The sequence below is a fragment of the Nocardia sp. JCM 38205 genome, assembly GCF_058222935.1.
Map to the genome: position 1 here is coordinate 114,450 of NZ_JBYHFL010000009.1, position 50,593 is coordinate 165,042.

Consider the following 50,593-nt stretch of genomic DNA (forward strand, 5'->3'; position numbering starts at 1 on the left):
CGGCGCGGTGCCCGCAGGAGTGCGCGCGTCGCGGCCGCGGCCGCGGTATCCGCCGGGGCCATCGGGCTGACCTTGGCCGTCCCGGGTGACGCGGTGTTCGCGGCGTTGTCGCAGCTCGGCGTGGGCTAGGGCGGTAAGCGGGACCTCTGGGGGCCGGCCGGGTCCGAAGAATGCGTCACCGGACCCGACCCGCCGCCCGGACCAGCCCATGTTGACGTGACTCTCGGTTGATGTAACTATTGGGAACAGTAATAGGTATTCCCGACCGAGAGGCAGTGACGACGATGTCCGCAGCCACCACGACACCCGACACCGACCCGGTGGTCGCGCAGGCCCAGGAGTACGCCCAGAAGCTGCTGCTGCTGTCGGAGGGCTCGGTGAACCGGCACTTCGATCCCTTCGAAGACATCGACTGGGAGAACCCGGACTTCGATGCGGATACCAAGCCCGAGCGCTGGATCCTGCCCCAGTCCGCCGATCCGCTCGGCCGCCATCGGTGGTACCTGGCGCTCTCGGATGAGCAGAAGATCGCGGTCGGCAAGTACCGCCAGTCGAACGTGGCCAAGGTCGGCCTCCAGTTCGAGGCCATCCTCATCAGCGGCATGATGCAGCACGTCTTCGGCCTGCCCAACGGTTCGCCGGAGTTCCGCTACTGCTCCCACGAGATGATCGAGGAGCACAACCACACCCTGATGTTCCAGGAGATGGTCAACCGCATCGGCATCGACGTGCCCGGCATGGGCCCGCTGGTTCGCCAGCTGCGCCACCTGGCCGTCCCGGTCGCCGTGCTGGCCCCGAACCTGTTCTTCATGGCCGTGCTCGCCGGCGAGGAGCCGATCGACCACATCCAGAAGGACATCCTGCGCTCCGGCGAGGACGTGCACCCCATCATGCGTGGTGTCATGGCCATCCACGTCGCCGAGGAAGCGCGCCACATCTCCTTCGCGCACGAATTCCTCAAGCAGCACGTGCCCGAGGGCAACGCGGCCAACCGCTTCGTTCTCTCGATCGCGATGCCGATCATCATGTGGATCCTCGGCCGCGCCATCGCGACCCCGCCGCGCAGCTTCTTCGACGAGTTCGACATCCCGGAATCGGTGCGCAAGGAGCTGTTCTACGGTTCCAAGGAGGCCAAGCAGGTCTTCAGCGACTACTTCGCCGACGTCCGTTCGCTGGCCAAGGAGATCGGCCTGATGAACCCGATCTCCAAGCGTGTGTGGAAGCTGCTCGGTATCGACGGTCACTCGACCCGTTACCGTTCCGAGCCGCTGCGCGTGGTCGGCAAGGCGGCCTGAGGTACCCATGCCCTACGTTGTCACGCAGTCCTGCTGTAGCGACGCGTCCTGCGTCTACGCCTGCCCGGTCAACTGCATCCACCCCACGCCCGACGAGCCCGATTTCCTGAGCGCGGAAATGCTCTACGTCGACCCGCAGGCGTGCGTGGACTGCGGTGCCTGCGCCTCGGCCTGCCCGGTGGACGCGATCACCTCGTCGAAGAAACTGACCGAAGAGCAGAAGCCCTTCATCGAGATCAACGCGCAGTTCTATCGGCAGTCGCGGCCGCGGCCCATCCTGGCCAAGCCGGTGCCGGCTCCCGAGATCCGCACCGAACGCGAACCGCTGCGGGTCGCCATCGTCGGCTCCGGCCCCTCGGCCATGTACGCCGCCGACGAGCTGCTCACCCAGCCCGACGTCACGGTGACGATGTTCGACCGGCTGCCGGTGCCCTACGGTCTGGCCCGCCACGGCGTCGCCCCCGACCACGGCAAGACCCGCCAGGTCAGCAAGCTCTTCGACGTCATGTCCGCCCAGCCCGGCTTCGGTTCGTACCTGAATGTCGAGGTGGGCAAGCACATCTCGCACGAGGAGCTGCTGGCCTACCACCATGCGGTGATCTACGCCGTCGGTGCCTCCTCGGACCGTAAGCTCGGCATTCCGGGCGAGGGCCTGGCCGGCAATGTGTCGGCCACCGATTTCGTCGCCTGGTACAACGGCCATCCCGATCACGTCAACCGCGGCTTCGATCTGTCCAGCACGCGTGCGGTGATCGTCGGCAACGGCAATGTGGCGCTGGACGTGGCGCGCATCCTCACCATCGACCCGGAATCGCTGGTCGGCACCGACATCTCGGATATCGCGCTGGACGCCTTGCGCGACAGCCGGATCGAAGAGGTCGTCATCCTCGGCCGGCGTGGTCCGGCGGAGTCGGCGTTCACGGTGCCGGAGTTCGTCGGCCTGCTCGGATCCGATGTCGACATCGTCATCGAGGGCGAGCTGCCGGAGATCACCGGCGATCTGCCGTACCAGGTCGAGCAGAAGCTGCGCCTGCTGCATTCGGTGCGCAACCGACCGGTCGGGCAGCGACGCCGGATCGTCTTCCGCTACCTGTCCTCGCCGACCGAGATCCTCGGCCCGGACCAGGTCAGCGGTATCGAGGTGGTCCGCAATGAGCTGGTCACCGACGCCGAGGGCAACGTCCGCGCGGTGGCCACCGAGCAGACCGAGCGGCTCGATGCCGGGCTGGTGCTCACCTCGGTGGGTTACCGGGGCGTGCCGCTGCCTGGTCTGCCGTTCGACGAGCGGGCGGGTGTGATCCCGAACCTGGACGGCCGGGTGCTCGATCAGCCGGGTGGTTCGGTGCTGCCGGGCACCTACGTCACCGGCTGGATCAAGCGTGGACCCACCGGATTCATCGGCACCAACAAGTCCTGCGCCCAGCAGACGGTGCAGCAGCTGGCCGACGACTTCAACGCCGGGCGGCTGCGCGCGCCGTCGGGCGGTGCGGACGGATTCGACCGCCTGGTTCGCAGCAGGCAGCCCGATCTCCGGCCCGGGGGCGCGGTTTTGCGCCCGGCCGGACCGGTGCGGCGCCTGCTCAACCGGATCTGACGCGATCCGAACCGATACCGACGAGCGTGCCGGAGCCGTGTGCTCCGGCGCGCTCGTTGTCGATCTCGGGAGTGCCGGAACACGCGGCCCGTGGTGCGGTGCCGTACCTTTCACGTTCCTGAGGTCCGAGGCCCGCATCGCACGCATCGGCCGATGAGGGGCCGGTGCGTGCGATGCGGTCGCTGATCACCGCGCCGTGAATCCGCCGTCGATGGTGAGGGCGGCGCCGGTGACGAAGCTCGATTCCGGGCTCAGCAGGTACGCGCACAGCGACGCGATCTCCTCCGGCCGGCTGATCCGGCCCAGCGGATGCAGCGCCGCGATCGCCGCCTCCCCTTCCGGGGTGGCGCCCATCGAGTTGCGGAAAGCCGGGGTATCCACGGCCCCGGAAACCAGCGCGTTCACCCGTACACCCTGATCGGCCGCCTCCAGCGCGACCGCGCGGGACAATCCGACGACGCCGTGCTTGGCGGCGACGTACGGCGCCACCGACGCCATCCCCACCACGCCCAGGTTGGACGCGTTGTTCAGGATCGCGCCGCCGCCCGAGGCCGCCATGGCCGGAACTTGATGGCGCAGACCGTAGAAGACGCTGGTCAGGTTGAGTTCGAGCTCATCGCGCCAGGCCGCGCCATCGATGTCGGCGACCGGCCCGTACGCGGTGACGGCTCCGACATTGTTGAATGCGGCGTCGAGCCGGCCGAACTCGTCGGCGGCCGCCCGCGTCAGCGCGGCGACTTCCTCCTCATTCCGGACATCGGTGGGTACGAAGACCGCGCGCCCACCGTCGGTGCGGATCTGCTCGGCCACCCGCATGCCCGCTTCTTTTCCGCGCGCTCCGAGGACCACCGCGGCACCCTCCGCGGCCACCCGCCGGGCCACTGCCTCGCCCACGCCCGAGGTCGCTCCGGTGATCAGGACGACCCGGTCGGCGAATCGTTGTGCCATGGAATTCGGTTTCCCTTCTGGTACTTGCCTTTTGATGTGCGCTACGACGTCGTGATGACCAGTCAACCCGCTGCCCGCGGCCTCTGCTGGCGGGAATCGGCCGTTGCGTTGACGCGTCACCCAACACGGCGGAAGCGACCGCTCGGTCGAATTTCGATGCCCGGGCAACGCGGTGGTTACCGACTGGTAGGTGTGTACCGAACGACCGACCCGTGCACCCGGTCCCCTTGTGCGCGTTCAGGTGTCGAGATCGCCGAATGATTGCGGAATGCGACACGAGATCTCCGAATCGCATCGATCCAGGGGTCTGAACTCCTCGAGCGCGATGCTGTGACCAGCAATGTTGTCGAAAGGTCGCGATCGGTTGAATCTTTCATATCAAACAGGCATCCGAATGGAGTCGAAACAGCTAACCTGTGGGAGCTGTTTGGAAGACGACCGCGGCCCATGGTTCTTCACATGAGGGACGTGGTCTCGGTGCGTTGACGGGATAGCGAATGACTACAGGGCTGGGCTTCAGCATCGGCACAGTGAACTCCGTATCGGCGGTGGCGACCGCCGAGCAACCACGACCATCGGCGCGTACCAGGCGCACCACCGCCGCCTTCGACGGCACCGGTGTCCGGCTCGGCGCGATCCCCGAATTCGCCGGAGCGGTCACCGATTTCGCCGACCTGGCCCGCGACCCAGACTCGGTGACCATCGGCGGCCGGATCTGGTCGCCGGCGAACATGATCGCGGCCGTGGTGCACAGCCTGCTCGCCGCCGCGGAGCCCTCGGCCGGTGTGGTCGCCACCTATCCGGCGGCGTATTCGAACAAGCAGGTCGCCCTGCTGCGGCAGGCGCTGGAGCTGTCCGGCATCGGCCACGTCGAGCTGGTGCCCGAACCGGTGGCTGCCGCCGAATGGCTCGAACGCGAACACGGCCCGCTGCCATCGGAATTCGTACTGGTCTACGACCTCGGCGGCAACAGCCTCGATATCACCGTCGTGCGCGTGGGCCCCGACTGGCCGGATCATCCGATGGTCGGGAAACCGGTGCGCTGCTATGACTTCGGCGGCCGCCCGCTCGGCGCGATGATCGCCCGCTACGCCGGAAGTAGAACCAAGGCGGCGGGCACGGTCGCGATGACCTCCATCGTCGACACCGACGGCCTGCGGGTCGAGCAGATCCGTGATTCGCTGGAAGTGGTACGGGCCGCGGTGAGCGCCGCGGGAATCGGCATGTCCGACATCGGTCGCATCCTGGTCGTCGGCGGTGCGGCGCGGCCACCGGAAGTGGCGCGCACGCTCGCCGAACTCGGCAAGCCGGTGATCATGTCGGCCGACCCTGGGCAGACCGTGGCGGCGGGCGCCGCCTATCTCGCCGCACGCACCGCGACGCCGGCAGCGCCGGGCGCGAGCTTCCATCCGCCGGTGTTCTCCGGCGCCGCAATCGTTTCGGCGATCGCCATGTCGGCGGCCACCATGTTCGGCAGCGGCACCGTCGACACTCAGCTCTCCCCGGTGCTCGACCGGTTCCCCCGCCTGGACATCCCGCGCGACGCACTGCTCGTGGAACTCGACGGCAGCGCCCTCACCGACCACGGCCTCGCCCGGCATCTGCATGCCGTCGGCTACGCGGCGTCCGGCCTCGCCAGGGCCGTCTCGGGTTCGCCCGCCCGGTCGACCGGCTACGCCGCGATGGTCTCGCCCTCGGCGTACTCCCGTCCGCACGGCCCGACCAGGGCCGAGAGCCACGGTGGCAGCCGCGGCGATACCCACTCCGACACCCGAGAATGGCGTCATCGGACCGACGAGTCGCCCGGCACCTACGCCGACCCCGCACGGTTCCGCAATCCACTGCCGTTCGCCCAGCCCGACCGCACGGTGCGGCCGCCGAGCGATCCGGCCGACGGCACCCCAACGATTCCGGGAGTTCCCGGCGTCGGCGACGGGTCGAGTCCTGTTCCCGGAACGCCTGGTACGACACCCGGCGGGGTCACCGATCCCGGCGCTACAGCGCCGGGAACGCCCGCGGGCACCACACCAGGTGCGCCGGACGATTCGACGGTGCCCGGCGGAACCGCGCCCGGCGGTTCGACCGGTACTCCGGCGAGTGATCCCGTGCCCGGCGGGGCGGGTGTTCCGGGTGGCTCGGCCGGCACCGGGAGCGGAGTGGGCGATGCTTCCGGCGGCATCGGATCGGGCGGCGGTGCGTCCACCGATGGCGGTTCGGGCACGTCAAATGGTGCGGCCGACGGTGATTCGGCCGCGGGCGGCGCGGCGTCGGGTGGTTCGACCGGCGCAGCGTCGGGTGCGGGCGCCGGTGGCTCGACGTCCGGGGGATCGGGTTCGGACGATTCGAGCTCCGGCGGTTCCGGCTCCGGCGGTTCGACCTCGGGTGGTTCTGCTTCCGGCGGGTCCGCGTCGGGTGGTTCGGCCACCGGCGGATCTGCCTCCGGGGGTGCGGCTTCCGGTGGCGCAGCGGGTGGATCGGGCTCGGGCGGCGGTGCCTCGGGAGGCGGCTCGACCGGCGGAAGTTCGACTGGCGGTAGCTCTTCCGGCAGCGGTTCTGGCCGGTCGAGCAGCGGCGGCGCGCGCGGTGGCTCGAGTGATTCGGACGGCGGCAGCTCGTCGGGTGGATCGCGCAGCGGAGGGTCGCGGAGCTCGGGCGGCGATTCGGACGGCAGCAGCTCATCGGGCGGTTCGCGCGGCGGTGGGTCCAAGGGCGGCTCCGGCGGTTCACGCGGCGGCTCGGGTGGTTCGGGTGGCTCCGGTGGTTCCGGTGGGTCGGGTGGTTCCGGCGGCTCGGGCGGTGGTTCGGGCGGCCGCTGAGTCCTGAACACCCGCAGCAGGCGCCGACGGTGCCGCACCGGTTCCCGGTAGCGCACCGTCGGCCGCTGGCTCCGGCTCCAGCGTCGAGGGGTTCTGGTTGTGGCAGCCGGGTTGTCGCCACAACGGGGAAGCAGGACCCTTCTCAGGTCCCGGTAGGTACCCGCCGCGCGGCATCGACCCCGTCGACGGTGATGTAGCCCTGTTCGGCGCGCCTGCGCTGCCGGTGAGGTCTCAGCGCAGCGGAGCGCCCCACCGAACCTGTTCGCGCAGTTGCGCCTTGAGTAATTTGCCGCCCGCGTTGCGGGGGAGGGGCTGGTCGACCACGGTGACGTATTGCGGGACTTTGAAGTCGGCCAGCTGCTTCCGGCAATGCGCGATCACGGTGTCGATATCGATCGCCGCGCCGTCGGCGAAGAGCACCGCACCCACCTTCTCACCCATGACGTCATCGGGTACGGCGAGTACGGCCGCGTCCGCGACCCGCGGTGCCGCCAGCAGGGCGGCCTCGACCTCGACGCTGGAGACGTTTTCTCCGCCGCGATTGATGATGTCCTTGATCCGGTCGACGATGTGCACGCGCCCGGCATCGTCGACCCGCACGACGTCACCGGTGCGTAGCCAGCCCCGCAGCAGAGCCGCGTCGGTGGCTTCCGGTCGATTCCAGTACCCGCCGGTGACATTCGCGCCGCGCGCCAGCAGCTCACCGACCGCGGGATCACCATCGATCGGTGCCACCGCGAGCCGCACCGACGGCACCGCGTAGCCGACCGAATCGGCGTGGGCGACGGCGTCGTCATCGGGCAGTAGCGTCATCAGTGAGGCGGTCTCGGTCATGCCGTAACCGTTGAAGACGGTCGCGGCCGGGAACGCCGCCTGCACGTCCCGGACCAGTGCCGGTGCGATCGGCGCACCGCCGTAACCGACCCATCGCACCGCGGACATATCGGTGGTGGCGAAATCCGCGTGCCGCAGCATGAGTGCGTACATGGCGGGCACCGTCACGATGAACGAGATACGTTCGGCGGGTACGGCGGCGATCATCCCTGGCACGTCCCGTCCGGGCATGATCACCGAGGTGCCGCCGAGATACGCGGCGACCAGCAGTTGGGAATTGCAGCCGGTGACGTGGAACAGCGGCACCGAGATCAGTGTCCGCAACTGTGCGCCGATATCGCGGGGCAGGCCCAGGCAGCGAACCATGTTCTCGGCATTGGTCAGGAACGCCTCATGGGTGGTCGGCACACCCTTCGGCTTTCCGGTGGTGCCGGAGGTGTAGAACAGCGCGGCGAGATCGTCGTGGCGAAGTCCTTCGGCGACATAGGGCTCGCCATCGGGTAGCGGGGTGCCGGGTGACAGGTCCTCCCGCACGCCCGCGTCGGCGAGGACGAATTCGATATCGGGCTCGGCCGAGCGGGTGTTCACCGCGACGGCGATCCCGCCGGCCAGCACCACGCCCCAGAAGGCGAGCACCCAGTCCGCGCCGGCCGGGTAGCGGATGGCCACCCGGTCGCCGCGGGTGAGCCCGCCCGCGTGTAAGCCGCCGGCGATGCGGGTGGCCCGGTCCCACAACTGGCGGTAGGTCAAACGTTGCGCGCCCGTTTCCACGACCGCCTCGGTGCCAGGGCTGGTCTCGGCTCGATGGCGCAACAGGTCGAGCAGGGTCGCGGGTAGGTCGGTGTAGTGCGGCACGCCGTCGGCGTCGAGGGTGACGCCTGTGGTGTCGAACGGGTTGTGGGCGCGCGGGATCTCGATCACGGTGGTCTCAGTGGTCATGGTGTCTGCCGGAATTCGTCGGTGACTGGTCGGCGGCCTCACGCGGTGAAGTAGCGGCGCGGGTTGTCGACCAGCATGGTGGTGATCTGGTCCTCGGTGACGCCGCGTGCCCGCAGGGCAGGCAGCACGTCATCGCTGATGTGGGTGAAATTCCAGTTCGGCACCGCGGCGGCCTTGCCTTCCTCGCTGAACCAGTCGATGAAGCAGGCCGCGTCGTGGGCGAGCACCATCTTCTCGGCGTAACCCCGTTCGGCCAGCGCGGCCACCGTGGCGACCCGTTCCTCGAACGGCAGCAGCACATCGAGTCCGAAACGGTCCATTCCGAGATAGGAGCCCGCGTCGGCGATTTCGCACAGGTAGTCCAGGTCGGTGCTGTCACCGGAATGCCCGATGACGACCTTGGTCAGATCGGCACCTTCGTCGGCGAGGACCTTCTGCGCCACCAGCCCGGAGCGGGTGTGCGGATTGGTGTGCACGGTGATCGGCGCACCGGTTTCGACATGGGCGCGGGCCACCGCGCGCATGATGCGCTCCACGCCCGGCGTCAAACCCTGCTCCTCGATCGCGCATTTGAGGAAAGCCGCCTTCACGCCGGTGTCCGCGATGCCTTCGCGGATGTCCTTGACGAACAGCTCCACCATCGGTTCGGGCACATCGAAGAGCAGCCCCGGACCGGTGTAGTGGAACTGGAACGGCACCTCGTTGTAGGTGTAGATGCCGGTCGCCGCGACGATATTGATGTCGACCTGCTCATTGATGCGCTGGATCCGGGGCAGGTAGCGGCCGAGGCCGATCACGGTCGGGTCGACGATCGTATCGATGCCGCGCGCCTTGCACTGCCGCAACTTCTCCACGGCATCCGCGACCCGCGCGTCCTCATCCCAGTGGTTCGGGTAGTCCGGATAGTTCTGCTGGATTTCGCTGCCGAGAACGAAGACGTGCTCGTGCATCAACACCTGACCGAGGGCTTCGGTGTCGACGGGGCCGCGGACGGTTTCAACTGTGGGCATCGGGATTCCTCTGCGCTATCGCCGGTCGAAGGGATGCTGGTGTGATGCGCACCACGCTTCGTGAGACACTGAAGGAGTGTGTCTCACCTGGCGGGGATCCGTCAACCCCCACTCGGGGCGTTGGTTCGCGGTCTGTCCCCGGATATGAGGAGATGGACGGGTGATCGCTACTTCCGAAGGGCGTCGTGCGATCGATGCCGCCACGAAGCTGTATCTGGCGGGCGAACCGCTGGACATGTCGGTGCTGGCCCGCACCCTCGGGATCGGCCGGGCGACGCTGTACCGGCATGTCGGCAATCGCGACGAGCTGATCGCGACGGTGCTGGCCGAGGCCACCGAGCGCACCTACCGCAAGGCGATTGCGGCCGGCTCCGGCACCGGGGCCGAACTCATCCTCGATGTGCTGGAACGGCTGATGCGGGCGGTGTCCGGTTCGGAACCACTGCTCGCGCTGACCCGCCGGGAACCGCAGGTGTTCATCCGGCTGGCGCTGCTGCCCGGCGTCATCGAATCCACCTCGGCCCGGTTGATCGCGGAGATGCTCGACGAACAGCAGCAGCTGGGGCATCTGCGGTTGCGCATGTCGAGCCGGGTGCTGGCCGATGCCATCGTCCGCATCTGCGATGTGCACCTCTACGCGCCGTTGCTGGGTGGGGACGTGCCGCAGATCGACACCGCTCTCGACATCGTCGCCCTGCTCCTCGGGTACGAACGTCTGCCCCGCGAAGGGTCTGCCGACTGAAGGGCCGATTGTGCTGCTGGGTCACGAGTTTCGGTACTGCCGTGCGATTTCGGATGTCAAATGCGTACTCGGACGGCACAATAGGTAAGTGGAAGCCAATGGGGGAGCGCCGGAACTGATCGCGCTGGATGTGGACGGCACGCTCATGCCCACCGGCGAGCCGATCAGCGAGCGGGTCGTCGCCGCGGTTCGGGCGGCCGTCGACGCGGGCGCGCACGTCGTCATCAGCACCGGCCGCACCGTGCTCAAGACCCGGCCGGTACTGGCCGAACTCGGCCTGACCGAGGGCCACGCCCTGTGCTCCAACGGCGCCGTGCATGTCGACGTCGCTGCCGGCGATCCGGTGGCCGTGCACGCCTTCGATCCCCGGCCCGCGGTCCGGGCGCTGCGCGATCTGTTCCCCGAGATGATCCTGGCCGTGGAACGGGTCGGGATCGGCACCTGGGCCACCGGATTCAGCCCCGGCGAATACGACGTCGGCGGCGAATACCTGGTCGTCGACGAGCACACCCTGTGCAGCGAACCGACCCCGCGGCTCAACGGCTGGTGGCCGGAAGGCTCCACCGAGGAGCTGCGCCGGCTGTTGACCTTCCTGCGCGTGCCCGACGCCGGCTGGGTGTACGGCGAATACGGCCCCTGGCTCACGGTCTCGCGGCTCGGGGTGTCCAAAGGCTGGGCGCTGGAACGGCTGCGCACCGCACTCGGCGTGCCCGCCTGCGCCACGCTGGCCATCGGCGACGGCTACAACGACCGGGAAATGCTCAGCTGGGCAGCGCATTCGGTGGCCATGGCCAACGGACCCGCCGAAATCCGGGACATGGCAGATGAAGTCACCGCCGACGTCACCGCCGACGGTGTCGCCAAGATTCTCGAACGCTGGTTCCGTCCCTAGACCGCTGCGCCCCGGCCCGCACCCATCAGTAGCGCGAGCCGGCGCCGCGTAGGGAGACCCCCGGCGTCAGGCCGGCGCCGTCGCCGGCCCGGTCTCGGCCAGCACCTCGAGGTAGTGCGGGTTGGACATGATGCCGAGCACATTGCCGAAGGGGTCGACCACCGACGCGGTGATGAATCCGCTGCCGTCGCCGTGCTCGGTGATCGGGTCGTAGACGGTGGCGCCGAGGTCGAGCAGCCGGTCGAAAGCGGCCTGTAGGTCGTCGACGTGCCAGTGCAAGATCGCGCCGCCGGGGGCCTGCTTGCCGCCGGGCGCGTAGGCCCCGGCGATGAGGCCGAACTCCTGCTGGTAATCGCCGATCCGGAACTCGTAGTAGCCGCCGGGAACGTGGAAATACGGTGGGATGCCGAACACCTCGGTGTACCAGTCCTTCGCGGCCTCCAGATCGTCGGCGTAGAAATTCACCGTCGCCATGCCTCGCAACATCGTCTTCTCCTTCGGTTCGGTGTCGATGAATCCATCCTCGCGGTCAAAGTGCGCACCAAATGAGCACTTTTAGCGGCAGAATGAAATTCATGCGAGCCGATCGACTGGTGGCGACCCTGCTGCTGATGCAGAGCCGGGGGCGGGTCACCGCCGCCGAGATCGCCACCGAACTCGAGGTATCGGTGGCCACCGCCCGCCGGGATCTCGAAGCTCTGTCCGCGGCCGGTATCCCGGTGTATCCGCAACCGGGGCGTGGTGGCGGATGGCAATTGATCGGAGGTGCGCGTACCGACCTGAGCGGGCTGACCGCAGGGGAGGCCCGAGCCTTGTTCCTGCTCGCGGGACCGTCGGCGGGGGCGCAGCCCGAGGCGAAGGCCGCGCTGCGCAAGCTCGTGCGTGCCCTGCCGCAGACCTTCCGTAGCGAGGCCGAAGCCGCCGCCGACGCCGTCGTCATCGACCCCTCGCGCTGGGGCGCCACCGAACGGACGTTGCCCGCCGAGGTCCGCACGTTGCAGCGGGCGGTGGTGCAGCGCACCAAGGTCCGCCTGGATTACCGCACCCGCACCGGTGAACAGTTCGAGCGCTCGGTCGATCCGCTGGGTCTCGTCGACAAGGACGGCATCTGGTACCTCGTCGCGGGCACCGAACGCGGCAGGCGCACCTTCCGGGTCGACCGGATCGGCGCGATGGTGGTGACCGCGGAGCCGGCCGAGCGGCCGGCGGACTTCGACCTTGCCGAGGCCTGGGAACAGGTGGTCGAGGAGGTGGAGCGGCAGCGTTCGACCGTCGCCGCGACCGTGCTCATCAGCGAGCGGCTGCTCCCGATCCTGCAGGACCAGCAGGGGCGGCACTGCGTGGTCGACGGCCCGATCGAGGACGGGCGCGTTCGGGCCAGGGTCACCGCGCCGACGGCGTGGATGGTCGCTCAGCAGCTGGCCGGATGGGGCGATTCGATCGAGGTGATCGGGCCTGCGGACGTCCGCGCCGAGCTGGCTCGGATCGGCGCGGAACTGGTCGGCCGCTACGCCGGGGGCGGTGCGGGCACCTTGCCGTGAGAGCTACTCGAGGCGGCTATCCGTGCCACCACCGAAGAGCCGTTCTGTCGCACGAACTGCCGGGCGGTTCAGGCTGTGCGCAGAACAGACGCATCGGCCGCCGCGTGGTAGCGGTCGAGCACGATGTCGATCAGCGTCGAATGTGGTCCGAGGACCTGCGCGTGCACAAGGTCGGGCGCCTGCTTCATCAGTCGATCGGTGAGCAGGCCCGGTGCGAGGAACCACGGAGCCACCAGTAGGCGTTCCGCGCCGTGTGCACGCAACCGGGCCGCCGCCTCGGTGACCGAGGGCCCGGTGGTGGCGAAGCAGATCTCGGTCGACCAGCCGGTCATCGCCGCCAGCGATCGAGCGACCTCGGCGGTTCGGACATTCGCCGCGGCCGAGGACGAACCCACGGCGGCGACGGCGATGCCGAGCCGGGAATCGGGCAGGGCGCCGGCGTGACTGGTGCCCTCGCCACTGCCGCGCGGGCCGCGCATGGCCACAGTGCTGGTCCGAGCTGCGCCGACAACCGCGTGATCCGCGGCGATGACCCGGTCCCGCAAGGCCGAGACGAGCCGTGCGTCGGCGCCGAGGACGTCGGCCTGGATCAGCTCGAGCCGCGGATGCCGTGCGGCCGCGACCGCGAGCAACCCGGGCAGATCCACCCGGGCGTGAAAGGCGTTGCCGAGCAACAACGGCACGATGATCGCGCGCGTATGTCCCTGCGCCGCCACGGCATCGATCACCTGATCCACCGACGGTGCGTTCAGATCCAGAAAGGCAAGTCGCACATCCAGATCCGGGCGGGCTGCCGCGATCTGCTCGGTGACCGCCGTCATGGTGGCGGCCGAGCGCGGGTCGCGGCTACCGTGCGCGACCGCGATCAGTGCGGGCGCTCGGAAGCCCGCACCGTGCCCGATCCTCGCGTGGGTAGCCGCAGGCATCGTCAGGCCCCGGTTCCGACCTCGACCGCGGTGAGCGCGTCGCCCACCAGCCCCGCGGCCAGGGTGTTGCCGCCGGCCGGATCGATCAGCAGGAAGCTGCCGGTGTGCCGGTTGACCCGGTAGTCGTCGGCCGCGATCGGCTCGGCGACTCGCACGGAAATGCGCCCGATGTCGTTGAGCTCCAGCGATTCCGGGCTCGGCGCAGCCGACAGCCGCTGCTCGTCGAAGCGTTCGATCAGCTCACCGACGATCGCCTGGGTGGTTTTGGTGCCGTGCTTGAGCAGCAGCCGGGCGCCGGGGCGCAGCGGCTTGTCACCCAGCCAGCAGACGGTGGCGTCGAAGGTATCGATCGGCTCCGGCGCGTCGGCGGGGGAGGCGATGAGATCGCCGCGCGAGATATCCACCTCGTCGGCCAGGATCAGCGTGACGCTGCGACCGGGCTGCGCGACGGCCAGTTCACCGTCGGGGGTGTCGATGCGTTCGACGCTGGTGCGGATGCCGGAGGGCAGCACCACAACCTCGTCGCCGGGCGCGACCGAACCGGCCGCGATCTGGCCCGCGTAGCCGCGGTAATCGGGGTACTCGGCGGTGCGCGGCCGGATGACGTACTGCACCGGGAACCGCAGGCCCAGCGAATGCGTGCCCGAGCTGTCGGCGTCGACCGGCACCGATTCCAGGTGCTCGATCAGCGAGGGCCCGTCGTAGTACGGGGTGTTGTCCGACCGAGTGGCGATATTGTCGCCGTGCAACGCCGAGACCGGGATCTCCAGCACGTCCTCGCTCGACCAGCCGAGCGTGCTGGTGAGCTTGTTGAACTCGGCGGAGATCTCGGCGAACACCGTTGCCGCGTCGTCGACCAGGTCGATCTTGTTCACCGCGAGCACCAGCTTCGGCACACCGAGCAGCGCGAGCACCGCGGCGTGGCGGCGAGTCTGCTCGATGACGCCCTTACGCGCGTCCACCAGCAGGATCACCAGCTGCGCGGTCGACGCACCGGACACGGTGTTGCGGGTGTACTGCACGTGGCCGGGGGTGTCGGCCAGCACGAACGAACGCTTCGGCGTCGCGAAGTACCGGTAGGCGACGTCGATGGTGATGCCCTGTTCGCGCTCGGCGCGCAGACCGTCCACCAGCAGCGAGAGGTCCGGCGTTGACAGACCCTTGTCCACCGACGCGCGAGTGACGGCGTCGATCTGGTCGGCCAGCACGGATTTGGTGTCGTAGAGCAGACGTCCGACCAGGGTGGACTTACCGTCGTCGACAGAACCGGCGGTGGCCAGCCTCAATAGGTCGGACATGTCAGAAATATCCCTCTCGCTTGCGGTCTTCCATGGCGGCCTCGGAGACGCGGTCGTCACCGCGAGTAGCCCCACGTTCGGTGAGTCGTGATGCGGCGACCTCGGCGAGGATCGCCTCGTTGTCGGCGGCGTCGGACAGGATGGCGCCGGTGGTGGAGCCGTCGCCGACGGTGCGGTAGCGCACCGAGCGGGTCTCGAGCACCTCACCCTCGGCCGGGCCGCCCCACACGCCCGGCGTCATCCACATGCCGTCGCGCTGGTAGACCGGGCGCTCGTGGGCGTAGTAGATGCTGGCCAGGTCGACGTTCTCGCGGGCGATGTAGCGCCAGATGTCGAGCTCGGTCCAGTTGCTCAGCGGGAAAACCCGCACGTGCTCACCCGGTGCGTGGCGGCCGTTGTAGAGGTTCCACAGTTCCGGGCGCTGCCGCTTCGGGTCCCACTGGCCGAAGGCATTGCGCAGCGAGAAGATCCGCTCCTTGGCGCGCGAGCGTTCCTCGTCGCGGCGGCCGCCGCCGAAGACGGCGTCGAAACGGTTCTCGCTGATCGCGTCCAGCAGCGGAACGGTCTGCAGCGGGTTGCGGATGCCGTCGGGACGCTCGGTGAGCCTGCCGTCGGCCAGGTAGTCCTCCACCTTCGCCACATGCAGGCGCAGGCCGTAGCGCTCGACCACCTTGTCGCGGAACTCCAGCACCTCGGGCAGATTGTGCCCGGTGTCCACGTGCAGCAGCGCGAACGGCAGCGGCGCGGGCCAGAAGGCCTTGAGCGCCAGATGCAGCAGGACCGTGGAGTCCTTACCGCCGGAGAACAGGATGACCGGACGCTCGAATTCGCCCGCCACCTCGCGGAAGATATGGATGGATTCCGATTCCAGCGCCGCGAGGGTGTCGAAATCGGTGAGGCCGAGGGAACGTTCGCTGATTGTTTCGGTCATGAGCTGTGCAACCCGCATTCGGTCTTGGCGAGGCCGGCCCAACGGCCGCTTCGCGGATCGGATCCCGGCTCCGGCTTCCGCGTGCACGGAGCGCAGCCGATGGACGGATATCCCTCTTCCACCAGAGGATTGACGAGGATCGAGTGCTTTTCGATGTAGTCCTGCATCTCGTCGTCGGACCACGGCGCGATCGGGTTGATCTTCACCAGGCCGAACGCCTCGTCGAAGGAGATGAGCGGGGCGTTGGCCCTGGTCGGCGCCTCCACCCGGCGGATGCCGGTCACCCAGGCGTTGTAGCCGGCCAGCGACTTCTTCAGCGGCACCACCTTGCGCAACCGGCAGCATTCGCCCGGATCGCGCGCGAACAGGTCCTTGCCGAGCAGCTGATCCTGTTCGGTGACCGAATGCTCGGGGCGCACGTTGATCACGTTCACCCCGTACACCGCCTCCACCGCGTCACGGGTGCCGATGGTCTCGGCGAAGTGGTACCCGGTGTCGAGGAACAGCACGTCCACGCCGGAACGCACCTGCGCGGCCAGATGGACCAGCACACCGTCCTGCATGTTCGAGGCCACGATGTAGCCGGTGCCGAAGGTCTCCTCGGTCCAGCGCAGCAGGTCGAGCGCCGACGCGTCCTGGCCGAGCTCGGCGGCACCGCGTTCGGCGATGGCGCGCAGCTCGTCCTCGGACAGCTTGTTCGCGAGTTGTGTTGTCACTGTTGATCTCCCGTCACCTGATCAGGCGTGCTCATCGCAGGTCGGCCTCGTCGGCGCGCACTGCCCACTGTGCGAAACGCTCGCCCGCGTCGCGGTTCTTGACGAAATTGCGCACCACACGCTCGATGTAGTCGCCGAGTTCGGCGCTGGTCACCTTGTGCTGGCGCAGTTTCCGGCCGAAACCGCTGTCGAGCCCGAGGCTGCCACCCAGATGAACCTGGTAGCCCTCGACCTGATTCCCCTCGCCGTCGTCGACCAGCTGGCCCTTGAAGCCGATATCGGCGATCTGGGACCGGCCGCAGGAGTTGGGGCAGCCGTTGATGTTGATGGTGATCGGCACGTCGAGTTCGGCGTTGATGTCGGCCATCCGCTGCTCCAGCTCGGGAGCGAGCACCTGGGAGCGCTTACGGGTCTCGACGAACGACAGCTTGCAGAACTCGATGCCGCTGCACGCCAGCAGGTTCTTGCGCCAGATCGACGGACGCGCCTGCAGCCCGAGCGGTTCCAGCTCGGCGATCAGTTCCTCGACCTTGTCGTCGGCGACGTCGAGGATGATCAGCTTCTGGTACGGGGTGAAGCGGATGCGGTCGGAGCCGATGCGCTCGGCGGCCTCGGCGACCTTGGTGAGGATCGTGCCGGACACGCGACCGGCGATGGGGGAGAAGCCGACGGCATTGAGTCCGTTACGCAGCCGCTGTACGCCCACATGATCGATGGGCTTGTCCGGCTGGGCGGGCGCAGGTCCGTCGATCAGCTTGCGCTTCAGGTATTCGTCCTCGAGCACCTGACGGAATTTCTCGATGCCCCAGTCCTTGATCAGGAACTTCAGCCGGGCCTTGGTGCGCAGGCGGCGGTAGCCGTAATCGCGGAACACCGCGACGACCGCCTCCCACACCTCGGGCACCTCGTCCAGCGGGACCCACGCGCCGACGCGCTGGGCCAGCATCGGGTTGGTCGACAGACCGCCGCCGACCCACAGATCCAGGCCGGGCCCGTGCTCGGGATGTTCGACGCCGACGAAGGCGACGTCGTTGATCTCGTGCACCACGTCCTGCTGGCCGGAGATCGCGGTCTTGAACTTGCGCGGAAGGTTGGAGTACTCCTTCTTCCCGATGTAGCGGCGCACGATCTCCTCGATCGCCGGTGTCGGGTCGATGATCTCGTCCAGCGATTCACCCGCCAGCGGCGAGCCGAGGATCACGCGCGGGCAGTCGCCGCAGGCCTCGGTGGTGTGCAGGCCCACCTGCTCGAGCCGCCGCCAGATCTCCGGGACGTTCTCCACCTCGATCCAGTGGTACTGGACGTTCTCCCGGTCGGAGAGATCGGCGGTGTCGCGGGCGAACTCGGTGGAGATCTCACCGATGGTGCGCACCTGCGCGGCATTGAGCGCGCCGCCGTCGCAGCGCACCCGCATCATGAAGTACTTGGCCTCGAGCAGGTCGATGTTCTCGTCACCGGTGTAGGTGCCGTCGTAGCCCTGCTCGCGCTGGGTGTAGAGGCCCCACCAGCGGAACCGGCCGCGCAGATCACCCTTGTCGATGCCGTCGAAGCCGGTCTTGGAGTAGATGTTCTCGATACGTGCCCGCACATTGAGCGGGTTGTCGTCCTTCTTGGACTGTTCGTTGGGGTTCAGCGGCTCGCGGTACCCGAGCGCCCACTGACCCTCGGCGCGCCGCTTCACCGGCTTACCGGTGCGGGCGCGCGGGGCGGCCGCCGCGTCGGCGCGCGGGCGGTCCGGGCGGACCCGGCGCTCACGAGCGGGCGTGGCGGTTTCGGGCTGATCGGCGGGGCCGGCGTCGGTGCTCGACGTCATGGGGGCTGCTCCTGCTGGGTGTGTCGTACGTCCGTGCTGAAGGCGTGAGATGGGCTGTGCTCACGCCCGCGGTGTCAGCGGGCCGAAGTCCTCGATATCGGAATGGCCGGGAGAATGGGGATGGCCGGGGGTCCGGGAACGGGCGCAGCTGAGCTACCGGGAAGAACCGGGCAGACAACAGGCGCTGCAGACGCGCTTGAAGTCGACGTGGCGACGTGCCACCAGTCGTACTCCGATTTCGCGCATGGGCTTCATTGTGCCATGTCAGAACCTACGTTCCGACCGTCCTGCCAGTATTTTCCGCTCACAAGGGGGAAATTCCCTGGATCCGGGGGTCAATTGTGACCGCTCTCATAGTTCCGATCCGGGCCGGATGGGGGAAGTGTCCGATGTCGGCTGTGACTCGGCCCACAACGGTATTGACCTCGACCTTGCTCGAGGTCGCAGGCTCATCGGCATGAGCATCGAGACAACGCAGACCCACTACCGTCCTGCCGATACCGACACCGAACTCGCCGCGATCCGCGCCGTGGTCGACACCGTCGCCCACGCACAGGCGAACGAACTCGTCGACGAATTCGTCGGCCTGTTCCGCGAGGACGCCATCTGGACCACCGGCCACGGCAAGCGCCTGTTCGGGCGCGCGGCGATCGCCGAGTTCACCGCGCAAGTGCTGCCCGGCTCCACCGCGCACGGCTCCGCGAGCTACGAGGTGGAGCACATCATGTTCATCCGACCGGATGTGGCGGCGGTCAAGATCCGGCAGCGCTACTTCACCCTCGATGGCGAACTCGATAGCGAGGGCAGCCCGATGTACGTGATGAGCAAGGAGGACGGGCGCTGGATGCTCACCGCGAACCAGAACACGTCGGTCGTCGCCGAGTGATCGGGACGTAGCCGCGTGGGCGGCCGGTCATGACCGACTCCACCGCGCCGTCAAGGCCCCCAGTGCTCCGAGGGCGACAGCGGCTGCGGTGGAGGTCCGCAATACGGTCGGCCCCAGCAGCACCACCTCGGCGCCGGCCTCGGCCAATGCCGACAACTCCGCATCGTCGAGTCCACCTTCCGGCCCGACGATCAACATGATCGCGGGCGCGTCGCTCAGCGGTAGCGCGGTGAACCGGGACTCGCCGGACTCGTGCAGAGCCGCCACCACGGCGCCGTCCGCCTTGGCCGCGCGCACCGCCGTCAGCAGATCGGCGGTCCGGTGCAGGCCGGTGACCTCGGGAATATAGGGCCGCCGGGACTGCCGGGCCGCCGATTTGGCGGCGGCCCGCCATTTGCCGATGCCCTTGTCCGCCTTGGCCTCCCAGTTGGCGACGCAGCGGGCGGCTTGCCACGGCACGATGACGTCCGCACCGGCCTCGGTCATCAGCTCGACGGCCAATTCGGACCGGTCGGATTTCGGCAGCGCCTGCACCACGGTGACCGGCGGCTGCGCCGGTGCCGCGACCGTGGTGGACCGGACCGCGAGCTCGAGTCGATCGCGCTGTGCGGCAACGACTTCGGATTCGGCGAGCAAGCCACGTCCGTCGGACAGGGTGATCTGCTCGCCCACCCGGATGCGGCGCACCGTGGCGGCATGCCTGCCCTCGGGTCCGTCGAGCACGGCGATACCCCCTGGTGCGGGGATCTCGTCGAGATAGAAGACGGTCGCGGCCACTCAGCGTCCGCTGAAGGAGGCGCGCAGCCGGGCGAACAGGCCGCTGTTGTGCTCGGACTGCGCCGACATCACCTCGGCCCGCTCCCGGTCGCGCATGCCCTTGTACTTGCGCAGCAGATCGGTCTGCTTGCTGTCCAGCTTGGTCGGGATGACGATGTCGAGATGGGCGAGCAGGTCACCGCGCGCGCCCGACCGCAGCCGCGGCATACCGTGCCCGCGCAGTACCGACACCTCGCCGGGCTGGGTGCCCGGGGCGATGGTGAGCTCGGTGGGCCCGTCGAGGATGGTGTCGATGACGACCGTCGTGCCGAGGGCCGCGTCGACCATCGGGACCCGCACCGTGCAGTGCAGATCGTCACCGTCGCGGACGAACACATCGTGCGGTTGCTCGACGACCTCGACGTACAGATCGCCCGCATGACCACCACCGGGACCGACCTCACCCTGGGCCGCCAACCGCACCCGCATGCCGTTCGCGACGCCGGCCGGGATCGGCGCGGCGATCTCCCGGCGGGCGCGCACCCGGCCGTCACCGCCGCATTTGTGGCACGGATCGGGGATGGTCTCACCCGCGCCGCGGCAGGTGGGGCAGGGCCGGGAGGTCATCACCTGGCCGAGGAACGAACGCTGCACCGACTGGACTTCACCGGCGCCGCCACAGGTCTCACAGCGCACCGGCTTGGAATTGCCGTTGGTGCCCGCACCGTGGCAGCTGTCGCAGAGGATGGCGGTGTCGACGGTCAGGTGCTTGGTGACGCCGACAGCGCATTCGGCGAGGCTGAGCCGGGTGCGCACCAGCGAATCGGCGCCGGGCTGCACCCGCCCGCGCGGCTTACGAGCACCGCCCGTACCGCTCATGCCGCCGAAGAAGGCCTCGAACACATCGCCGAGGCCGCCGAACCCGGCGCCGGTGAAGCCGGCACCGCCGCCGCCCGACTCGAGCGGATCGCCGCCCATGTCGACGATGCGCCGCTTCTCCGGATCGGTCAGCACCTCGTAGGCCGCCGAGACCTCTTTGAAGCGTGCCTGGGCCGCCTCGTCGGGGTTGACGTCGGGATGCAGTTCGCGAGCCAGCTTGCGGTATGCGCGTTTGAGCTCCTGGTCGGTCGCGTTCTTCGCGACGCCGAGCAGTCCGTAGTAGTCCCGTGCCACTTGAGTTCTCTAGTCCTTGATCGCTGTCCACAGTTCCGACTGCGTACCGCCGGAGGCTGTTGGGCTCGTCCCTGGCCCGTACTGCTCCAACCGCACAGCATTAGTCGGGTTCACTCAACTTTATCCGGCCGGAGATTCGAGCGTATCAGCGGAGGCGAGGACCGGGCTCGGTCGTCAGCGTTCGGCCAGGACCTCACCGATGTACTTGGCCACCGCGGCCACCGAAGCGATCGTGCCCGGGTAGTCCATCCGGGTGGGGCCGAGCACACCCATACCGCCCAGGACCGCGCCGGACGCACCGTAACCGGTGGATACCACCGAGGTTCCGCGCATCTGCTCGACCTGGGTCTCCTCGCCGATGCGCACTGTCACCGTGCCGGGCTGCTGCGCGGCCGCGAGCAGTTTGAGCACCACCACCTGCTCCTCGAGTGCCTCCAGCACCGCGCGCAGCGAGCCGGGGAATCCGAAGTCGGCGGCATTGCGGGTGAGGTTGGCGGTACCGCCGAGCACCAGCCGTTCCTCCGGGTGTTCCACCAAGGTCTCGACCAGCACCGTCGCGACCCGCACCAGCACGTCACGCAGCCGCGGCGGCGCCTGCTCGGGCAGCTGCGCGACCGCGGCGGAGGCGTTGGCGAGCCGTTTGCCGTCCATGGCGCCACCGAGCATGCCGCGCAAGGCGGCCAGATCTTCGTCGTCGACGAGTGCGCCGAGTTCCACGATGCGCTGATCGACGCGACCGGTGTCGGTGATCACCACCAGCAGCAGCCGCGCCGGGTTGAGCGCGACCACCTCGATATGGCGCACCGTCGAAGCCGACACCGTCGGGTACTGGACGACGGCGACCTGACGCGTCAGCTGGGCCAGCAGACGCACGCCGCGGCGCAGCACATCGTCCAGGTCGACGCCGGACTCCAGGAACTCCAGGATGGCGCGGCGCTCGGCGGCCGAGAGCGGCTTCACATCGGCGATCCGGTCCACGAACTGCCGGTAGCCCTTGTCGGTGGGCACCCGCCCGGAACTGGTGTGCGGCTGGGTGATGTAGCCCTCGGCCTCCAGCACGGCCATATCGTTGCGCACGGTGGCGCTGGACACGCCCAGGTTGTGCCGTTCGACAAGGGTTTTCGAGCCGATCGGCTCCTTGGTCGCGACGTAATCGGCAACGATCGCCCGCAGGACCTCGAACCGTCTGTCCTCGGTGCTCGACATCGGCCCCACCTCCTCGCTCGCGTGGGCACGCAGTCGCGGCCTTTCAGCGCGCCACCATACTGGGCCCGGCCGGCTTCCGCCGGACCTCACCCATCCATTTTAGTGGCCGCCCGCGCGTTGTCCCTGGGTGCGCATCGGCGCGGCGCTCGTCCGGTGCGGGCAGTGCGTCCCGCGCGCCCGTCGACGCCCCCGTCCGGGTGGTAACTTCCTGGGCGGCTTCGAATCCATGACGACACGGAACGAGGGGGATCCGGATGTTCGACGACGCTGCCCGGGCTGCCGGCGATCTCGACCGGTGGGCGCAGAATCTCGAGCGCAAGGCGCAGCAGTATCAGGCGCTGCACGGCCGGATGGCGGCGATGTCGGTCACCGAGACCTCGCCGGGCGGGCGCGTCACCGTGACCGTCGACGGTAACGGCCTGCCGACCGATATCCGTTTCTCCGACGGCATCCGCGGCCTCGGCCCCGCCGCATTGTCGGCCGAGCTGATGTCCTGCCTGCACCAGGCCCAGGTCAAGCTGCGCCGCGACGTCACCGCGACCGTGCAGGAAGTGGTCGGCGAGGATGAAGCCGGGGCACACATCATCGAGCAGTACACGCAGCGGTTCGCCGACGAGGAGAGCGAACCCGAGCCGCCCGCGCCGTCGGGACCGCCGGGGGAACTCCGTGGCCCGGACTCCGATGATCCGGACGATCAGTTCTACCGCGGCCGGTCCTGGTTGGTGTGAGGATGACGGGTCCGCTCTCACCGTCGAGCCCGATGATTGTGCGACGGCACGCGCGGACCGCGGCCGGCCTGTCCGAAACGCACCGAGCCGGCGTTGCATGCCGCGAGCTACATCGCGACCGCCGATGACGGGTTCCGGCGCGTTTCCGCGCCCGCTCGAATGCCATGGGAACCTCGATCGGTGGATCGGGTGCACCGATCACCGAGGCCGCAGACGCCGCGCACCGACGAGCGCCCGTGGCGATCAGTCCACGGTGAGGACAAGTTTGCCGACCGTGCGGCCCGTCTCACCGAGGGTGTGAGCTTTTGCAGCATCGGTCAGCGGGAAGGTACCGGCGATCGTAGGGCGAAGCGCTCCGGATTCGGCCAGGTCTCGGATGGTGTTCATGCCTTCGTGATCGGCCTCGACGAGCATGGAGACAGCTCGGACACCCAGTTTTTCGGCCTCCGCGTACAGCTTCTCGTTGCTGCCGGCGCGAATCGAGACCACGATGCCGCCCGGGCGAAGCGTGCGCAGCGAGCGGATGGCGTGGTCGGCGCCGATCGGGTCGAGAACCATATCGATATCGCGGACAGTTTCGGCGAAATCGGTTGTGCGGTAGTCGAGCACGTCGTCGGCGCCGATCCCGCGCAGGAAATCGTGATTGGCGGCGCTGGCGGTGCCGATCACGTGCGCGCCGCGGGCCTTGGCGATCTGGACGGCGAAGTGACCGACGCCGCCGGAGGCGGCATGAATCAGAACACGGTGCCCCGCTTGTACATCAGCTGTGTCGACCAGGGCTTGGTAGGCGGTCAGAGCGGCCAGCGGGACGGCGGCAGATCGGATGTGGTCGAGGGTTGTCGGTTTGCGGGCGAAGGCCCGGGCCGGCCCGGTGACGTACTCGGCGGCGGCGCCGTGGCCGTGAGGGTAGGGAAGCATGCCGAAGACCTCGTCACCCGGCTTGAACACGGTGACACCGAATCCGATGGCAACCACCTCGCCGGAGACGTCCCAGCCGAGTGTGAAGGGCGGGTCCGGGAGGAACAGCCCCTTGATCGCGCGGTGTTTCCAATCCGTCGGATTGAGTGCCGTGGCACGTACCCGCACCAGGATCTCGCTCGGACCCGGCTGCGGCACGGGCATCTCCACCTCATGCAGTACTTCGGGTCCTCCGAGCACATCCTGCCGAATGGCCCGCATAGTGGTGGGGATGCTGATGTCATCGCTCATGGCTGTCAGCTTGCCGCCGATCGCCCGGCCGCAAAATGGCAGAATTGCCATCATTCGATACGATCATGCCATGCGGTCCGAGTCGAAGCAGCGACACCGAGTTGTCGTTCTGGTGCTCGATGGCGCCTATCCCTTCGAGCTGGGCATCCCGAACCGGGTCTTCGGGACCGCGGATGGGCGATACGACGTGATCACCTGCTCACTCGACGGGCAGCCGGTTCGCAGCAACTCCGATTTCGACATCGCGGTCGCACACGGCGCAGATATGTTGAAAACCGCTGATACCGTGGTGATTCCACCGTGTGACGTTGCTCCGATCCTCGACAGTGGGCTGCCGGACGCTACCTCGGACGCGCTGGCACTGATCCGCCCGAGAGCTCGCCTGGTCTCCATCTGTACGGGCGCATTCGTGGTCGCAGCGGCTGGACTCCTCGACAACCGTCCCGCGACCACTCACTGGAACTATGCCGACCGCTTTCGCAGGGCGTTTCCGAAGGTGCAGCTCGATCCGAATGTTCTCTACGTCGACGACGGGGACATCCTCACGTCGGCGGGCGCGACTGCCGGCGTCGACCTGTGCCTGCACCTGATCCGCAATGACCATGGCAGTGAGGTCGCCAATATGGTCGCGCGCCGTTGCGTGGTCCCGCCATGGCGTGAGGGCGGGCAGGCGCAGTTCATCGAAAGGCCGGTGCCTCCGGTCGCGATGGCGGGCACCGTTGCCGCCCGCCAATGGGCGCTGGAAAATCTGCACCACCCGATCACTATGTCGGACTTGGCCGAACGTGCTCACATGAGTGGCCGGACCTTCGCCCGCCGATTCCAGGAGGAGGTGGGGATGAGTCCTGGCCGCTGGCTCACGCAACAACGGATTTTCCGCGCCCGTGAACTCCTCGAAACCACGCAGCTTTCCGTGGATCGCATCGCCGGCGAGGTGGGCTTCGCGACAGGAGCATCCCTGCGCCGACACCTGCACGACGCCATCGGCGTCTCCCCGCTGGCTTACCGCCGAACCTTCCGTACTGCCACCTCGACCACCCCGGCATGAGGTGTCGGTCCCCGTTGGTACTCGGTTCCGACCAGCCGAGTTGGGCAGGCGCACGGCTGTCGACCATGGGTCGGAGATCAGACGAGGATTTGTGATCAGCGTTGATTCCGGCCGTACGCGGCTCCGGCGGTAGCGAGGTTACGCGGCGGGCTGGAACCTGGTGCGCACCGGCGAGCACCGGGGTTCTGGTTCGCCCGTCCGATTCGACTCGCGACCAGCGGAGCAACCGGATTCACCCGAGGAGATCTCGCACCACACCATCGGCCAGGAGCCGGCCCTGATCGGTGAGCACCAGACGATCGCCGTGCCGTTCGGCCCGCCCGTCGGCGAGAATCCGTTCGGCCGCGGCGATTCCGGTCTCGTTCAGATCCTCCATCGGCAGTCCGGTGCGCAACCGTGTCACGAGCATGATCCGCTCGAGGTAGCGCTCATCGTCGGTGAGCGATTCCCAGCCCGCCGCGGGCAGTCCGCCGTCGGCCACCCGATCGGCGTACCGCGCCGGATGTTTGACGTTCCACCAGCGCACTCCGCCGAGATGACTGTGCGCACCGGGGCCCGCGCCAAGCCAGTCACCGCCGTCCCAATAGCCGAGGTTGTGGCGGCAGCGGGCGGCGTCCGAGGACGCCCAGTTGGAGACCTCGTACCAGGTGAGCCCGGCGCCGCGCAGGCGGGCGTCGATGCGTTCGTAGCGGGCGGCGAGGACGTCGTCGTCGGGTGCGGGTAGTTCGCCGCGGCGGACGCGCCGGGCCAGGGCAGTGCCGTCCTCGACGATGAGTGAGTACGCCGAGACGTGGTCGACGCCGGCCTCGAGCACCGCGTCCAGGCTGGCGTCCAGGTCGCTGTCGCGTTCGCCGGGGGTGCCGTAGATCAGGTCGAGGTTGACGTGCTCGAATCCGGCCGCGCGGGCCTCCTTCGCGGCGGCGACTGCCCGGCCGGGCGTGTGGGTGCGGTCCAGGACGGCCAGCACGTGCTCGGCGGCCGACTGCATGCCGAGCGATACCCGGGTGTACCCGGCGGAGCGGATCTGTTCGAAGAACGCCGGCGAGGTCGACTCCGGGTTCGATTCGGTGGTGACCTCCGCGTCGGCGGCCAGCGCGAACTCGGCTCGGATCGCGTCGAGCACCTCGGCGAGGCCGCTGCCGCCGAGCAGCGAGGGCGTGCCGCCGCCGACGAACACCGTCGATACTTCCGGCGTCGCGCTCGGCAGTGCCGCGAACTGCCGGGCCGCCGTGGACAGCTCGCCGCGCAGCGCCGTCATCCAGGACTGCGGCGAGGACGAACTGCCCAGCTCACCGGCGGTATAGGTATTGAAGTCGCAATACCCGCAGCGGGTCGCACAGAACGGTACGTGCACGTAGATGCCGAACGGTCCGCCGCCGAAATCGCGCAGCACCGGGGTGGCGGCATCGGTGTGCTTGGCGGTGGCGGCGGGCGAACTCACTGCTCCAGTGTGCCCGTCCCGGTCCGTGCCATCGCACGGGACCTGGGTGTTTACCGCCACTTCCCCACCTGTCGGGCCCGGTGGGGAATCAGTGCGGGCGGTCAGGGTGCGGCCGCGCCGCCCGATCGTGCGCTGCGCTCGTGCAGGCCGTCCTGCGCTGCCGACGCTGGGCTGCTCTTATGCGGCTGAGCCGGGCCGCGCCGGCGATCTCGGCTTCCGGCGATTCCGCGATGTGGACGGGTCCCGCGGTGCGCCGCCGGTCCTGGCGATGCCCGTGCGACCCCTGCCCGACCGCGGGGAGCATCCCCATAGCTGCTGGTAGGCCGCCTGAGGGTAGCCGGGGCCCGCTTAATCGGTGGGCGGGTGTCGGTGCCGCGCGTTAAACTTTGGTCATCCACAGCGCATCATCTCCACCGCGCCGGAGCAGCGCCGATGCCGCCGAACGGGCGGTGGTCGGCACGGGTGTGGGGCGGGTGATGCGGCGGCTCCGAGACCGGAAAGCAGGCTAAGGCCACTACGTGAGAACCCAAGGTGAGATCGGCGACCCGGCGACCCCCGCGGCCGGCAATGGTGCAGACGTCAGCAGCACGGGTCCCGCGGCACGCACCGTACGTTCCAGCATCGAACTCGCACCGGAGTCCGTTTTCCCATTCCTCGGATCGGCCGACCAGAACCTGCGCGAACTCGAAGACCTGCTCGACGCCGACATCCACGTGCGCGGCAATTCCGTCACCCTCACCGGTAAGGCCGCCGATGTGGCGCTGGCCGAGCGCGTCGTCGAACAGCTCGTCGCGCTGACCGGCCGCAACCGCGTGGTCACCCCCGAGGCCGTGCGTCACACCGTGTCCATGCTCACCGAGGGCACCGCCGAATCGCCCGCCGAGGTGCTCAGCCTCGACATCCTGTCCCGGCGCGGCAAGACCATCCGCCCCAAAACGCTCAACCAGAAGCGCTACGTCGACGCCATCGACGCCAACACCATCGTGTTCGGGATCGGCCCGGCAGGCACCGGCAAGACCTACCTCGCCATGGCCAAGGCCGTGCAGGCGTTGCAGTCCAAGCAGGTCAACCGCATCATCCTCACCCGCCCGGCGGTCGAGGCGGGTGAACGCCTCGGCTTCCTGCCCGGCACCCTCAACGAGAAGATCGACCCGTACCTGCGCCCGCTCTACGACGCCCTGCACGACATGATGGACCCCGAAGCCATCCCGAAGCTGATGGCGGCCGGAGTCATCGAGGTCGCGCCGCTGGCATACATGCGTGGTCGCACGCTGAACGATTCGTTCATCATCTTGGACGAGGCGCAGAACACCACGGCCGAGCAGATGAAGATGTTCCTGACCAGGCTCGGATTCGGGTCGAAGATCGTGGTCACCGGTGACGTCACCCAGGTCGATCTGCCCAACGGCTCACGTTCCGGGCTGCGGGCGGCCAGTGAGATCCTCACCGAGATCGAGGACATCCACTTCGCCGAGCTCACCAGCAGCGACGTCGTCCGGCATCGCCTGGTCTCCGACATCGTCGACGCCTACGACCGGTTCGAGGCCGAAACCCGCCCGGTCGGTCCGCACATGCCGGGCAACCGGGCCCAGCGCCGGGCCGCCAACCGCACCGGACGCCGCTGAACCTCTCGCGCACCTCGCGGGGTTGCGGTCGGACGGTGACCGGCCGCACCCATTAGGCTGACCTGGTGAGTATCGAGATCGCCAACGAGTCGGGCATGGACGTGCCCGAGGAAGATCTGGTCGGTGTCGCACGGTTCGTGATCGCGCGAATGGATGTGCACCCGGCCGCGGAGCTGTCCATGGTGCTCGTCGATCTCGACACCATGGCCGACCTGCACATGCGCTGGATGGATCTGCCCGGTCCGACCGACGTGATGTCGTTCCCGATGGACGAGCTCGAGCCGGGTGGGCGGCCCGACAGTCCCGAACCCGGCCCCTCCATGCTCGGCGATATCGTGCTGTGCCCCGAGTTCGCGCTCGGTCAGGCACGCAAGGCCGGCCATTCCCTCGATCATGAACTCGCGCTGCTCACCGTGCACGGTGTGCTGCATCTGCTCGGCTACGACCACGCCGAGCCGGAGGAGGAGAAGGAGATGTTCGCGTTGCAGGCCCGGCTGCTCGAGGAGTGGTACGAAAGCCTGCGCGAGGCCGCGCGCCGCGCCGAACTCGCCGAACGCGATGCCCGCCTGCTGGGGAAAGCGGGCTTCACGACGCCGGGTGATGCTCAGGCGTGAACGCGCTGACTCTGATCGTCCTGGCGGTCCTGCTGGTTCCCGTCGGTGGTGTGTTCGCTGCCGTCGATTCCGCGCTGAACACGATTTCCCCTGCACGCCTCGACGATATGGTGCGCGCCGAACGGGCGGGTGCCGCGCGGTTGAGCCGCATCGTCGACGACCGGCCGCGCTATGTGAATCTCATGGTGCTGCTGCGCATTCTGTGCGAGATCACCGCGACGGTGCTGCTCGCGGCCGCGCTGGCCACGATGCTGTCCGACGCGATGGCACTGCTGCTGACGGCGGTCATCATGGTGCTGGTCGATTACGTGGTGATCGGGGTCGGGCCGCGCACCCTCGGCCGCCAGCACGCCTATTCGATCGCGCTGGCCGCCGCCTTGCCGTTGCAGTTCATCGGCGCGTTGCTCGGGCCGGTCAGCAGGCTGCTGATCCTCATCGGTAATGCGATCACCCCGGGTAAAGGTTTCCGCAACGGCCCGTTCGCCTCGGAAATCGAACTGCGCGAGGTGGTCGATATGGCGCGTGAGCGCGGTGTCGTCGCCGATGACGAGCGCCGGATGATCCAGTCGGTGTTCGAGCTCGGCGACACCGCCGCCAGGGCGGTGATGGTGCCGCGCACCGAGATGGTGTGGATCGAGCAGGACAAGACCGCGGCGCAGGCCACCTCTCTCGCGGTGCGCAGTGGGCACTCCCGGATCCCGGTGATCGGCGCCAACGTCGACGACATTCTCGGCGTCGTCTACCTGAAAGATCTTGTGCAGTACGGCGATCGCGGCCGCAGCGTGCAGGTGCGCGAGGTGATGCGGCCCGCGGTCTTCATGCCCGATTCCAAACCGCTGGACGCCCTGCTGGACGAGATGCAGCGCCGCCGCAACCATATGGCGCTGCTGGTCGACGAGTACGGCGGTATCGCCGGGCTGGTCACCATCGAGGACGTACTCGAGGAGATCGTCGGCGAAATCGCCGACGAGTACGACACCGACGAGACCCCGCCCATCGAGAAGCTCGACGACGACCGCTACCGGGTATCGGCACGGTTGTCGATCGAGGACCTCGGCGAACTGTACGGCCTCGAGATCGACGAAGAGGATGTCGACACCGTCGGCGGGCTGCTCGCTCATGAGCTCGGCCGGGTCCCGCTGCCCGGTTCCGAGATCACCGCCCACGGTCTGCAATTGCGTGGCGAAGGCGGACCCGATACCCGCGGCCGGGTGCGCGTGCACACGGTGGTGGTCAGCCGGGCGGTCGACGGCGAGACGGCATCGAACGGTAACGGCGCGGCCGGGGTGATCCCGGGCGGCCGAGACGAACAGGAGACACCGAATGACTGAACTGGATGCCGAGGACAACAAGCTGCTGGTGCTGGCGCGTGGCGCCATGGCACGCACCGAGGGCTCCAGCGGCGCCGCCGTCCGCGACAGCGAGGGGCGCACCTACGCCGCGGGCGAGGTGGGTCTGGACGCGTTGCGGCTCACCGCATTGCAGGCCGCGGTCGCCGCCGCGCTCTCCAGCGGCGCGGAGGGTTTCGAAGCGGCCGTGGTGGTCGGCGGCAAGTTCTCCGATCCGGGGGTGACCGCGGTGCGCGAGGTGTCGGCGCAGGCGCGGATCGTGTTCACCGATCGGGCGGGCGCGGTGTTCGATATCGCCGAGGGTTTCGAGGTGCAGGGTGGCTGACCGATCCGGTTCCGGCAAGGACGAATTCCGTTCCGGGTTCGTCTGTTTCGTCGGCAGGCCGAACACCGGTAAATCGACGCTGACCAATGCGCTGGTCGGCGCCAAGATCGCGATCACCTCCTCGCGCCCGCAGACCACCCGCCACACTATTCGCGGGATCGTGCACCGTGAGCACACCCAGCTGATCCTGGTCGATACGCCAGGGCTGCATCGTCCGCGTACCCTGCTCGGCCAGCGGCTCAACGATCTGGTGCGCGACACCTACTCCGAGGTCGACGTGATCGCGCTGTGCATCCCGGCCGACGAGAAGATCGGCCCCGGTGACCGCTGGATCGTGCAGCAGGTCAAGCAGATGGCGCCGAAGACGACGGTGCTCGGCGTGGTCACCAAGATCGACAAGGTGAGCCGCGATCAGGTCGCCGCGCAGCTCCTCGCGGTGTCGCAGCTGCTGGGACCCGATGCCGATGTGGTGCCGGTGTCGGCGGTCAAGGGCGAGCAGGTCGAGGTGCTGGTGGACGTCATCGCCTCGAAGATGCCGGAGGGTCCGGCGTTCTATCCGGACGGCGAGCTGACCGACGAGCCCGAGGAAACCCTGATGGCCGAGCTCATCCGCGAGGCGGCCCTCGAGGGTGTGCGCGATGAGCTGCCGCATTCGCTGGCCGTCGTGATCGAGGAGGTCCTACCGTACGAGGGCCGTGAGGACATGCTGGACGTGCACGCGCTGCTGTACGTGGAGCGGCCGAGCCAGAAGGCGATCGTCATCGGCAAGGGTGGTGCCCGGCTCAAGGAGGTCGGCACCAATGCCCGCAAACAGATCGAGCACATCCTCGGTACCCGCATCTACCTGAACCTGCACGTGAAGGTGGCCAAGGACTGGCAGCGCGATCCGAAGCAGCTGGGCAAGCTCGGTTTCTGAGCCGTCGCCGTCGGTGCGGGCTGCTATATTCCCGGGCGTGTTCGTTGTCGTCGACGGGGCTGGTCGCGGGCCTGCACCCAGATGACGCACGCGGCGCCGGAAGGGTCCCGGCGTCGACGCGGGTGTGGGAGGACGGTGCCGGGTGGAGATCGCCGAAGGCATGGATGTCGCCGGTTACCGGATCGAGCGCCGCCTCGGTGCCGGCGGTATGGGGGCCGTCTATCTCGTCCAGCATCCGAGGCTGCCACGCAAGGACGCGCTGAAGGTACTCTCCGACAGCCACCACGACGACGCCGAATTCCGCGCGCGTTTCCTGCGCGAGGCCGACATCGCCGCCCGGCTACAGCATCCCAATCTGGTCGCGGTCCGCGATCGCGGTGAGTTCGACGGTCGGCTGTGGCTGACGATGCAGTACGTCGACGGCGTCGACGGCGCGCAGTTGATCCGGCGTGGTCCGGCGGCGTTGCCGCCGCAGCGCGCGGTGTACATCATCGGGGAGGCCGCGCGCGGTCTCGACGAGATCCACCGTGCGGGCTTGTTGCACCGGGATGTGAAGCCGGCCAACATACTCATCGCCGAGCAGCCGGGGGAGCCGGATCGCGTACTGGTCACCGATTTCGGTATCGCTCGCCCCGCCGACGATTCGACCACTCTCGGCGATCCGGGTGGGCTCACCGCGAGCCTGGCGTACGCTGCGCCCGAGCAGATCCGTGGCGAGGTGCTCGATCAGCGCGCGGACGTATACGCGTTGGGCTGCACGCTTTTTCACCTGTTGACGGGGTCGGTGCCGTTTCAACGTGACACTCCCGGCGCGGTCATGTTCGCCCATCTCAACGATCCGCCGCCGCGGCCGTCTCGAGTCGATACCCGGTTGCCCGCGGCATTCGACGAGGTGATCGCGACCGCGCTGGCCAAGGATCCGGCGCACCGGTATCCCAGCTGCGGTGCGCTGGCCGAGGCGGCGCACCGCGCACTGACCGACGCGGAGGCCGAAACCGTCCGGCTCACCGCGCCCACTGCCGCCGCGACCGGACCCGGTGGGGCAGGCTCGGCCCGCACGGCGGGCACGCGGGCGCTGTTGTGGGCGGGGGCAGCGGGGGTCGTCGTGCTCGCGGTCGTGCTCGCGATCGTCGCCTGGCCCGATCGGGTCGAATCCGCCGCGGCCGTGCGGCTGCCGACTCCCTCCGGTGCGGCGCCGCGGGTTTCGCCGGACTGGGCCGCGTATTCGTTCATGGTCGAACCGTTCGCCGAGCTGTTGCCCTATTCGCCGGATGGCTACGGCTACCGCGAACTCTCCGTCTGCCAGGCCATCGACGATAAGCGCGATCTGGTGCCGATGGATACCGCCTTGCCGCTGAGCGTGATTCGCTGCACCGGCGATCAGGACCCGGTCGCGATGATGTTCCTGCACTGCACCGCCGACCGCGGCCGGCTCGGGCCGCTGCCCTGGCCCGGGATGGAAGGCGAAGAGCACTGGAAACGGGAGTCCGGGTCGGGCTATCTGCGCTGGGGCAGCTACACCACGGTGCACGGCGAGAAGTTCGGCCGTCTCGAGGTGTTCTTCGACGCTCCCGACCGCAATTTCTGCGCCATCCAGGTCAACGGCGAGGTCGCGGCCGCCGAATTGCGGGCTCGCTGGTGGTTCGATGCGCCGCTGTGACAGGGGATTACGAATGATGCTGCGCACCGCGATCTTCCGCATGCTTGGTGCTCTCGCCGTCATCGTGGCGACCGCGACGACCGGTTGTGCGGTAGCCGGACATCCACAGCCGGAACAGCCCGATCTCAGCGGGCTCGACGTCGGCACCCACGGCGTCGATATCCTGGCCGAGCCGGCCGAGGGCAGCGAGCGTTACGGCCGGGTGATCGAATCGGTGCGGATGGGCGAGGCCGTGATCGACCCGGCCGAGGTGGATCCCGACCTGAGTTACGCGCTCGGCACGGTGCGTGCCTCACCCCTGCCGACGCCGGTGAAGACCAACGGTCTGCTGGCCGCGCCTGCCCGCGCGGTGCTCCAGCGCTACGGCATGGTGGCCGGCTTCGTCGTCGGCGGGGCCGATCGCGACGTCAGCTCGATTCCGGTCGTCGGCTCCGGCCGCATGATGACGCTGCTGCTGCTGCGTCTACCGGACGCCGACGCGGCGCGGCAGGCCGCGCAGGAGATCGATGCGATCGACGCCGCGGTGAGCCCGGACAACGTCGGCGTGGACATCGACCGGCACCCGTCGGCCCACGCGCACTGGCGCCCCGCGGTGCCAACCCTTGCCGCCACCATGGCAGACGGGCCCTTCGTCATCAGCCTGCTCATCGGGCACACCTCGCCCGACCGAGACGCCATGGTCGCGCTGGTCGCCGACACCTTCGACGCACAGCTGGCGCGGCTGCGTGATTTTCAGCCGACACCGCGCGACGAGATCGCGCGTCTGCCACTGGACCGGGACGGCATGCTGGCGCGTATGGTGCCCGAAAAGCCCGGGCAGTGGCAGTATCCGGCGGCGATCTCGGTCAGCACGGTCGAGACCGCGGGCTGGAACAGTGCGGTCATCCCGAAGGGCGTGGTCTTCGGGCCGCGCGCCGCGTACCTTCGGATCGGGCGCGCCAGCGAGCACGGACCGGCCGGGGAGCCGCTGGAGTTGCTCGGCTTCAACGGCGGCAACGACTCGCTCGGCCGGTTCGCCGACGCGGCCACGGCCCGACGGGATTTCGACGCCTTCGCCGGCGAGGCCGAGATGCCGGGCTACGGCCCGATCGCCACGCCGGAGGGCATTCCCGATGTCCGCTGCGTGCAATACCTTTCGGCCGGACCGCAGTGGCCCCGCTACTCCTGCCGACTCCTCCACGGCCGCTACCAGGCCTTCCTCCGGGGGCGCACGGTCGAAAGCACCCACCAGCGGGTGGCCGCACAGTACGCCCTGCTGGTGCGCGCCGAATGAGCGGACGACTCACTCCCGGCGTCGTTTTCGCGGGATACCTCATCGAAGGTGTGCTCGGCAGCGGCGGGATGGGGACGGTCTACCTGGCCCGGCATCCACGGCTGCCGCGCCGGGAGGCGGTGAAAGTGCTCTCACCGCACCACAGCTCCGACGACGAGTTCCGCGCCAGGTTCGTCCGGGAGGCCGAGCTCGCTGCCCGCCTCGACCATCCCAACGTCATCGCCGTGCACGATCGCGGGGTGGCCGAGGATCTGCTGTGGATCGCGATGCAGTACGTCGACGGGACCGATGCGGCCGAACTCATCCGGCGGCACCCGGCCGGACTCGCCCCATCGCGCGTCGCGCGGATCGTGACGCAGGCGGCACGCGGACTGGATGCCGCCCATCGGGCCGGGATGCTGCACCGCGACGTCAAACCGGCGAACCTGCTCATCGAGGCCCGCCCCGGTGGCGACGAGCGGGTGTACGTCACCGATTTCGGCATCGCGAGGGCGGCCGGATCGGCGACGGCGCTCACCGAGTCCGGGGTGGTGGTGGCGACCTTGGCGTATGCCGCGCCGGAGCAACTCGCCGCGCGGCCGGTGGATCAGCGCGCCGACGTCTACGCGCTGGGCTGCACCCTGTTCGAACTGCTGACCGGCGCCAAACCGTTCCCCCGGCCGACCGCCGCCGCGGTGCTGCACGCCCACCTCCAGGATCCACCGCCGCGAGCAACGGTGGTGAATCCGGCCCTGCCCGCCGCGATCGACGCGGTGGTCGCGCGGGCGTTGGCGAAAGACCCCGGGCAGCGGTTCCCGACCTGCGGTGCGCTGGCGGCGGCGGTCTCGGCTGCTTTGCTCGAGCCGGGATCGAGGTCCACGGCAGGGGCTGTGGACGTATCGGGCGCTCCGCCTGCCCGGCCCGGCGCAACCGTGCCCGCCCAGCGACGACGGCGAATCGGCCGAGCCGGCATGGTCGCCGCGGCGCTGGGTTCGGTGCTGGCCCTGGCCGTCATCGCGGGCACGATCTGGGCGGTCGGTTCGCAGGGCGATGAAACGTCCTCGGCCGCCGCGGTTTCCCCGCCCACGAACACGGTGCGCGCGTCCGCCACGGCGGCTGCCGGCGCGGCAACGTGGGGTAGCCATGATTTCGTGGTGCGCAGCTTCCCGCAGTTGCTGCCGGCCACCCCTGACGCGCAGGGATATCAAGGACTGCGATGTAGCGCTGTCGACCAGGACATGCGGCCGGTGGATGTGGCCGCGCCGGTCGGCCGGGTGGCGCGGTTGAGCTGTAGCGGAAACGGCGCGCCCGTGCGCAGACTCACGGTGGATTGCCTGGGCAACCGCTCGCCGAACCCGGTGGCGCCGTTCTCGGATATGACCGTCACCGGCGATCAGCCGTGGAGTCGCGTTTCCGGTAGCGGCCGGGTGATCTGGGGTGATGTCGTCAGCGACGGCCGTACCGCGGGAACCTTGCTGATCGGGTTCGACCTGGCGGGCCCTGGCCGCGAGCACTGTCAGATATTGGTCCTCGGTGGGTCGAACGGACAAGAGCTGTACGACACCTGGTGGCCGTCGGTCCCCGTCTGAGCGCAGTCCCTGGCTGGGGCGCGGCGGCCCCGTCTGCCTGTCCCGAGAATTCGGGGCGGGTCGGATGTCGGTGCCGCGCGGTACAGTTCAGGTCCGCGCGCAGAGCGTGCGTGGCGCTGCCGGACCAGGGGAGGGTCGATGGCGAACCAGGACGAGGTCGTCGCGTTTCTCCGGTTGCTGCGTGGGCTGATGGTGCCCGACGAGCGGCCACGGATCCTGCGCACACTGCTGCGCCGGCGTCGTCCGCTGCCGCCGCCGATGGTCTGTCTCGTCTCCGCCGAATCCGGTGCGCTGCTCGAACAGACCTATGAATGGCTGGGCCGCTCCCCACGCCGGGCCGCGCCGCGCGCCTATGTCGACGTGACGGCTCTGCCCGCCCCCGCGCTCACCCCGGACACCGCGTCGGCGACCCGCTTCGACGGTGAGGAATCGGCCGCGAACTGCCTGCCCGTGCTCGAAGCGCTGAGCCGCCGGTTCATCTCCGACAACACGGCCATGGGCCCCATCGAATTTCCGCGCTACCACGCCGCGGACTGGCTCACCCGCCAGCGTGCCGCGGGCGCTCCGATCGACGCGGCCGAATTGCGTGGCAGGCTGCCCCGGCTGCTGCGGATCAGCCGTCGCGATCCGGAAAGCGATCCGCCGCCCTTCGGCGCGCTCGGCGCCACCATCGAACGGATCGCGCTGGCGATCTGGGCGATCGTGCCGATCGTTCGGCTGTGGTTGTGGGTCAGCGGCATCGTCCCCGGCGTCTCGCGGGAGCCGCGGTGGTTCATGCGTCAGCGTTATCTGGCGCCGGAACTGTCCGACAGCTTCTTGGGTTTCGCGCTCCGCCTCACCGAACAAGGCCGCGAACGGGAAAATCACGAGCAGATCGCCAAACTCCTGGTGCACGCCTTCTTGTCGGATCTCGGTGACGCCTATCGCCGCCGGTTGCTGCGGCCGTCGAGCTGGCGGCGCACCGCGTATCCGGTGGCGCTGCTCGATGGTGTCGCCCATGGTCAAGGCGCGGATCTGCTGCGTTGGATCAACGACATCCGCAACGAGACCGGCAGATTCGACCCACTCGTGGTGGTCGCCTCGGTCGACCGGGCGCCGTCGGACGAGGAACCCGCGAGCCTCGCCGATCTCGGCCGCACCGCCGGTCCGGCTCGTGACCCGATGCGACGCTGGCGCGACACGATCGAAGTCAGGCGCCGCAACCGTGAGGCCACCGCCTGGTATCTCCCGCTGCGGATGCCGGACCGGAGCGTCGATGACGACGCCGCTGGACTGGGCGAGAATCATCTCGCTCGGCCGCCCGCCCCACCCTGGGCGGCCCGCCGCTCGGTGGTGGCGGCATTCGCCCTGGTCCCCGTGGTCGCGTTGGTGGCCGCGGCCGCGGTGTACGTGCACCCGCGCGCGGCGGTCGGCTGTACTGCCTGGCCGTTCTGGTCCGGGGTCGGTGTGGCGGTGCGCGACGGCGAATGCGTCGGCTACAGCGACAACGCCCGCCAGGTCTTCGCCGACGACCCCGAACTATCGGAGATGCAGCGAGAGGTGTTCCGGCAGAACGCGATCGCCGACCGCATCCGGCGCGGCAACCCGAAGCGCCCGGTGGTGGCGCTCGTCTACTTCGCCGGCCTCACCTACGCGGACCGCAACATGCGTTATCCGCATGCCCAGGTGGAAGAACTGGCCGGGCTGGTGCTGCGCCAACGCAATGCGAACGCGCAGAGCAGCGAGGCCGAGCCACTGCTGCGCATCATCATCGCCAACGGCGGATCCGGGATGCGGCAGGCACCCTGGGTGGTGGACAACCTGCTCAGCGCGCTGATCCGCGAGGATTCCGACGTGCTGGGCGTCATCGGGCTCGACCGCAGCAACGCCGAGACGCGGCGCGCCATCGCGCGGCTGGGTGATCTCGGCGTGCCCACATTCGCCACCACGCTGTCGGCGGACGGGCTGGACGAGGTATCGCCCACATATTTCCAAGCGGCGCCGAGCAACCGGGTGCAAGCCAGGCTCGTCGCCGACTACGTGGCCGGAGCCAGGTTTCCGGAAGGCACGCCGCGCGCGGGTCGGCCCCGCTACGACAAGGTCACCGTGTTCCACCCGGACAATCCCGACGACATCTACGTCCACACCCTGGTGGCCGATGCGCTCGAGGAGTTGCGCGCCCGCGGCATTCCCGCCGCCACCTTCAGCTGGTCGCGGCAGCAGGAGCTCTACGGCTTCCCGCCGCCGTGCGCGCGCAGCGAACCCGACGAGGGCGAACTACTGTTCTTCGCCGGGCGCAACAACGACTTCGGTGCGTTCGTCAACGCCGTCACTCGGGAGTGTCACGCCACCGAATCGCCCCCGATTCTCGGCAACGACGCGGTCACCCGGTTCATCGCCGATCCGGTGGGCAGGCAGGCGATCCCGGCCGGGCTCTCCATTCGCTATGTGGCCAAGGGCGTTCCGGTGATGCTCGCCGGCCCAGGCTGCGTCCGAGGGCGCGGAGTGCTCGGAGAGGAGCGCGTCGGGCTCGAATTCCAAGACCTCTGCGCCTCCCTCGCGGAGCTGATCGAGGATCTGGACCTGTATCGCACGCCCTGGCCGGGCGACCGGACCGGACTGTCCTACGACGTGGCCGGCGCGTTCCTGCAAGCGGTGCGGGCCAACCGGGCCCGGCCGGAGCAATCCTCGGGCAAGATCGTCCTGAGTCGCACCGCCATCGCGCTCGAGCTACGCGGCGCCGACTACACCGGCATCACTGGTGTACTGCGCCTGACCGATTCCCGGGTCGCCGAGGACGCCACCATCGGCGTGCTGCTGGCCGAGGATCTCAGCAGTGACGAGGTGGCGCCGCAGTGCCTGCTCATTTTCGGCACCCCGATCGGCGATATCTCCGGCCGCGGACCGGATGGGTGCCCGGCCGGAACGCACAGTCCGGTCGAGGCCTGGCAACCGCGATGAACCGTTCACCACCAGGGCTCGGGACGATGCCGCTCCCAGTGCAGTTCCGACTCCAGTTGCGCGGCAAGCGACACCAGCATCGGTTCGGTGTCGGCGGTACCCATCAACTGTGCTCCGACCGGCAGCCCGGAGCCGGTGAACCCGGCGGGCACGTTGACACTCGGCCAGCCGAGCACATTCCACGGCCAGGTGTACGGGCAGGCCGCGGTGATGAGGTTGTTGGTGGCGATCACGCCGATGCCGTCGATCTCTTCGGCCCGGGGCGGGGGAGTGGCCGTGGTCGGGGCCAGCACCACATCGAATTCGTCGAAGAATCCGCCGATCCGCCGGTGCAGCAAGGCCTCCGCTTGCCTGGCCGCGAACAACGCGGGCCCGCTCAGCAGCATCCCAGTGCGCACATTGGCCATGGTCCGTGGATCGACCCGGGCGCCGGGCATCCGATCGTGTACCGCGCGGATACCGGCCATCGAGCGCGGAAGGAACGACGCACCCATCAGTAGTCCGTAGTGCAGGTTGCGCACGGTGACCGAATGGCCCAGTCCGCGCAGGGTTTTCGCGATCCGGTGCACGCCCGCCTCGACCTCGGGATGCAGTGCGGTTCTGGTCGCGGTGAACGGGATGTTCAGCGACAGTGTGATGCGCAGCCGCCCCGGATCGCGGCCCACCGCGTCAGTGAGGGTGAGCGGCCGCGGTGTGTGCAGATCGCCCGGGTGCGGGCCTGCCGCCGCGTCGAGCAGCAGTGCCGCGTCTCCGACCGTGCGCGCCAGCGGGCCGTTCACGGTGAGTCCGTTGAACGCCTCCGGGAGCGGCCAGGTGGAGATCCGGCCGCGCTGCGGTTTGATGCCGACCAGGTTCGTCCACGCGGCCGGGATACGCACCGAGCCCGCACCATCGGAGCCCAGCGCGGCCGGAACCAGCCCGGCCGCCACCGCGGCCGCCGACCCGCCCGAGGATCCGCCCGGCGTATACGGCCGGCCCCACGGATTGCGGGTGTGTCCGAACGCGGCGCCGCTGGTGAAGGGCAGTTGGCCGTACTCGCAGGTATTGGTCTTGCCGACGATCACCGCGCCCGCGGCCCGCAGCCGGCGCACCGACTCGGCGTCCACTTCCTTTGGCTCGAAATCACCCATGACGCCGAATGCCGTCGGTTCGCCCGCGATATCGGTGTCGTCCTTGATCGCGATCGGCACGCCGAGCAGCGGCAACCGCTCACCGGCCGCGATCCGCCGGTCCGCCGCCGCGGCCTCGGCCAAGGCCCGCTGACGGCGCACGATCCGGAACGCGTTGAGCGAGGGCTGGGCGGCTTCGATGCGGTCGAGCGCCTCGGTGGTGGCAGCCACCGAGCTGATCGTCGTATTCGCGATGGCCTCGGCCAGCTCGGCCAAGCCGAGGTCGCGCACAGGCGAGCCCGCGCGGTTGATCGTGTCGTCCGGCACCGCCATGTGAGCTCCGTCTCCTCGTTCCTCTGTTGTGCACGGTAGCGCGGATCTGGTCAGTCGTCCAGATTGCTTGCGGGAGCTAATTGCTTCGAGCCGTGGACATACATACGGCATGTATGTAACAGTGGCGGTATCCGTACACCAGGGGAGAAATCATGGGAATCAGCCCTTCGCTCGGCCCGGTCCACGACATCGATCTGCCCGCCGGGCGCATTCGCTACCACGAGACGGGCGACGGGCCGCCCGTCGTCTTCGTGCACGGTCTGCTGGTCAACGCCGATCTGTGGCGCAAGGTCGTGCCCGCGGTCGCGGCGGCCGGTCACCGCTGCCTGACCCCGGATTGGCCGCTCGGTTCGCACACCATCGCGTTGCCCGGCGCCGACCTCACGCCGACGGGCGTGGCGGCCGTCATCGCCTCGTTCCTGGACCGCCTCGACCTCACCGACGTCACCATCGTCGCCAACGACACCGGCGGCGCCATCACCCAGATCCTGATGACCCGCCACCCCGAGCGCATCGGCCGCGTGGTGCTGGCCTCCGTCGATTGCTACGACAAGTTCCTGCCGCAGCCGTTCACCCTGCTCGCCACCCTTGCCCATCTGCCCGGTTCGATCCGCGCCGCCACCGAACTCCTGCGGATCCGCGCCCTGCACCGGCTGCCGATCGCTTTCGGCTGGGTGGCCAAACATCCCGTTGCCGCCGACATCGTCGACTCCTATCTGCTTCCGAGCCGCACATCGAAGGCCGTTCGCGCCGACGTCCGCCGGTTCTTGAAATCCGCCACCTCGCGCCACACCCTGGAAGCCGCGAGCAGATTCCCGTCCGTGCGCCTTCCGGTTCTGCTGGTCTGGGCGCGCGAGGACAAGCTGTTCCCGGTGCCGCTCGCCGAACGCATGGCCCGCGAACTTCCGAATGCGACGTTGCAGCTAGTCGACGATGCCTACACGTTCCTTCCCGAGGACCAGCCGGAAGCCTTGACCGGGCACATCCTCGCGTTCCTCCGCGAGCACGTGGTGCGGTAAGGGGCGACGTCGCGGTTCGCTCGGCCGGTCGGCAATCACGTCGCGGCGAGTCGGCGGCAGCTACCGCTGATCGCCGGACCAGTGGTATTCCACCTGCTGATCGTCGACCGCAACCCCTTGCCGGCGCAGGCTGTCGACCACCTGCGCGGTGATGTGGCGCGGCGGCCGGTAATGGGTGCTGTGATCGGAGATCACCCGGATGACGCCGAATGACGCGGCCAGTTCACCGGCCCCGGCGCATGGTGCGCCGGCCAGGAAGCTGGAGTGGTGGAAGCGTCCGAGGATGTGGTGCGCGGACGAGTAGATGGTGCCGTCGGCGTCCATGACGAAGATCGCCCGCCCACCCTGCGGGGTCCACAGGGTGCGCGCGGCCGCGGTGTCGAAGAGTTGTCCGCGGCTGTCGTAGAGGCGGCCGTCCCGGACGTGCAGCCGGTACGGCCGCCGCTCCTGCTCGTCGAGGTAGCTGACGTGAGTCCCGTTCCAGCGCCGATTCCCCGGCAGATGTTCACCGACGAACTCCGGTTGGATGGGAGTGGTGCGGTACCGCCCGTGCTCGTCCACCCGCGCCAACAGGGGCGTCACCTGCCGCTGCTCGAGATCGGTGCATTCGATCAGCTCACCCAGCACCTGCGCCGCACCCCGCTCACCGCTCGGAACGAGAATGGCAATGCCTTCGGACTGCGGCCAATACGACGCGACCAACCCGACCTCTGCCCCCGACCGCAACCGCAGCAGCAGAAACGCCTGCCGAGAATCATCGCGCCGCTGAAACTTCCGCCCGAGCACCTGCTCGAGCCGCCACACCGGACGATGCGAAACCCCGATGGCGAGCCCGTTCGCGAACTCCTCGAACCGATCCTCCGGCAGCCATCGGACCGCCGGTTCCGGCCGGGCCCCATCTCCGCGCGCGCCTTCCGGACCACCCCGCCCGTTGTCCCAGTTCTGCATATCCACCCCAGTTCCCTCCACCCGATACCGGACCAGAATCTACCTACCTGGAAATCTGGGCACCGCATCTGGTTCCGTCGGGTTTGTTGGGATCCATCGCGCTACCGAGCAATCGGCCGAATTCAGGACCCGGGGACTGCTTCCGGCCACGTTGTCCTTTCAAGACAAACCCCATCCGAGGCTGCTCCTAGCTTCGATTCGGCCCCGCCGCGGGGTCGATGCCGGATCCCTCCACGGCACACCGGACGACAGTGAGCTGCCGCTGGTGACGTGAGTTCCCCTGCGGCGGGCGCCGCGACCGATTTGCGCAAGGAGGAAGCGGAATGCTCATCGTGCCGTCCGATGCCGAGCCACCCGATGTGCACCTGTCCGTGCATCTGCACGGCATCCGCATGGATTTCGCCGCCCGCCCCGCCGCCGCGGCGGAATTCCTGCGCGACTGGCGGCGCCACCACCATCCCGACACCGCAACCATCGTCCCCGGCAGCGCCGCAGGCCTGCCGCGCCTGCCCAACGAAATTCTGTACACGGAGCCGTGATCGAATGCCTACTCCCCGGACGCGGGCCGATCCGGCGCGTATCGTCGCAGGTAGTCGCCGTCCGGAGGGAGTACGGTCGTGAATGAGATGCCACCCAATGAAGTCGGCCGCAGGTTGCGGGAAATCCGCGTCTGGCGGGGTTTGAGCCTCGAGGTCACGGCAGGTCTGGCCGGGATCAGCTTCGGGTACCTCGGGCGGCTCGAACGCGGGGAACAGGCGCTGTCGAATCGGGGGACGCTGGAGGCGCTGGCGCGGGCTTTGCGGGTAGCGCCGTCGGAATTCACGGGGCGGCCGTGGGAGAGCGGGGACGGGCGCGGCTCGGATGCCTATGCCGGGCTGATGGCGGTCGAATCCGCGCTCGATGCCTACGAAATCGGTGACGATCCAGGCGGAGTCGCACGTGATTGGCCGTTGGTGGCTGCCGACTTGGATCGTCTGCACGATCTGATTCAGGCAGGTGACTACGCGCAACAAGCAGCGTTGGTGCCAAAGCTATTGGCGGAGTTGCACATCACCTATTGCCGTGGCACGGCTCCGCGCGAAGATGTCCTGCGGGGAATGATCACCAGCTACAGCTCCGCCATGTGGGTGACGAAGCGTACCGGCGGCCGTGGTCTGCCACTGCTGGCCGCGAAGGCGGCACAGCAGTGCGCCGAACTCTTGGAATCCCCGGCCTGGTGTGGATTCGCGACCTGGCTGCGCGGCGATGCGACCGGTGCGCTCGCACGGCCCGAGCAGTACCGCCGGGCAGTCAATATGGCCGACCGGTTGACCGGCGATCTCGACGACCACAACGTGATCCAGGCCTACGGAATGCTGCATTTGTCTGCCGCCCTTGCGGCAGCGGTTCAGGCAGACCGAGACACCGCATACACCCATCTCGACGAGGCGAGCGAAGTCGCTGCCCGGATGGACGACGAGGTCGGCACCTTCGGCCGAATGTGGTTCGGCCGAGCGAACGTCGGTATCTGGCGTGCGACGATCGGCCTGAGTTCGGCGAAGGCGCCCGGGTCGCCGAACAGTCGAAAGATGTCCACGTCGATGCCATACCGAGCACCGTCCGCCGCGCCGAGTACTACGGCGAAATCGGGCGCGCGCTGCTGTCGGAACCGAAGACTCGTGAGCAAGGGTTGGCGACGTTGCTCAGGGCCGAAGAGCTTGCGCCGCAGCGGGTTCGCGCCGACGTCTTCGTCCGCGAAGCTGTCGCCGACCATCTACGCACTGCGCGGCGTGACGCCGGCGGGCGAAATCTGCGGGGGCTGGCGTGGAGGTTGGGGATCGCGCCGGAGGTCGCTGCTCAGCACTGATCGATTGAATCCGTCACCGATCAGTAGGTCGCTGGTTCGGCCGGCTGGTCCGGTGCTGATCCCTCATGGCCGGGCATGATGGTGCCGCGCCCGGGAGCCGGCGTATTCGATACGGCCGAACACGCCGGTCAGTATTCCTCGGCGACCTTCCGCAGCTCTCCGAGTGAGGGAGCCACCCCTTCCGGCGCGTCCGGTTCGATCCAGCCGGAGTACTCGTCGTAGGGGAATCTGCGGCAGTAGCGGATGGCGTCGACGGGGTGGCGGCCTGCGGCGTAGCACTCGCTGAGCCGGATGACCCAGCGTCCGCGGCCGACGATGCCCTGATTTCCGGCGTATCGAAGCGGCAGGTATCCGGCGGCCCGTTCAGTCGTCGATGCCCAGAGGAAGGCGACGACTTCGCCATTCTTGGTGACCGGAATGAAGTGAACAGGCGTAGATGTCTCCCCAGCGTATGTGGGAGGGTTCGCGATGTATGGCGTGCTCCATCCTTTGGATCGGTCGACTGGTGTGCCGCTAGGGAATTCGCCGTCCTGAACCCACGGTCCTTCGCCGATGGGCGGGCCTTCCGGATTGAGCTGGTCCCATAGTTCTTGCTTGCTGTTGGATCGCTTTACAACGGCATCCGCTGGAATTCCACCGCATCGCGGATCTTCCGGCCATCCGATCCAATGTTGAATTGCCTGCTCGGCCCTGAGCTTGTTCCGGTAGTTCTCGATGAGACGCTTTTCCCAGAACGATGCACAGGTGAGATTGTCGGGGTCGGCGGATATTTTGCGCATGTAGCCAGCGGCCTCGACGCCAATGCCCGCCCACAGGTGGCCCATCAATGTCCCTCTCCGGAGAATAGGGAGATAGATGATCGGCCGCCGAGTCCATGCCGCGTAAGCATTCTCGAAATGTGGAGAATGTGGAAACGGCGGGCCGTCTTGACGATCGTCGGGCCCGTAGGTGATTTGGGGTCCTGAGTTCATTGCCGATTCTTGCCGTTCCGATTCATCTGTTCGCGAGGGCCTTCAGGTCATCGAGCGTCGGCGCGATGAGTTCGCGGGCGTCGTTGGGGATTTCGCCGGAGAGGAAGTCGGGTGGGTAGTTGCGGCATTGGCGGAGTGCGTCCAGTGGGGGGTCCGGCGGCGTAGAAGTCGGACAGGCGTAGGTGCCAGAGGCCTGCACCAGCTCGTGCCTGTTGACCGGCGCCGGCGACCGGCAGGTAGTCGGCGGCGTTCTCGGTCGGCGACGCCCAGAGGTAGGCAATGAGGGCGCCGTCCTTGATCACCGGCAGATATTGGACAGACGACGTTGCTCGTTTCGCATAGGTCGGTGGGGTCGCCATGGCGGGTATGCTCCACCCCTTTGAACGGTCTACCGGTGTGCCGCTGGGCAATTCGCCGTCTTGTATCAATGGTCCGTCGCCTATCGGTTCCGCGTCTGGATTGAGCTCCGCCCACATGTGTTGTAGTGAGGGTGTCTTCCGCTCGACGGCCGATGCCGCGATGCCGCCGCACCGCGGGTGCTCAGGCGCACCGATCCACTGTCGTATCGCGACCAATGGGTCGAGCCCTTGTCGGTAGCTCTTCGACAACCGGTCGAACCAGAAGCTGAGGCATGTCAGATTGTCGGAATCGGCGGCGAGGCAGCACTCGTAACCGGCAGCATTGCTTCCGATGGCGGCCCAAAGGTAGCCGATCAATCGGCCCCCGCAGGTGACGGGTAGATACCGTACTGGTTTCCGGGTCCAGCTCTCGTAGCTGACTTCGTTCCAGGGTTGCATCACACCTTCAGCTGTACCTGTGGATGTTGAGCACATGGCTCATTCATTGGCAGCCTCACGAAGTTCAGCCAGCGACGGTGCGACGCCTTCGGGTGCGTCTGGTTCGATCCAGCCGGAGTATTCGTCGTAGGGGAATCTGCGGCAGTAGCGGATGGCGTCGACGGGGTGGCGGCCTGCTGCGAAGCAGTCGCTGAGTCGGGCGAGCCACAGACCGCGCCCATTGATGCCTTCCAGACCGGCGTACCGGAGGGGTAGATAGTCCGCTGCCTGCTCAGTCGGAGACGCCCACAAGAACCCTACGACCTCCCCGTTCTTGGTTACCTCGAGAAAGTGAACGGGTGTCGATGTCTCGCCTGCATAGGTAGGAGGGTTGGCGACATGTGGTGCACTCCAAATTCTGTCCGGACCTGTTGAAGTACCGTCAGGAAATAGGTTGTCCTGAATCAATGGGCCTTCTCCCAAGGGTGGTCCCTCAGGATTAAGCTGACCCCAGAGGGTCTGCATGGAACTCGCCTGCAGGACTGTTGTGCCCGCGGGTACGCCGCCGCATCGCGGATCTTCGGGATGCCCTACCCAGTGCTGTATTGCCTGTTCAGCGGTGAGTCTGTTCCGGCAGTTTTCGTTCAGGCGCGCTTCCCAGAACGTCTCGCAAGTGAAATTGTCGGGATCGGCGGAAATTTTCCGCATATGGCCTGCGGCGTCGACTCCCTTACCCGCCCACAGGTATCCGATCAATGTACCTCTCCGGAGGATAGGGACATAGACGACTGGCTGCCGGGTCCATCCCGCGTATGAGTTCGAGAATTGTGGAGAAGGTGGAAAGGGTGTGGGGTCTTGGTGGTGGTCGCCCATTCGATGCTCCTAACCGGATTCTGAGTGAGTGTCGACGTCGTCCGATCGGTAACGCTACTGCCCTGGTGGTATCACCCGTGCCCTGATCAAGTAGCGCACTCCCGTGTATCGATCGCCGGATGGGTTCTCGATGACCTCGGTGATCTCATACTGGATGCCGCGTTGCAGAATCAACTCCCGCTGATCGGGGTACCGACTTCGCGCGCCCATCCATCCGGCGTGTGTGCCGGCCGGGACATCGAGTTCCATGCGGATAGGGCCATCGAAGTGAGCGGGAGGTCTAGCTCCGAGACTGGACGACATGAATCCGGTCTCCGTTTGTCTGGTCCCGATGAGGAGGCGAGCATCGCCGCTACCCAGTTCGGTGCCGAGGTTATCGATCGTCATGAAACTGATGTCTCGTAGTCCGCGTACTACCTCCACGCGCTCGGGTAGCGGCCGAGTCAGCGCGCGGTCGAGTCCCGCACAATGTGCATTCAAAAGGTCGGGTGTGATGGGTCGACCGAAGTCGTGAGTCATCTGCCTGATCGCTTTGGAATTATCCCATATCTCTTTCGCCCGCCGGCTCGGGCTTGGAGACGCCAGGATGGATTCAATAATCCTCCGCTGTTCCGGTTGCAAATCATGACGATTCGCCAGGGCATGGAGCTGGTCGTTGGACGGTGGATTGTTCGGATCGGTCAGTGCGGACAGATTCTGGAAGTAGTGCTGGTCTCGGTGCAAATCGTTCAGCCATTGCCAGGGATTCGGGTGCCGCAGGAAATTATTGATCCAAGAATTAACCGTGTATTGGTACAACTCGCGGAATTCCGGCGCAGGCATCCCGTCGCGGGTTCGTCCGAGGACCTGCTCGCCATACCAGTGTCCCTCAGCATCCGAGCTGAAGCGGCGCGCGGGCGGGGTGGGATGTGACCAGGCCACCGCAGGGCTGTGGCTCGGAGAAGGCGTTGCGGAATTTCTCCAACCGCCGAACCATCGCTTCCACCGGCTCGGGCGCGGCGGCGGTGTAACACTCGGCGGTCGTGTGCCAGCGGGGTTTACGGGAATTGGGGCGTGGGCTGCGGCGGGTGGTGTCGGCCGCGGGGCTGGGCTCGGGGATCGGGGTGGGGTGGAGTGCGCCGCCGGATTCGTATGCGGACGCGCGGGGCTGCGCGGTGGGGGTGCCGATGGCCTGGCGGGGTTCGGCCGTATCGGCGCGTGGCCAGCCGGACGGGGATTCGGATTGGATTCCGGTGCTCGGGTGATGTGTTCATCGCCGCGCGGTGGCATCGGATTGGTCAGGGGCGGTGTCGGCGCCGGTGCCGGGTTGTGTGCCGGTGCAGTGTTGTGCGTCGGTCCCAAGTTGTGAACCGGTGTTGTCGACGGCGTCGTCGGATTGTTGCGTGGCCACCACTCCGGCAGTTGGGACCTGCGGCGGTGGAAGTCGGGGTCTTGGTGGGCGTAGAGGGGTGGGGTAGTCGCCGGGGTGCGGGTGTTGTCGGGGGAGGAGGGGGAATGGGCTGGGGAGGTGCCTACGACGCGATCATCCCGTGTGGGGGCCACTCCTTCTCGCGGCGGGCTCGGTGGATGATTCGGCCTGCTGTGGTCCGGAAGATCGCGTCCTCCGGTTGGGGCGGGCGGGGGGTTTCGGTCGTCTTGTCGATTGTCAGGGTTTGGTTGAGGTTGTCCCTCGTCGCTCCGAACCGGTACTCCACCTCGGTCGGATCGTCCCTGATCCTGTTGTAGTACACCAGAAGTGCCATTGGTCTCTCGGTTCGTCGAGGGAGCTTCGGGAGGGTGGGGAGCAACCGGGCGCGTCGGCGAGGTCGTGTGTGCCGGTGGGGGCGACTGGGTGGGGGTGGTGGCGGGGCGAGAGCGGCTCGGCGATGGATCGGATGGTGCGGTAGGACCGCTGTGGCTGGGCGAGGCGTGATTGCCTGGGGTAGTCGCTGTCGGGTTCGGCGCGGTGGGCGTGGTGTTGTCGCGGGGGTCGGCGGGGTTTCCGGAGGGTGTCGTGTCCGGGCGATGCGTCGACGGATTGGACTGCGTCGGACGCTGGGTTCGGCCCTGAGGGATGGGCTGGGCGGATTGCGCGGGGCCGGTCGTCGGGTCCGCGGGTGTGGTTGCGCGGGGTGAGTCCGTTGCCGACGGCGAAGCGGTGAACGCCGTGGGAGGTGGGGCGGTGGCTGTGGCCGCCGCCGCTGTGGTGGAAGTGTCCGTAGGGTCCGAAGGGTCGGTTTGTGCGTCACCAGGTTCGGCATGGTTGGGGTTGTGCGCCGCCGGGGGCGTGGTGTTCGGCGCTGTCGACTGGGAGGCGCTGGTGGCGCTCGGTGCCGAAGGCAGACCGGAGGACGCAGCGTTGCTGGTCTGGCCGGTCAAGGTGCTGTCCTGGGAGGAGGGGTTAGGGCTGCCCGGGGAGGGATCCTGTGCAGGGAGATCCAGCGGGGCGGTCGATGAGCCGGCCGGGTTGTCGCTCTGGGCGGGCAGATCGAGCGACGGTTCCTGGCCCGGCTGTGCCGACGGCGGGTCCTCCTGGTTCGGGAGATCGAGCGGGGTGGTTCCGTGGGCAGCAGAGGAAGGCTGCTGCTCCGGGAGATCGAGGGAGCTCGGGGGCTGGGTGTTGTCTGTGCCGGGGGCGTTGTGCTGATCGGGAAGATCGAGCGGGGCCGGCGACTGGGAGGCCTGGGACGACGGAACGTCCTGGGCGGGGAGGTCGAGGGAGTTGGTCGCCTGGGCCTGCTGGGACAGTGGGGAGTCCTGGCTGGGGCGGTCCAGGGAGCCCGGGTTCTGGTTCGTGGGTGCGTTGGTGTCCGGCTGGTTGTTGCCGGGCTCGTTCGGGCGCTCGTTTCCACTGCCGTCGCCGTCGCCGTCGTCAGCTCCGGTGGAAGAGGAGTGGGTGGGTGGATCGTTCGGGGGTGGGGTGTTGGCGCCCGGGTCGGTGCTGTTGTCGGGATCGCGTGCGCCGTCGTTCAGGTTGTTGTTGGAGTTGTTGTCCCCGTTGCCGCTTTCTGCGGCCCGCGTGCCGTCGTTGTGCCCGCTGCTGGCGTCGCTGTTGGTGGGCTGCGTTTGTTCCCGAGCGGGTGGATCGTTGCCTTCGTCGGGCGTTGGCTGGCTGTTGTCGTTGCCCGCGGGGGTCGTGGGTAAGGTTTGTTGGCTCGGGTCGTCGGCGCCGGTGTTGTTGGGGTCGCCGGTGGATGCCGGTTGGGTGTTGGCGGACTCGTTGCCGTTGCCGTCGTTGGTATTTGCGTTGGCTGGCGAGGTTTGGCCGGGCTGGTCGCCAGTGTTGGCTGGGGAGTTCTCGCCCTCGGGGTTGTTATTGCCGCTGGGGTTGTTCCCGCCGTGATTGCCCGCATTGTTGGCCGGGTTCTGGTTGCCGCCGCGATCGCCGTCGTTGCTGCCACGGTCGTCGTCGTCGTTGCCGCCGCGGTCGAACTGATTCTGGGCGGCGCCTGCGGCGGCGCTGGTGAAGGTGTCGGCGGATAGTTCGAATTCTTCGCCGGTGATGGCGGCCATGGCGGCTTGGGAGCCGATGTCGGAGGCGACTTCGGTGGTGTAGTCGGTGGCGAATTGTTTGGCGCGGTTGCCGACGGTGTTGGCGAGGCCTTCGCCGGCGGTTTCGCCGACGCCGTTGGTGAGCCCGCCCTCGCGGCCGAGCCCGCCGGAGATGGCGCCGCCGATGGCGCCGCCGGCGGCGGATTGCCAGACGGCGGTGAAGTCGTCGCGGGAG

43 protein-coding genes and 1 pseudogene (1 of these 44 running past the window's edge) are annotated in these 50,593 nt (G+C 68.2%); 24 read left to right on the forward strand and 20 right to left on the reverse strand.

Going from position 1 to position 50,593, the window contains the following annotated elements; all coding sequences use genetic code 11:
- From AC4HOU_RS26385 to AC4HOU_RS26395, 3 genes are all read left to right on the forward strand, one after another.
- Positions 1–129, forward strand: the final stretch of a protein-coding gene (locus AC4HOU_RS26385; protein WP_280498745.1) for an Hsp70 family protein. 957 nt of this gene lie to the left of the window's left edge; the window shows 129 of its 1,086 coding nt (coding positions 958–1,086); the start codon falls outside the window, past its left edge; the stop codon is at positions 127–129.
- Between the two features lie 155 nt (positions 130–284).
- Entirely contained in the window at positions 285–1,295 is a 1,011-nt protein-coding gene (locus AC4HOU_RS26390; RefSeq protein ID WP_490725503.1) for an AurF N-oxygenase family protein, read from the forward strand.
- 7 nt (positions 1,296–1,302) lie between these two features.
- Positions 1,303–2,889, forward strand: coding sequence for an FAD-dependent oxidoreductase (locus AC4HOU_RS26395; RefSeq protein WP_195007239.1), 1,587 nt, complete (start codon positions 1,303–1,305; stop codon positions 2,887–2,889).
- 186 nt (positions 2,890–3,075) lie between these two features.
- Here AC4HOU_RS26395 and AC4HOU_RS26400 read toward each other — a convergent pair whose 3' ends face one another.
- The gene (locus AC4HOU_RS26400) at positions 3,076–3,837 is read right to left on the reverse strand and encodes an SDR family NAD(P)-dependent oxidoreductase (RefSeq protein WP_194992594.1); all 762 of its coding nucleotides are present in this window, start codon (positions 3,835–3,837) and stop codon (positions 3,076–3,078) included.
- A 497-nt stretch (positions 3,838–4,334) separates the two neighbouring features.
- Here AC4HOU_RS26400 and AC4HOU_RS26405 point away from each other — a divergent pair, with 497 nt between their 5' ends.
- A complete protein-coding gene (locus tag AC4HOU_RS26405) occupies positions 4,335–6,653 on the forward strand; it encodes an Hsp70 family protein (protein ID WP_490725504.1) in 2,319 nt (772 codons plus the stop codon).
- Between the two features lie 231 nt (positions 6,654–6,884).
- Here the strand turns inward: AC4HOU_RS26405 and AC4HOU_RS26410 are convergent, their stop codons facing one another.
- Positions 6,885–8,426 carry a class I adenylate-forming enzyme family protein gene (locus AC4HOU_RS26410; RefSeq protein WP_490725505.1) on the reverse strand — a complete coding sequence of 514 codons (1,542 nt, stop codon included), beginning with the start codon at positions 8,424–8,426 and terminating at the stop codon, positions 6,885–6,887.
- A 38-nt stretch (positions 8,427–8,464) separates the two neighbouring features.
- A complete protein-coding gene (locus AC4HOU_RS26415) occupies positions 8,465–9,436 on the reverse strand; it encodes a phosphotriesterase family protein (RefSeq protein ID WP_194991446.1) in 972 nt (323 codons plus the stop codon).
- Between the two features lie 160 nt (positions 9,437–9,596).
- Between AC4HOU_RS26415 and AC4HOU_RS26420 the strand changes: the two genes are divergently transcribed.
- Entirely contained in the window at positions 9,597–10,178 is a 582-nt protein-coding gene (locus AC4HOU_RS26420) for a QsdR family transcriptional regulator (protein WP_194991445.1), read from the forward strand.
- 88 nt (positions 10,179–10,266) lie between these two features.
- Positions 10,267–11,070 (forward strand): HAD family hydrolase, encoded by an 804-nt coding sequence (locus tag AC4HOU_RS26425; protein WP_194991444.1) that lies wholly within the window; start codon positions 10,267–10,269, stop codon positions 11,068–11,070.
- Positions 11,071–11,136: 66 nt separating this feature from the next.
- On the opposite strand, the gene AC4HOU_RS26430 is transcribed toward AC4HOU_RS26425, so the two are convergent.
- Positions 11,137–11,556, reverse strand: a complete 420-nt coding sequence (locus tag AC4HOU_RS26430; protein WP_163814081.1) for a VOC family protein — start codon at positions 11,554–11,556, stop codon at positions 11,137–11,139.
- Between the two features lie 89 nt (positions 11,557–11,645).
- Between AC4HOU_RS26430 and AC4HOU_RS26435 the strand changes: the two genes are divergently transcribed.
- A complete protein-coding gene (locus tag AC4HOU_RS26435) occupies positions 11,646–12,611 on the forward strand; it encodes a helix-turn-helix transcriptional regulator (protein ID WP_194991443.1) in 966 nt (321 codons plus the stop codon).
- A 68-nt stretch (positions 12,612–12,679) separates the two neighbouring features.
- Here the strand turns inward: AC4HOU_RS26435 and AC4HOU_RS26440 are convergent, their stop codons facing one another.
- The 6 genes from AC4HOU_RS26440 to AC4HOU_RS26465 form a co-directional block, all read right to left on the reverse strand.
- Positions 12,680–13,537, reverse strand: a complete 858-nt coding sequence (locus AC4HOU_RS26440) for a sirohydrochlorin chelatase (RefSeq protein ID WP_194991442.1) — start codon at positions 13,535–13,537, stop codon at positions 12,680–12,682.
- A 2-nt stretch (positions 13,538–13,539) separates the two neighbouring features.
- On the reverse strand, positions 13,540–14,835 hold the full coding sequence (locus tag AC4HOU_RS26445) for a sulfate adenylyltransferase subunit 1 (RefSeq protein ID WP_194991441.1): 1,296 nt from the start codon (positions 14,833–14,835) through the stop codon (positions 13,540–13,542).
- A 1-nt stretch (position 14,836) separates the two neighbouring features.
- Positions 14,837–15,784 (reverse strand): sulfate adenylyltransferase subunit CysD, encoded by a 948-nt coding sequence (gene cysD / locus AC4HOU_RS26450; RefSeq protein WP_171048372.1) that lies wholly within the window; start codon positions 15,782–15,784, stop codon positions 14,837–14,839.
- Positions 15,763–16,482 (reverse strand): phosphoadenylyl-sulfate reductase, encoded by a 720-nt coding sequence (locus tag AC4HOU_RS26455; RefSeq protein ID WP_163814077.1) that lies wholly within the window; start codon positions 16,480–16,482, stop codon positions 15,763–15,765. Before AC4HOU_RS26455 ends, cysD begins: the two co-directional genes overlap by 22 nt.
- 31 nt (positions 16,483–16,513) lie before the next feature.
- A complete protein-coding gene (locus AC4HOU_RS26460; RefSeq protein WP_163814076.1) occupies positions 16,514–18,295 on the reverse strand; it encodes a nitrite/sulfite reductase in 1,782 nt (593 codons plus the stop codon).
- Between the two features lie 153 nt (positions 18,296–18,448).
- A complete protein-coding gene (locus AC4HOU_RS26465; RefSeq protein WP_375154368.1) occupies positions 18,449–18,550 on the reverse strand; it encodes an Ms4527A family Cys-rich leader peptide in 102 nt (33 codons plus the stop codon).
- A gap of 202 nt (positions 18,551–18,752) precedes the next feature.
- Between AC4HOU_RS26465 and AC4HOU_RS26470 the strand changes: the two genes are divergently transcribed.
- Positions 18,753–19,181: an SgcJ/EcaC family oxidoreductase gene (locus tag AC4HOU_RS26470; RefSeq protein WP_163814075.1), complete on the forward strand. Its 429-nt coding sequence runs from the start codon at positions 18,753–18,755 to the stop codon at positions 19,179–19,181.
- 27 nt (positions 19,182–19,208) lie between these two features.
- Here AC4HOU_RS26470 and AC4HOU_RS26475 read toward each other — a convergent pair whose 3' ends face one another.
- The 3 genes from AC4HOU_RS26475 to hrcA form a co-directional block, all read right to left on the reverse strand.
- Positions 19,209–19,958, reverse strand: coding sequence for a 16S rRNA (uracil(1498)-N(3))-methyltransferase (locus AC4HOU_RS26475; protein ID WP_194989778.1), 750 nt, complete (start codon positions 19,956–19,958; stop codon positions 19,209–19,211).
- Positions 19,959–21,110, reverse strand: coding sequence for a molecular chaperone DnaJ (gene dnaJ, locus AC4HOU_RS26480; RefSeq protein ID WP_036534748.1), 1,152 nt, complete (start codon positions 21,108–21,110; stop codon positions 19,959–19,961).
- A 174-nt stretch (positions 21,111–21,284) separates the two neighbouring features.
- On the reverse strand, positions 21,285–22,316 hold the full coding sequence (gene hrcA, locus AC4HOU_RS26485; RefSeq protein ID WP_138457013.1) for a heat-inducible transcriptional repressor HrcA: 1,032 nt from the start codon (positions 22,314–22,316) through the stop codon (positions 21,285–21,287).
- A 254-nt stretch (positions 22,317–22,570) separates the two neighbouring features.
- Here hrcA and AC4HOU_RS26490 point away from each other — a divergent pair, with 254 nt between their 5' ends.
- Entirely contained in the window at positions 22,571–23,044 is a 474-nt protein-coding gene (locus tag AC4HOU_RS26490) for a YbaB/EbfC family nucleoid-associated protein (protein WP_195021367.1), read from the forward strand.
- Between the two features lie 243 nt (positions 23,045–23,287).
- Here the strand turns inward: AC4HOU_RS26490 and AC4HOU_RS26495 are convergent, their stop codons facing one another.
- Complete coding sequence (locus AC4HOU_RS26495; protein WP_195021366.1) at positions 23,288–24,253, reverse strand: NADP-dependent oxidoreductase; 966 nt, start codon at positions 24,251–24,253, stop codon at positions 23,288–23,290.
- Positions 24,254–24,323: 70 nt separating this feature from the next.
- Between AC4HOU_RS26495 and AC4HOU_RS26500 the strand changes: the two genes are divergently transcribed.
- A complete protein-coding gene (locus tag AC4HOU_RS26500) occupies positions 24,324–25,301 on the forward strand; it encodes a GlxA family transcriptional regulator (protein ID WP_163814132.1) in 978 nt (325 codons plus the stop codon).
- A gap of 232 nt (positions 25,302–25,533) precedes the next feature.
- On the opposite strand, the gene hemW is transcribed toward AC4HOU_RS26500, so the two are convergent.
- Positions 25,534–26,694: a radical SAM family heme chaperone HemW gene (hemW, locus tag AC4HOU_RS26505; RefSeq protein WP_490725513.1), complete on the reverse strand. Its 1,161-nt coding sequence runs from the start codon at positions 26,692–26,694 to the stop codon at positions 25,534–25,536.
- A gap of 584 nt (positions 26,695–27,278) precedes the next feature.
- On the opposite strand from hemW, the gene AC4HOU_RS26510 reads away from it, so the two are divergent.
- From AC4HOU_RS26510 to AC4HOU_RS26550, 9 genes are all read left to right on the forward strand, one after another.
- Positions 27,279–28,367, forward strand: coding sequence for a PhoH family protein (locus AC4HOU_RS26510; protein WP_163814131.1), 1,089 nt, complete (start codon positions 27,279–27,281; stop codon positions 28,365–28,367).
- A gap of 65 nt (positions 28,368–28,432) precedes the next feature.
- Entirely contained in the window at positions 28,433–28,981 is a 549-nt protein-coding gene (gene ybeY, locus AC4HOU_RS26515; RefSeq protein ID WP_163814069.1) for an rRNA maturation RNase YbeY, read from the forward strand.
- On the forward strand, positions 28,978–30,312 hold the full coding sequence (locus tag AC4HOU_RS26520) for a hemolysin family protein (protein ID WP_163814068.1): 1,335 nt from the start codon (positions 28,978–28,980) through the stop codon (positions 30,310–30,312). Before ybeY ends, AC4HOU_RS26520 begins: the two co-directional genes overlap by 4 nt.
- Positions 30,305–30,655, forward strand: a complete 351-nt coding sequence (locus AC4HOU_RS26525) for a cytidine deaminase (protein WP_163814067.1) — start codon at positions 30,305–30,307, stop codon at positions 30,653–30,655. Before AC4HOU_RS26520 ends, AC4HOU_RS26525 begins: the two co-directional genes overlap by 8 nt.
- The gene (era, locus tag AC4HOU_RS26530) at positions 30,648–31,571 is read left to right on the forward strand and encodes a GTPase Era (RefSeq protein ID WP_138451435.1); all 924 of its coding nucleotides are present in this window, start codon (positions 30,648–30,650) and stop codon (positions 31,569–31,571) included. Before AC4HOU_RS26525 ends, era begins: the two co-directional genes overlap by 8 nt.
- A 142-nt stretch (positions 31,572–31,713) precedes the next feature.
- The gene (locus AC4HOU_RS26535; RefSeq protein WP_490725506.1) at positions 31,714–33,231 is read left to right on the forward strand and encodes a serine/threonine-protein kinase; all 1,518 of its coding nucleotides are present in this window, start codon (positions 31,714–31,716) and stop codon (positions 33,229–33,231) included.
- A gap of 13 nt (positions 33,232–33,244) precedes the next feature.
- Positions 33,245–34,504 carry a DUF7373 family lipoprotein gene (locus tag AC4HOU_RS26540; RefSeq protein WP_490725507.1) on the forward strand — a complete coding sequence of 420 codons (1,260 nt, stop codon included), beginning with the start codon at positions 33,245–33,247 and terminating at the stop codon, positions 34,502–34,504.
- Positions 34,501–36,072 carry a serine/threonine-protein kinase gene (locus AC4HOU_RS26545; RefSeq protein WP_490725508.1) on the forward strand — a complete coding sequence of 524 codons (1,572 nt, stop codon included), beginning with the start codon at positions 34,501–34,503 and terminating at the stop codon, positions 36,070–36,072. Before AC4HOU_RS26540 ends, AC4HOU_RS26545 begins: the two co-directional genes overlap by 4 nt.
- Before the next feature lie 138 nt (positions 36,073–36,210).
- Positions 36,211–39,012: a type 1 periplasmic-binding domain-containing protein gene (locus AC4HOU_RS26550; RefSeq protein ID WP_490725509.1), complete on the forward strand. Its 2,802-nt coding sequence runs from the start codon at positions 36,211–36,213 to the stop codon at positions 39,010–39,012.
- Positions 39,013–39,017: 5 nt separating this feature from the next.
- Here AC4HOU_RS26550 and AC4HOU_RS26555 read toward each other — a convergent pair whose 3' ends face one another.
- Positions 39,018–40,454 carry an amidase gene (locus tag AC4HOU_RS26555; protein ID WP_490725510.1) on the reverse strand — a complete coding sequence of 479 codons (1,437 nt, stop codon included), beginning with the start codon at positions 40,452–40,454 and terminating at the stop codon, positions 39,018–39,020.
- Positions 40,455–40,606: 152 nt separating this feature from the next.
- Here AC4HOU_RS26555 and AC4HOU_RS26560 point away from each other — a divergent pair, with 152 nt between their 5' ends.
- Positions 40,607–41,473 (forward strand): alpha/beta fold hydrolase, encoded by an 867-nt coding sequence (locus AC4HOU_RS26560; protein WP_490725511.1) that lies wholly within the window; start codon positions 40,607–40,609, stop codon positions 41,471–41,473.
- Positions 41,474–41,533: 60 nt separating this feature from the next.
- Here the strand turns inward: AC4HOU_RS26560 and AC4HOU_RS26565 are convergent, their stop codons facing one another.
- On the reverse strand, positions 41,534–42,421 hold the full coding sequence (locus AC4HOU_RS26565; protein WP_490725514.1) for a hypothetical protein: 888 nt from the start codon (positions 42,419–42,421) through the stop codon (positions 41,534–41,536).
- 323 nt (positions 42,422–42,744) lie between these two features.
- Here AC4HOU_RS26565 and AC4HOU_RS26570 point away from each other — a divergent pair, with 323 nt between their 5' ends.
- Positions 42,745–42,960: a hypothetical protein gene (locus AC4HOU_RS26570; protein WP_163814060.1), complete on the forward strand. Its 216-nt coding sequence runs from the start codon at positions 42,745–42,747 to the stop codon at positions 42,958–42,960.
- 87 nt (positions 42,961–43,047) lie between these two features.
- Positions 43,048–44,346, forward strand: a complete 1,299-nt coding sequence (locus tag AC4HOU_RS26575) for a helix-turn-helix domain-containing protein (RefSeq protein ID WP_490725515.1) — start codon at positions 43,048–43,050, stop codon at positions 44,344–44,346.
- 49 nt (positions 44,347–44,395) lie between these two features.
- On the opposite strand, the gene AC4HOU_RS26580 is transcribed toward AC4HOU_RS26575, so the two are convergent.
- From AC4HOU_RS26580 to AC4HOU_RS26590, 3 genes are all read right to left on the reverse strand, one after another.
- Complete coding sequence (locus AC4HOU_RS26580; RefSeq protein ID WP_163814058.1) at positions 44,396–45,238, reverse strand: hypothetical protein; 843 nt, start codon at positions 45,236–45,238, stop codon at positions 44,396–44,398.
- 836 nt (positions 45,239–46,074) lie between these two features.
- On the reverse strand, positions 46,075–46,770 hold the full coding sequence (locus AC4HOU_RS26585; protein WP_163814057.1) for a hypothetical protein: 696 nt from the start codon (positions 46,768–46,770) through the stop codon (positions 46,075–46,077).
- A 171-nt stretch (positions 46,771–46,941) separates the two neighbouring features.
- Positions 46,942–47,808: an ADP-ribosyltransferase gene (locus AC4HOU_RS26590; protein ID WP_163814056.1), complete on the reverse strand. Its 867-nt coding sequence runs from the start codon at positions 47,806–47,808 to the stop codon at positions 46,942–46,944.
- A gap of 2,319 nt (positions 47,809–50,127) precedes the next feature.
- On the opposite strand from AC4HOU_RS26590, the gene AC4HOU_RS26595 reads away from it, so the two are divergent.
- Together AC4HOU_RS26595 and AC4HOU_RS26600 are read left to right on the forward strand one after the other, a co-directional pair.
- On the forward strand, positions 50,128–50,349 hold the full coding sequence (locus tag AC4HOU_RS26595) for a hypothetical protein (RefSeq protein WP_490725512.1): 222 nt from the start codon (positions 50,128–50,130) through the stop codon (positions 50,347–50,349).
- A 36-nt stretch (positions 50,350–50,385) separates the two neighbouring features.
- A pseudogene (locus AC4HOU_RS26600) lies at positions 50,386–50,593 on the forward strand (hypothetical protein); the annotation flags it as partial.

Excerpts from the sequence above, each read along its gene's own strand:
- AC4HOU_RS26390 (WP_490725503.1), top strand. The coding sequence starts at position 285 with ATGTCCGCAGCCACCACGACACCCGACACCGACCCGGTGGTCGCGCAG.
- AC4HOU_RS26395 (WP_195007239.1), top strand. The coding sequence starts at position 1,303 with ATGCCCTACGTTGTCACGCAGTCCTGCTGTAGCGACGCGTCCTGCGTC.
- AC4HOU_RS26400 (WP_194992594.1), bottom strand. The coding sequence starts at position 3,837 with ATGGCACAACGATTCGCCGACCGGGTCGTCCTGATCACCGGAGCGACC.
- AC4HOU_RS26405 (WP_490725504.1), top strand. The coding sequence starts at position 4,335 with ATGACTACAGGGCTGGGCTTCAGCATCGGCACAGTGAACTCCGTATCG.
- AC4HOU_RS26410 (WP_490725505.1), bottom strand. The coding sequence starts at position 8,426 with ATGACCACTGAGACCACCGTGATCGAGATCCCGCGCGCCCACAACCCG.
- AC4HOU_RS26415 (WP_194991446.1), bottom strand. The coding sequence starts at position 9,436 with ATGCCCACAGTTGAAACCGTCCGCGGCCCCGTCGACACCGAAGCCCTC.
- AC4HOU_RS26430 (WP_163814081.1), bottom strand. The coding sequence starts at position 11,556 with ATGTTGCGAGGCATGGCGACGGTGAATTTCTACGCCGACGATCTGGAG.
- AC4HOU_RS26435 (WP_194991443.1), top strand. The coding sequence starts at position 11,646 with ATGCGAGCCGATCGACTGGTGGCGACCCTGCTGCTGATGCAGAGCCGG.
- AC4HOU_RS26440 (WP_194991442.1), bottom strand. The coding sequence starts at position 13,537 with ATGCCTGCGGCTACCCACGCGAGGATCGGGCACGGTGCGGGCTTCCGA.
- AC4HOU_RS26445 (WP_194991441.1), bottom strand. The coding sequence starts at position 14,835 with ATGTCCGACCTATTGAGGCTGGCCACCGCCGGTTCTGTCGACGACGGT.
- cysD (WP_171048372.1), bottom strand. The coding sequence starts at position 15,784 with ATGCGGGTTGCACAGCTCATGACCGAAACAATCAGCGAACGTTCCCTC.
- AC4HOU_RS26460 (WP_163814076.1), bottom strand. The coding sequence starts at position 18,295 with ATGACGTCGAGCACCGACGCCGGCCCCGCCGATCAGCCCGAAACCGCC.
- AC4HOU_RS26465 (WP_375154368.1), bottom strand. The coding sequence starts at position 18,550 with ATGAAGCCCATGCGCGAAATCGGAGTACGACTGGTGGCACGTCGCCAC.
- AC4HOU_RS26470 (WP_163814075.1), top strand. The coding sequence starts at position 18,753 with ATGAGCATCGAGACAACGCAGACCCACTACCGTCCTGCCGATACCGAC.
- hrcA (WP_138457013.1), bottom strand. The coding sequence starts at position 22,316 with ATGTCGAGCACCGAGGACAGACGGTTCGAGGTCCTGCGGGCGATCGTT.
- AC4HOU_RS26490 (WP_195021367.1), top strand. The coding sequence starts at position 22,571 with ATGTTCGACGACGCTGCCCGGGCTGCCGGCGATCTCGACCGGTGGGCG.
- AC4HOU_RS26495 (WP_195021366.1), bottom strand. The coding sequence starts at position 24,253 with ATGAGCGATGACATCAGCATCCCCACCACTATGCGGGCCATTCGGCAG.
- AC4HOU_RS26500 (WP_163814132.1), top strand. The coding sequence starts at position 24,324 with ATGCGGTCCGAGTCGAAGCAGCGACACCGAGTTGTCGTTCTGGTGCTC.
- AC4HOU_RS26525 (WP_163814067.1), top strand. The coding sequence starts at position 30,305 with ATGACTGAACTGGATGCCGAGGACAACAAGCTGCTGGTGCTGGCGCGT.
- AC4HOU_RS26540 (WP_490725507.1), top strand. The coding sequence starts at position 33,245 with ATGATGCTGCGCACCGCGATCTTCCGCATGCTTGGTGCTCTCGCCGTC.
- AC4HOU_RS26545 (WP_490725508.1), top strand. The coding sequence starts at position 34,501 with ATGAGCGGACGACTCACTCCCGGCGTCGTTTTCGCGGGATACCTCATC.
- AC4HOU_RS26550 (WP_490725509.1), top strand. The coding sequence starts at position 36,211 with ATGGCGAACCAGGACGAGGTCGTCGCGTTTCTCCGGTTGCTGCGTGGG.
- AC4HOU_RS26555 (WP_490725510.1), bottom strand. The coding sequence starts at position 40,454 with ATGGCGGTGCCGGACGACACGATCAACCGCGCGGGCTCGCCTGTGCGC.
- AC4HOU_RS26560 (WP_490725511.1), top strand. The coding sequence starts at position 40,607 with ATGGGAATCAGCCCTTCGCTCGGCCCGGTCCACGACATCGATCTGCCC.
- AC4HOU_RS26565 (WP_490725514.1), bottom strand. The coding sequence starts at position 42,421 with ATGCAGAACTGGGACAACGGGCGGGGTGGTCCGGAAGGCGCGCGCGGA.
- AC4HOU_RS26570 (WP_163814060.1), top strand. The coding sequence starts at position 42,745 with ATGCTCATCGTGCCGTCCGATGCCGAGCCACCCGATGTGCACCTGTCC.
- AC4HOU_RS26575 (WP_490725515.1), top strand. The coding sequence starts at position 43,048 with ATGCCACCCAATGAAGTCGGCCGCAGGTTGCGGGAAATCCGCGTCTGG.
- AC4HOU_RS26580 (WP_163814058.1), bottom strand. The coding sequence starts at position 45,238 with ATGAACTCAGGACCCCAAATCACCTACGGGCCCGACGATCGTCAAGAC.